The organism is Streptomyces sp. NPDC007095 (assembly GCF_040634475.1).
Taxonomy (GTDB): domain Bacteria; phylum Actinomycetota; class Actinomycetes; order Streptomycetales; family Streptomycetaceae; genus Streptomyces.
This window is the reverse complement of sequence record NZ_JBEYFS010000078.1, coordinates 1-47,121: the sequence shown is the minus strand read 5'-3', so window position 1 is coordinate 47,121 and position 47,121 is coordinate 1. Positions and strand designations below refer to the sequence as shown.

The following is a 47,121-nucleotide window of genomic DNA, read 5'->3' as shown; positions in this document are numbered from 1 at the left end:
GCCGTGCAGCGCGTCGCGCACCGAGGCCGCCGCGGCGGCCGGCGTGGGATGGTCGAACACCAGCGTCGCCGGCAGATCGAGACCGGTCGCCGTGCCCAGCCGGTCGCGCAACAGCACACCGCCGAGGGAAGTGAGTCCCTGTGCCATGAAGGGCAGTTCGGGGTCGAGGGACTGTGCGGGGACGCCGAGCGTGTGGGCGGTCTCGTCGAGTACCAGGTCCAGTACGGCGTCGGACGCGGCCGTCAGCCGCTCGCGCAGCGCCGTGGACGCGGCCGCGCGTTCGGCGGCGAGCCGCTGCGTCAACTGCTCGGCGAGCGCGGACCGGACGATCTTGCCGGAGGGGGTACGGGGGATGACGGGGGTCGGGTAGATCTCGTCCGGCACCTTGAACCCGGACAGCCGCTCCCGGCAGTCGGCGAGCGCCCGTGCCGTGTCGAACCCGTCAGGTCCCGGGACGACGAAGGCGACCGGCACCTCGCCCAGCACCTCGTGCCGCCGGCCGACGACAGCGGCGTCGGCGACATCGGGACGGGCCAGCAGTATCTGCTCGACCTCGGACGGGTTGATGTTCTCCCCGCCTCGGATGATGAGTTCCTTGACCCGGCCGGTGACACGGAGGTGTCCGTTCGTGCCTAGCCGGCCCAGGTCCCCGGTGCGGTACCAACCGTCGGAGAACGCCTTTGCGGTGGCGTCCGGGCGGTTGTGATAGCCCGTCATCAGTCCGGGGCCGCGGACCCAGATCTCCCCGTCGGCCCCGTCTGCGACCTCGGCACCGGTGGACGGATCGGTCAGCCGCACCGCGAGCCCCGGCAGCGGAGGCCCGCTGGAGGCGTCGTCACGGGGTCCGTCGAGCCGCTGGACCGCGATCTTCCCGCAGGTCTCCGTGGAGCCGTAGCCGTCGAGCAGGGGAGCGGCCAGGACACGGCCGACCTCCGCCTTCAGCTCAGGGGAACAGGGCGCGCCCCCGGTGACGCACAGGCGCAGCGACGAAGACACCGGGGTCGCCGTCTCGCGCAGCGACTCCAGCAGGAGGCGATAGGTGGCGGGCACCCCGGCCAGAATGGTGAACGGCTCGGCGGCCAGCGCCTGGGCGACGCTCGCACCCGGAGCGAGGAGGCGTGCGCTCGCACCGACCGCGATCACTCCCATCAGGCACAGCGAGTGCGCGAAGGCGTGGAACATGGGCAGGGGCCACAGCAGCCGGTCCTCCTCCCGCAGTCCGTGCGCCGGCACGTAGGCCGCCGCCACCGACCACAGGGCGGCACGCTGTGTGGAGACCACGCCCTTGCTCTCCCCGGTCGTGCCCGAGGTGTAGAGAATCCACGCCGGATCGTCGAGACCGAGGTCGTCCCGGGGCCCCGCGCCAGGATCCGTCCCGGCCAGGTCCTCGAAGGCGAGCGCATCGGCGGGCAGGTCCTCGGAGGCGAACGTGTCGGCGGGCGGATCGCCGGGACCGACGACGGCCACCCGTAACTCGGTTCGCCCAGTCGCCAGTCGGGCGACCCGGGTGGCCAGCGACTCCTCGGTGATCACCAGGACCGCGCCGCTGTCGTCGAGGAAATACCCCAGCTCTTCGTCCGACGCACCGGGGTTCAGCAGCACGCCGACCGCCCCGGCCCGCAGCACCCCGAGACAGCTCTCCACGAGCTCCACCCGATTGCCCAGATGGATCGCGACCCGCTCCCCGCGCCGCACTCCGAGCCGCGCCAGATGCCCCGCCAGCCGACCGGTGCGCTCCTCCAACTCCCGGTAGGTGACGGCGCGGCGGCTGTCCACATAGGCGGTCCTGCCTCCCAGCCGAGCCGAGTGCTCCCTCAAAGTGCTGGGCAACGCACGCACCAACTCGCCCTGGAATTCGGCCATCCCCACCCCTACGACCTCGACCGCAGACCACTCGCCGTAACCGTACGTCAGCCGAACGCCCGTTCAGCGCCGCCACAACCTTGCGGCGCGTCGGCCGCCGCTCCGCACCACACCGCCTCCGATATTCCGGAGCCGGGGCCTTATCGCTCAGTCCGAGGGCGGACCGGCAATGCGTTCGACACGCGGCTCGGCGAGCCTGGCGTAGTCCGCCCCGGACACGGCCAGCGAGCGATCGAGGCGAGCGGCGTTGAAGTAGAGGCACGGTCGCGCGACGACGTCCGGATCCGCGACGAGTTCGAGTGCGGGGTCGAAGCTGAAGGGCAGAACGGTGCCTGGGACGGCATGGGCCAGTCGCTCCGCGGTGGCCGCGTCGCAGAATCCGACGTAGCGGGCCGCGAACAGCGTGCGGATGGCGTCGAGGTCCACACGTCGGTCCCCCGGGACGACCGCGAGCACGTGGCGAGTGACCCGCCGGTCGATCTTGACCATCAGGACGAGGCACTTCGCGGCTTCGGACACCGGGTGCCCGCGCAGTGTGCTGACCGTCTCGGTGGTGCCTTCCGGTTCGTGGTCGATGAGTTCGTACGCGGTCGCGGTGCTGTCGAGCAGGCTGATCAGACGCTCGTAGGTGCCGTTGTCCGGCATGGGGACTCCTCGATGTGGGTGGTGCGGTGGGTGCGTTCGATGTGCTGCCCCCAGTACGTTCCGGTGACCATGAGCGCGGCGCCGAGGCCGGTGAGGACGGTGAGCCCTTCGCCGCCGAGGCAGACGCCGACCACGACCGCCCAGACCGGTTCGGTGCCCAGCAGCAGACTGGCCCGGCTGGCAGAGCTGTTCTGCACCGCCCAGGTCTGGGCGAGGAAGGCGAACACGCTGCAGAACAGGGCGAGATACACGAGCTGGCCCCAGACCGTGGCATCGACCCGGGTCAGCGTCGGCAGGGCGCTGGCGGCGGGCACCACGAACAGCGCCGACCCGACACCCGTCTGGACGGCCGTGAGCTGCAACGGCCGCACGACGCGGCCCTTCGTGAGGCGCCCCACGAGCGCGACATGCGCCGCGCGCACCACCGCGGCGGCGAGCATCAGCAGGTCGCCGATCCCGGGAGTGTGGAAGCCGCTGCCGGACATGAGCAGTGCGACGGCCACCAGGCACACACCCGTGGCGGCGAAGAAGCGCGGAGGCAGCCGTCCGTTGTCCGTCGTGCGGTCCAGCAGTGGGGTGAGCACGATGGTGAGGCTGATGATCAGGCCGGCGTTGGCCGCGCTGGTGTGCGCGACACCGTACGTCTCCAGAACCAGGACAGCGGCCTGAGTGACCCCCAGCACAGCCCCGACACGTACTTCGTCCCGCGTGCAGCGCTCCTTCCGGCGGCGGGCGGCGACGAGGGCGAGGCAGATCGCGGAGAGCGCGTACCGCGCGAACAGCACCACCAGGACCGGCAGGGCATGGGTGGCCGTCTTCGCGGCCAGGTAGCTGGAGCCCCAGACGATGGCGACAAGCAGAAGCACTGCGTCAGTGCGGCGAGTGTGGAACACGCCCCTACGCTGCACTGTTCCCACCTTGAAGCCAAGAACGATGTTCTTCACCGATCCTGAAGCATCACTACACTGAGCAGGTGAACGAACGGCAGTTGCAGATCTTGCGGGAGCTCGGCGAGTCGGGAAGCGTGACCGCCACCGCCGAGGCGTTGCTGATGACACCCTCGGCGATCTCCCAACAGCTGCGGCTGCTGCAACGCTCGATCCCCGTCCCTCTCACCGAACGCGACGGCCGACGGCTGGTACTCACCGATGCCGGGCAAGCCCTGGCCCGTGCCGCGATCGAGGTGGAGACCGCGATGGCCACGGCACGCCACGCGATCGACGAGTTCGTCGACCAGCCGGACTCGGGCGTATCGGTGGCGGCCTTCCACAGCGCGGCCTCCGCGTTCTTCCCGCTCCTGCTGCTCGGCCAGGCAGGGCCTGGACGCCCAAGGCTCTCGCTCGCCGACGAGGATGTCGCGCAGGACCACTTCCCCGGACTGACCCGGGACTACGACCTCGTACTCGCCCACCGTCTCGACCAGGCGCCGCCCTGGCCGGCCACGGTCGCCGCCGACACGCTGCTGCGTGAACCGCTGGACATCGCCCTGCCGGCCGGCCACCCCTTGACCGCCAAACGACGTCTGACCCCGCGCGACGTGGCGGACCAACCCTGGATCACCGTGCACGACGGGTTCCCGCTCATGGCCACCATCGACGCCATCGCGAGCGCCGCGAACCGCCGGCTCGACATCGTCCATCGCATCAACGAATTCTCGGTGGTCGCCGAAGCCGTCGCCGCCGGAGGGGGTCTGGCCCTCATGCCCCGCTGGACCACGCGCCCACACCCCGCACTCGTCCTCAGACCTCTCAGCGGCGTGCACACCCGACGCCACATCGACGTGCTCCACCGCCCCGAACGTGCCGCACGAAGAGCCGTACGAACGGTGCTCACCGAACTCCACCGGGCAGCGGTGACCATCCAGCGGCGGGACGGCGGCGCGGTTCCGGCGTGAACGCCGTCGTGCGCGTCGAAGCAGGTGACCAGACCGGTCAGGATTCGAGAAGCGCCGGTCAGCGAGCCGCGGCTACCGTGACGGCCATGGACATCGCGATCCACGCCCCGGCACAGGAAGACCTGACGTTACCCTCGGGGCCGGCCGGATCCAGCCAGGCGACGCCGACGGAGTCCGCGAAGGCGGCCCACTCGACAGATGGAGACACGATGAGCATGGCCCCGAGGACGGACACGCAGTCGCCTGCGCCGCACGTTGCCGACAGCCACGACCTGATCCGCGTGCACGGCGCGCGCGAGAACAATCTCAAGGACGTCAGCATCGAGATCCCGAAGCGCCGCCTGACGGTGTTCACCGGCGTGTCCGGCTCGGGCAAGAGCTCGCTGGTGTTCAACACGATTGCGGCGGAGTCACAGCGGCTGATCAACGAGACGTACAGCGCCTTCGTGCAGGGATTCATGCCGACGCTGGCGCGGCCCGAGGTCGACGTCCTCGACGGGCTGACCACCGTGATCACCGTCGACCAGCAGCGGCTGGGCGCCGACCCACGCTCCACCGTCGGCACCGCCACCGACGCCAACGCGATGCTGCGCATCCTCTTCAGCCGGCTCGGCAAGCCGCACATCGGCTCGCCCAAGGCGTTCTCCTTCAACGTCGCCTCGATCAGCGGAGCCGGCGCGGTCACCATGGAGCGCGGCGGACAGACCGTGAAGGAGCGCCGCAGCTTCAGCATCACCGGCGGCATGTGCCCGCGCTGCGAGGGCCGTGGCTCGGTCTCCGACCTCGACCTCACCCAGCTCTACGACGACTCCAAGTCGCTCTCCGAGGGCGCGATCACCGTCCCCGGCTACACGGGGGGCGGCTGGAACTCACGGCTCTACAGCGAGTCGGGCTTCTTCGACCCGGACAAGCCGATCCGCAAGTTCACCAAGAAGGAGCTGCACGACTTCCTCCACCGCGAGCCGACCCGGATGAAGATCGCGGGCATCAACATGACCTACGAGGGGCTGGTCCCACGGATCCAGAAGTCGATGCTCGCCAAGGACCGGGAGGGCATGCAGCCGCACATCCGGGAGTTCGTGGACCGGGCGGTCACCTTCACCACCTGCCTCGAGTGCGACGGCACCCGGCTCAACGAAGGGGCCCGGTCGTCGAAGATCAAGCGGATCAGCATCGCCGACGCCTGCGCGATGCAGATCAGCGACCTGGCCGAGTGGGTCCGCCGTCTCGACGAGCCGTCGGTGGCGCCGCTGCTCACCGCGCTGCAGCAGACCCTCGACTCGTTCGTGGAGATCGGGCTCGGCTACCTCTCGCTCGACCGGCCGGCGGGCACGCTGTCCGGCGGCGAGGCACAGCGCGTCAAGATGATCCGCCACCTCGGCTCCTCGCTCACCGACGTGACCTACGTCTTCGACGAGCCCACCATCGGCCTGCACCCGCATGACATCCAGCGGATGAACGACCTGCTGCTGCGGCTGCGGGACAAGGGCAACACGGTGCTCGTCGTGGAGCACAAGCCGGAGACGATCGCGATCGCCGACCATGTCGTCGACCTCGGTCCCGGCGCCGGTACGGCGGGCGGCACCGTCTGCTTCGAGGGCACCGTCGAGGGGCTGCGGAGCGGTGGCACCATCACCGGCCGCCATTTCGACGACCGGGCCGTCGTCAAGGAGACGGTGCGCAAGCCCACCGGCATGCTGGAGATCCGCGGCGCGAGGACGCACAACCTCCAGGGCGTCGACGTCGACATCCCGCTCGGGGTGCTTGCCGTCGTCACCGGCGTCGCCGGCTCCGGCAAGAGCTCGCTCGTGCACGGGTCGATCCCGGCCGGCGAGGGCGTGGTGTCGGTCGACCAGGGCGCGATCCGCGGCTCGCGACGCAGCAACCCGGCGACGTACACCGGACTGCTCGACCCGATCCGCAAGGCGTTCGCCAAGGCCAACGGCGTGAAACCGGCCCTGTTCAGTGCCAACTCCGAGGGCGCCTGCCCCACCTGCAACGGCGCCGGCGTCATCTACACCGACCTGGCGATGATGGCCGGCGTCGCCACCACCTGCGAGGAGTGCGAGGGGAAGCGGTTCCAGGCATCGGTGCTCGACTACCACCTCGGCGGCCGCGACATCAGCGAGGTGCTCGCGATGTCGGTGACCGAGGCCGAGGAGTTCTTCGGCGCCGGCGAGGCGCACACGCCGGCCGCTCACCGCGTCCTCACCCGACTCTCCGATGTCGGCCTCGGCTACCTCAGCCTCGGCCAGCCGCTCACCACGCTGTCCGGCGGTGAGCGACAGCGGCTCAAGCTGGCCACCCATATGGCGGACAAGGGTGGCGTCTACGTCCTCGACGAGCCGACCGCCGGTCTTCACCTCGCCGACGTCGAGCAGCTGCTCGGTCTGCTCGACCGGCTCGTCGACGCCGGCAAGTCGGTCATCGTCGTCGAGCACCACCAGGCGGTGATGGCGCACGCCGACTGGATCATCGACCTCGGCCCCGGCGCCGGCCACGACGGCGGCCGACTTGTCTTCGAGGGCACCCCCGCCGACCTCGTCGCAGCCCGTTCCACCCTCACCGGCAAGCACCTCGCGACCTACGTCGGCACCTGACGCCGGCCCTCGCGCGACGGTGTTCCCGACGTCAGCCTGCGATCAGGCAGAAGGGATGCCCGGCCGGGTCAGTGAAGACGCGCCATCTGTCTCCACCCGGTTGGTACTCCGGTTTGGCCGCGCCCAACCGCAGCAGCAGGGCCTCCGCCTCGTCGAGGTCGTCGACCGCGAAGTCGAGGTGGCTCTGTTGCGGCACGGCCTGGCCCGGCCAGCGCGGAGCCTGGTAGTCGTCGACCCGTTGAAAACCGATGCCGAGCCCGTCCTCGCGGGTGACGCCGGCGAAGTCACCGTTGGACTTGGGGTGAAGCTCAAGTCCGGTGGCTTGCTGATAGAACGCGGCCAGTGCCTCTGGATCGGCGCAGTCGAGTGTGATCGCCGTGAGCTTCATCTGCGGGGGCATGGAAACTCCGTAACACCCATCATGCTGTGAGTCCGAACTCGTCCGGCGTCACACCGTAGGGATCAACTCCACGCTCCGCGACCTGGTTTATGTCAACGCGGCGCCGCGTTGAGAGTGGCAGCCCGCGATGGGCAGCGGTCCATGCCGCGACGCAGCAGGCCGTCCATGACGGCACCGATCACCTCTTCAGCAGAACGGATTTCGGCGCCGCCGGTCCCGCTCGCCCCCCGCATGGGCGGGTGGCCTCTATGAGTCCGATCGGCGGCGGCACTACCGTGGTCGGCGTAAGGGCGTAATCACATGACGGCCGACCCCTTGGTGACGCGATGTGTTGGAGTGCGACGGCCGACCTGGCCGCCGGTGCCGGGATCGCCGCGGTCGGGGTGGCCTGTGTGGCGCGGGTGCGGCGGGCCCGTGACCTGCCGCTGGCCGCGCTGCCGTTGATCCTCGGGGCACATCAGATCGTGGAGTCCGTGGTCTGGGACTCCGGCGGAGGTACGGGCCCCGCCACCGTCGCCTGGGCCGTCATCGCGCTGCCTCTGCTCGCGGTGTGGGTCCCGGCCGGTGTGATGTGCGCGGCGCCCCCGCACGCCCGGCGCAGGCTGACGGTCCCCCTGGCGATCGGCCTCGCGACCGCCGCCACACTCGCGAACGCCCTCGTGACACGACCCGTGCGAGCGGAGGTCCGCGGCCACACCCTCGGCTATTTCGTGCATCTGGACCATCCTGAACTGCTCGTCGCCGGCTACCTCCTGGCCACCGTCGGCTCGCTCCTGCTCTCCGGTGACCGCGGGCTTCTGCTGCTCGGGGTGCTGATGGGCGCGGGCGCGCTGATCTGCTGGGTGCTGTGGGAGCTGGAGTTCGTGTCGACCTGGTGCGCGTTCGCCGCGGTGGGTTCGGTGGCGATGTTCGGCTGGGTGCGTCGGCGCCAGGCCGGGCCGGACACGGGCCGCTGACAGACACGTCGTGCGCGGCCCGCACGGTCGTCGACCTCGTTCAACCGATCGGTTGAACGCGGGTTCCACCGCCCGCGCGGCCTCCGCTCCGTACGGACGACGCGCGGGGTCACGCCACGGCGCCAGAATCGCCACTGACCATGGCGCCGCGTTCCATCCCGCCGAGGTCCTCACCCCCCCCGTCAGAGAGGCCCACAGAGTGTCCAGTTTCCTCAGCAGACGACGCGTACTCGCCACCGGAGCAGGTGCCGGTGCCGCGGCCCTCGGCCTCGCAGCGTTCGGCGCCGCGGCCGGCCCCGCCGCCGCTGCCTCGCCCACCGGGTCCCGGCGGGCCGGCGGAGCCGAGGAGACCAGGACGCTCGACGAGTTGTACCGGGCCGCCCTGGCGGACGGCGGCAAGCTCGTCATCTACGCCGGCGGAGACACCCCGACACAGCAGGACGGCACCAAGGCCGCCTTCCTCAAGCGCTTCCCGGACATCGACCTGAAGCTCATCGTGGACTACAGCAAGTACCACGACGTCCGCGTCGACAACCAGTTCGCCACCGACACCCTGGTCCCCGACGTCGTACAACTTCAGACGCTCCAGGACTTCACCCGCTGGAAGGAGCAGGGCCGCCTGCTGCCGTACAAGCCGGCCGGATTCTCCAAGGTGTACGACGGCTTCAAGGACCCGCACGGCGCCTGGGTCGCCATCGGCGCGATCGGCTTCAGCTTCCTGTACGACGTCGCCGCGGTCGGCACGGACGCCCCGAGGACCCCGCTCGACCTGATCGACCCGAAGTGGCAGGGGAAGATCGCCTCGTCGTACCCGCACGACGACGACGCGGTCCTCTACCTCTACAGCCTGTACGCGCAGAAGTACGGCTGGGCCTGGGTGGCCGCGCTCGCCCGGCAGGACGTGCGGTTCGCCCGCGGCAGCAACTCCCCGGGGGACGCCGTCTTCGGCAAGCAGAAGGCGATCGGCATCGGCACGGCGGGCACGCTGACCTCCCCGGCCACCGCTCCCGCGAAGTGGGTCGTCGCCGACGGGCACCCCTTCATGGCCTGGGGCCAGCGCGCCGCCGTCCTCAAGCAGGCCAGGAACACGGCGGCCGCCAAGCTGTACCTCAACTGGCAGCTGTCCACCACCCAGCAGCAGGCGTCCTTCAACGGCTGGTCGGTACGGACCGACGTCACGCCCGCGGCCGGTCTGAAGCCGATCTGGGAGTACCCCGACGCCCACATCGACGGCTTCCCCCGTTTCATGGCCGACCGCGCGGCCGTCGAGCGCTGGAAGCAGACCTTCGCTCTCTACTTCGGCGAGGTGAAGGGTGACCCCACGCCGGGCCGGCCCGGCCTGCACCCGGGGGCGTAACCGCTGGTGGGGTCGCTGGTCTCCGTACGCCGGTCGGTACGGAGACCGGCAGTCCCGCTCTTCACATCGGCCCTACAGGTGACGGATAGACTCGGACGCCCTGTCCGACTGGATCAGTCCGCCCAAGGGGATCTGCCGTGCCCGACCGCGCTCCACTGACCCCTCGCGGCAACCGGCCCACCCTGGAACACGTTTCGCACCTCGCCTTCTTCCTCGTCGTCGGCGCCGGACTCGTGCGCCTCGCCCAGCTCGAGATACCCCTGTGCTGGTACATCGTGACCGTCAGCGGGCTGCTGGCCGTGGCGTACGCGGGCGGGCTCGCCTGCTGGGACCGGCTCGGCCCGCTCGGCCGGCACCTCTGGATCCCGCTGCTGCTCCTGCTGTGGACCACCCTCGTCTTCCTCGCGCCGCCACCACTGACGACGGCCTACGTCTGGTGTGCCGTCCCGCTGGCCTGCGCGGCCCTGGGCGTGCTCGGCCGCCGCTCCGCGATGGTCTCGGTCGCCGTGATCACCTTCGTGCTCGTCGACGCGCTCGTCCGGTCCACGGGCCGGTTCGACCCGGAGGTCGTCCTCGTTCCGGTGGCGGCCGTCTGGGGAACCGTCGCCCTCTACCGGGGCCAGCAGCGGGACGCCGCGATCCGCCAGCGCCTCGTCGAGGAACTGCGGGACACCCGGGACACGCTCGCGCGGCAGCAACGCCAGGCGGGCGTACTGGCGGAACGCACCCGCATCGCCCGCGATCTGCACGACACCCTGGCCCAGGAACTCGCAGGCAGCCTGATGCTGCTCCAGGCGGCCGAGCGCGACTGGGACGCGCGGCCGGAGGTGACACGGACCCGTGTCCGTGCCGTGGCCGAGGGCCTGGACGGCAACCTCGCCGAGACCCGCCGGATGATCCGGGACCTGACCCCGACCACCGTCGCCGAAGCCGGCCTCGAAGGCGCGCTGCGGCTGCTGTGCGACCGTTCGCGTCAGGAAGGTGCCGCGGCCCGGGTGCGGTTCCGCTCGCTCGGAACGCATCAGCCCGCCCTCGACGACCAGGCCGCCACCACCCTGTTCCGAATCGCCCAGAACGCGCTGGCGAACGTACGCGAACACGCCCACGCGGTGAACGTACTGGTCACCTTCCACCGGCACCCCGATCGTGTGGAACTCGAAGTGAGCGACGACGGAGTCGGTTTCGATCCGGCCGTCCCGTTCGCGAGCGAGCGCTCGCCGGGCCCCGTCCGGACGGACCGCGGATTCGGCCTCACGGTCGCTCGGGCGCGCCTGCGTGAGTGCGGAGGCGACCTGGACGTCAGCAGCGCACCCGGCCGGGGTACCAGGATCCGTGCCTCGGTGTCCGCGCGGTCCCGGCCGCGGCCGGTCGAGCCGTCGTTCACACCGGCGACCGCCCGATGACCGCCGCACCGCTGCGCGTGCTGATCGCCGACGACCACACCGTCGTACGCGCCGGACTGCGGGCCCTGCTGGAAGGCGAACCCGACCTCGACGTGATCGCGGAGGCGGGCAGCGGCGAGGAAGCGGTCCGGCTGGGTACCCGGTTGGTCCCGGACGTCGCGCTGATGGATCTGCGGTTCGCCGGACCCGGCCACGGGATCGACGGCGTCGAGGCGGCCCGCCGGCTCGGTGCCCGGGCGCCCGGTGTGGCGGTGGTGATGCTGACCAGTTACGCCGGACGGGCCGATGTCGTCCGCGCGTTGGAAGCGGGTGCGCGAGGCTACGTACTCAAGGCGGGGCCGCCCGAGGAACTGTTCCAGGCGGTGCGCACCGCTGCGGCGGGCTCCATGGGACTCGCCGCGGAGATCGTCGGCGAACTCGTCGGCCAAGTGGTCAACCCGGAGCAGGACTTGAGCCATCGCGAGATCGAGGTCGTCCGGCTGCTGGCCGAGGGGCGCAGCAACCGGGCCATCGCCGAGGCGCTGTACCTCAGCGAGGCCACGGTCAAGACCCACCTCGTGCGCGTCTATCGCAAACTCAAGGTCGACAATCGGGCGGCGGCCGTGTCGGAGGCCGTGCGCAGGGGGCTGCTCGAACTCACCTGACTCACAAGGAAGTTCACGCGGCCTACGAGGCATCCGTCTCCGTGCCCGCCCGGAGCGTCACGGGCGGGCACGGAGTGGATGTCGCCGCAGGGCTAGGAGCCGGTCACGTCGGACACCGTCCACCGCTGGTTGGAGCCGGAGTTGGGCGTCCAGATCGTGACGGCGGATCCGTCGGCGGTGGCCTGGCCGCCCACCTCCAGGAGCCTTCCGGCGGCGGCGTTGACGAGGGTCCAGGTGCCGTCACCGGTCGTCGACATGATCCACTGCGTGGCGGCGTCACGAGGGCCGGTGTCCGCCTCCAGGACGGGGGCGCCGTCGCGCACGGCCAGTCGCTTGCCCTCCACCGGGTTGGTGAACACGTACCGCTGCCGGTTGCCGGTCTGGCCGCTGAGCTGTCGCAGCTGCCACCGCTGGCCGGTGACCGTTGCCGCGTCGGTGCCGGCCGTCTTGATGACGAGCTTGCTGCCGTCGTCCGCGACGGTGAGCGCCTTGCCGCTCTGGACGCCGGTCAGGGAGTAGGTGTGGCCCTTCTTCAGCAGAGCGGCGTCCTTGGCAACGCCCGACACGCCCTTGACGACGAAGGAGGTCACGGACTGGGCGGGCACGGTGAAGGTGGCCTGGCGGTCGGTGACCGCGACGGGGGTCTGGCGTGCCAGCTTGCCGTCCGCGCTGGTCACCACGGGAGTCACCGTCGCGCCCCGCGCGATGTGGCCGAACCTGGACAGGTCGATGGTGACCGTACGCGCGCTGGTGGTGCTGTTGACGTGGACGACGGTCGCCCCGTTGCCGCTCTTGGAGACCGCGGCGGCGCTCGACGTGTCGTCGGTCTTGATCAGCCGGTCGCCCGGTTTGATGTAGTGGGTGAAGTTGCGGGCGGTGTCGAACTTCGTGTTCGTGTAGATGGGACAGGTCGCGAGGGTGTCCGCGGAGGTACAGCTGAACGGGAGCTGGATGCTGCCCCAGTTGCCGCCCTTGGCGGACTCACCGCCCGGCTTCATGTTGTCGTAGTCCTCGACCGGCTGCCAGAACACCCAGGCCTTGGGCTCGAGTTCGCGCAGGTCGTCGACCATCTGCTGGGCAAGACCGAGGCCCGGCCGCATGTCCGTGAAGCTCTGGCCGTCGCCCCAGTCACCCTCGACCTCGCTCATCCACAGCGGCTTGTCAGCCGCCTTGGCCAGGTCGCGCACGCTGGTACGGCCGCCGGTGCCGTAGGTGTGGACGTTCAGCTGGCCGACGAGGTCCCGCACGTCCTGGGGGTAGGAGTTCCAGTTCTGCGTGAAGATGTTGGGGTTGGTCTCGTCCATCGCGGAGATCTTCGTGCCGGTCTTCGCCTTCTTGAGGGCGGGGGCCAGCGCGCGGATCACCTGCTGCTGGAGCGCGGGGCCGATGTGGGCCCCCTCCTGGCGGCCGCCGACCGGCTGCCCGTCCGCGCCCAGGCGCGTACCCCAGTAGTTCGTGTTCGGCTCGTTGAACGGGTCGAGGGTGTCGACCTTGATGCCGTGCGCCTTCTCAAGCCGCTTGGTCGCGCCCGCCAGGTAGGCGGCGAAGTCGTCGACGGAGTCGGCCTTGAGCTGGTCGGCGGAGGAGTTGAAGCCGCCGGAGACGTAGCCGCTGGTGGTCATGAACCAGGGCGGCGAGTTGCTGAACGTCTCCCAGTGGGTGATGTCCTTCTTGATCCGGTCCACCCACCAGCGCTGGGTGGCGTCGGCGTTCGGGTTCCAGTCGGCCGCGTCGTCGGCGCTCCACCAGTCGGTATCCGTACGGGCGGTGCCGTCCGGGGCCTTCCACCAGCCCTCGACCGCTCCGCCGGCCCGCAGGTAGTTCTTGACGTCCGGGGCGTTGCCGCCGCCGATGTTGTAGCGGGCGATGTTGAGGTTGAGGCCGTCGTCGCCGAACAGGAGCTTGGCGAGCTTCTCGCGGATCGGCGCAGGGTAGTTGCCGGTGGCGTTGGCGAACCAGACCAGGCTGGTGCCCCAGCCCTCGAAGCTCTGCTCCTTGTAGGAGGGATCGGGCCGGACGGTCACGGACGCGGCTGCCGCCGGCGCGGTCTCCGCGCTCGTCGGCGGGGCGGTGACCAGGGCTGCCCCGGTGGCCAGTGCGGTGCCTGCGATGGTTCCCAGAAGCCGTCTTGTGCGGGTACGGCGTGCCAACGTGTGCTCCCAACTCGTATGTGGTCGCTGCGATGGACCGGCGTGCCCCCGGGTGGGGACACGCCGGCGTCACCCTCGAACGGGGGGCCGTGCTCGCTGTTCGAGGGCTGTCAGAGGGCGGGCTGCCGCAGTACGGCGACGTCCCGGGGGGCGAGGACGACGGTGCCGTCGTCGTCCGTCCGGCCGACCAACAGGTCTCCGGAGACTCCGGTCAGCGGCACGGTCTCGTCGGTCCGGTTGACCAGGAACAGGTAGCGGCTGTCGGCGCTTCGGCGCACGATCAGCTCGACGCTTCCCCGCGTGCCGTCCGGCAGTTCGCTGTGCACACCGGCCGGGGCGAGCAGCTTCGGCAGCAGCGCGGTGAGACCGTCCGTGCCGAGCCGGGTGGAGACGTACGCGGCCGAGCCCTCGCCCGTCGGGCGCCGGGTGACGGCGGGGCGGTCGGCGTACGTGCCGTCACGGTAGTGCGCCAGCACCTCCACCGCCGGGTCGGTGACGCTGATCCGGTCGGTCCACAAGGTGCCAGTCGCGGTGCCGTCCACGCCGTCCAGGGCGACGTCGGCCGTCTCGCCGTCGAGCAGCGGGCCGAACTCCTCGATGCGGATGCCGAGAAGCTCGCGCAGGGCTCCCGGGTAGCCGCCGAGCCAGATGTGGTCGTTCTCGTCGACGACACCGGAGAAGTACGTGGTGACCAGGTGGCCGCCGTTCTCGGCGTACCGGGTGAGCTCCTTGGCGAGCAGGGCCGGCATGACGTGCAGCACCGGCGTGATCAGGACCTGGTAGCGGTCGAGTTCGGTCTGCGTGGTGACGACATCGGCCCGGATGCCGAGGGCAAGAAGCGCGGAGTACCAGTCCAGCGCCTCCTGCCGGTAGCTGAGCTGGGCGGTGGGGTGGGAGTCCTGCTCGCTCGCCCACCACGAGTCCCAGTCGAAGACGATCCCGACCCGGGCCGGCTCACGCTCCGTCCCGGCGACCGGAGCGAGGGTCTTGAGGGTCTGTCCGAGGCCGGCCACCGCGCGGAAGACCTCGCTGTCGGCTCCGGCGTGCGGCACCATCGCCGAGTGGTACTTCTCGGCGCCTGCCGCCGACTGGCGCCACTGGAAGAAGCACACCGCGTCGGCGCCGTGGGCGACATGCACCAGCGAGTCACGGGCGAGGTCGCCCGGCCGCTTGGCCACGTTGATCGGCTGCCAGTTGACGGCGCTGGTGGAGTGTTCCATGAGGAACCACGGACGGCCACCGGCGATGCCGCTGACGAGGTTGGCGGAGAAGGACAGTTCGTCGCGGTCCTGCGGGCCGGGCACCACGTAGTGGTCGTTGGAGACGAAGTCGATCTCGGCGGCCCAGTCCGCGTAGTTCATGCCCTTGGTGTTGCCCATCACCATGAAGTTGGTGGTGACCGGAACATCCGGTGTGAGCTCGCGCAGCACGTCCCGCTCCGCGCGCAGATGGTCCTTCAGCACATCGGAGGAGAAACGCTTGAAGTCCAGCTGCTGGGTGGGGTTCGGGTGGGAGGCGGCCAGCCGGGGCGGCAGGATCTGCTCCCAGTCGCTGTAGCGCTGGGACCAGAACGCCGTTCCCCAGGCGTGGTTGAGAGCGTCGAGGGTGGTGTAGCGGGAGCGCAGCCAGTCGCGGAAGGCGCGGGCGGCGTCCTCGGAGTAGTCGTAGACGTTGTGGCAGCCCAGCTCGTTGGAGACGTGCCAGGCGACCAGCGCGGGATGGTTCGCGTACCGCTCGGCCATCTTCCGCACCAGGCGCAGCGCGTGCTCGCGGAAGACGGGCGAGGTGGGACGCCAGTGCTGGCGCGCCCCGGGCCACAGCGTCTCGCCGGACGCGGTGACCGGAAGGATCTCCGGGTACGCCGTGCTGAGCCAGGGCGGCGGGGAGGCGGTGGCGGTGGCCAGGTCGACCCCGATGCCCCCCGCGTGCAGCAGGTCCATGACCTCGTCGAGCCAGCCGAAGTCCCACTCGTTCTCGGCGGGCTGGATACGGGCCCAGGAGAAGATCGCCACGGAGACGATGTTGACGCCCGCCTCCCGCATCAGCCGGATGTCCTCCTCCCACACCTCGCGTGGCCACTGCTCCGGGTTGTAGTCGGCGCCGTAGGCGAGGCGGGGGGTGGAATCACCGTCCGGCCCGTGCCGCAACTGGGACAGGAGGGTGGAGATCATGGTGGTCCTTCCGTTTACTGCACGGCGTGGCGCGAGGTACGTGGTTGCTTCCGGGCGGCCGCCGCTGAGCGCCTGCTGCTCAGCGGCGGCTCCCGAGGGGAATGCCGGTTACTTCGAGACGGTGAAGCCCTGCTCGTTGCCGTACTTGATGGAGGCGTCCTGCCAGCTCTTCAGGCCGTCGGCCAGCTTGGTGCCGGAGATGTAGGCCTTGCCGACGGTGTCGTTGAAGATCGAGTTGGCGTACTGCTGGAAGGGCAGGTACGACCAGTCGCTGGCGACGTTGGCGGCGGACTCGGCGAAGATCTTGTTGGCTTCCTGGCCGCCGAAGTAGGCGAACTTGGTGTTCTGGAACTCGGTGGACTGGAGCTCCGCCTTGGTCGCCGGGAAGGCGCCCTGCTTGATGCGGGTCTGCACGCCGTCGCCGGAGTTGGCGTACTCGACGAACGCGTAGGCGAGTTCCTTGTTCTTGCCCAGCGCGGGCAGGGCAAGGGAGCTGCCGCCGTTCTCCGCGCTCGCCTTGTCCCCCTTGGTCCACTGCGGCATCGGAGCCGCTCGCCAGTCACCGGAGGCGTTCGGCACGCCGGAGACGAAGTTGGCGGGCATCCAGGCGCCGGTGGTCAGGGTGGCGATGGTGCCGTCGCCCAGGCCCTTGTACCAGTCGTCGGTCCAGCCGTTGATGGGTGCGACGAGCTTCTCGTCGATGAGCTTCTGCCAGGTGTCGGTGTACTTCTTGGCGCCCGCGTCCTCGAAGTTGACCGTCACCTTGGTGCCGTCGACCTTGTAGGGGCGCGAACCGGCCTGCCACAGCATGCTGGTGGTGAAGCCCGCGTCACCGGCGTCGTTGGCGATGTAGACCTTGGGGTCGGCCTTGTGCAGCTTGCGGGCCGCGTCGACGTACTCGTCCCAGGTGGTCGGCACGGCGATCTTGTACTTGTCGAAGACCTTCTTGTTGTAGAACATCGCCATGGGGCCGGAGTCCATCGGCAGGCCGTAGACCTTGTCACCCTCGCTCACGGCGTTCCACGGACCCGGGGTGTACTTGGCGGCGAGCTTGTCGGCGCCGTAGGGGGCCAGGTCGCTGAGGCCCTTGGTGAGGGAGTACTGGCTCAGCGCGAAGTACTCGACCTGGGCGACGTCGGGGACGCCCTTGCCGGCCGCGATGGCGTTCGACAGGGCGGTGTAGTGCTTGTCACCGGACCGGTCGCCGACGAGGTTGATCTTGACCTTGGGGTACTTCTTCTGGAAGTCGGCGGCGACCGTCTTCAGCGTGGGCTCCCAGGCCCAGACGTTGACCGTGCCGCCCTTCTTGAGGGCCGCCTGGATGTCCGTGGCGGAGACCGCCTTCTGGCCCGAGCTGTTGTTGTCGGAGCCGCCGCAGGCGGTCGCCCCGAGGGCGAGGACGGAGAGGACAGCGAAGCCGCGCAGCAGGCGGCCGGTGGTTCTGCGCATGGAGGTGCTTCCACTTCTTCGTGGGTGGGACTTCTTCATGGGTGGGACAGGGTGAGGGTGAAAGAGGTGAGGCTGCGGGGGGTGGGGGCCTGAGGGCGGGTTATTCCTTGACGCTTCCGGCGGCGAGCCCGGACTGCCAGTACTTCTGCAGCAGCAGGAACGCGGCGATCAGCGGCACGATGGTGAGCAGCGAACCGGTGATCACCAGGTTGAAGATCACGTCGCCACCGATCGTCTGGGCCTGGGAGTTCCAGGCGTCCAGGCCCAGGGTCAGGGGGTACCAGTTCGGGTCCTTGAGCATGATCAGCGGCAGGAAGTAGTTGTTCCAGGTCGCGACCGTGGTGAACAGCAGGACGGTCACGGTGCCAGGAGCGAGCAGCGGCATGGCGACCTGGAAGAAGGTGCGGATCTCGCCCGCTCCGTCGATGCGGGCGGCCTCCATCAGTTCGGTGGGGATGGCCTCGCTGGCGAAGACCCACATCAGGTACAGGCCGAAGGGCGAGACGAGCGAGGGGATGATCACCGCCCACGGTGTGTCCGTCAGCCCCATCTTGCTGAACATCAGGAAGGTGGGCACCGCCAGGGCGGTGCCCGGGACAGCGACGGCACCGATGACCACGGCGAAGACGGCGCGCTTCCCGGGGAAGTTGAACTTCGCCAGCGCGTAGCCGCCCAGGATCGCCAGGAGGGTCGCGCCGCCGGCGCCGAGCACGACGTACAGCAGGGTGTTCAGCAGCCAGCGGACGAAGATGCCGTCGTGGTACGTGAACGTGTCGTGGATGTTTTCCCAGAGGGCGAACTTGTGGCTGAACCACAGGCCGGACGAGGTGGCGAGCCCGTCCTGGGTCTTGGTGGCGCTGATGACCAGCCACACCAGGGGCACCACGGTGTAGAGCATGATCAGGCCGGTGAGCACGGTCAGCAGGACGCTGCGCTTGGGGCGTCCGGGAGTGTGCTTGTGCCGTGTGCGCAGTCGGGGCGTGTTCTTGGAACCGCCGGACTGGGCGGACGGGGGCTGGGAGGCGGTGGTGACGGGGCTGCTCGTGCTGCTCATCGGGTCACGCTCCCTTGCGCATGCCGCGGAGCTGCACGACATAGGCGATGACCATGGTGATCAGCCCCATGATGATGGCGACCGCCGCGGAGTAGTTGTGCTGCTGTCCGTTGAAGGACAGTGAGTACGTGTAGAAGTTCGGGGTGTAGTCCGTCGTGATGGCGTTGCGCGCCAGCGGCCGCAGGATGCTCGGCTCGTTGAAGAGCTGGAAGCTGCCGATGATCGAGAAGATCGTCGCGATGACCAGGGCGCCGCGGATGGCGGGCAGCTTGATGGCCGAGATGATGCGGATCTGCCCGGCGCCGTCGATCTCCGCGGCCTCGTACAGAGAGCTCGGGATGACCCTCAGCGCGGAATAGAAGATCAGCATGTTGTAGCCCACGAACTCCCAGGTGACGATGTTGCCGATCGACGCCAGGACCAGGTCCGCGGAGAGCGGGTCGGGCAGGGTGACGTCGAAGGCGCTGTTGATGTCACCCACCAGGCCGAACCGGGTGCCGTACATGAAGCCCCACATCAGGGTGGCGACCACGGCGGGCACCGCGTACGGCAGGAAGATCGAGATCCGGAAGAAGTTCCTGCCGTACAGACGGCCGCTGTCCAGCGCGAGTGCGACGAGCAGGGCGATCCCCAGCATGATCGGCACCTGGATCAGCAGGAACAGCGAGACCCGCTCCAAGGAGGACCAGAACTGGTCGTCCTGGAGAGCCTGCTTGTAGTTGTCCAGGCCGACGAAGGACGTTCCCCCGATGAGCTTGTCACGGAAGAGGCTGAGGTAGATCGAATAGGCGATCGGAGCCAGGAAGACGAAGGCGAAGACCACCGCGAAGGGGCCGATGAACCCCCATCCTGTCCAGGAGCGGCGGTCCCTTTTCGGAGGCCGGTCCGGGCGCCGTGCCACGGCCGCAGGGGGTTGAAGCGTCGTCATGTCGTTCCTCGCTCGTCCATCTTGGAACCGGCGTCTCACGCCGTCGCGATGTTTACGTAAACATGCCGTCCCCCTTCGCGTCGAGGGCTGTTATGTTTACGTAAACATCTGATGGCGGCATGTCTACACTGCGCCAATGTCGGTGGTCAAGGGTCGTCTGACGAAACGGCGACCCGGGTAACAAAGGAGACGGGTGGACACTGCGGACAGTGCCTCGACGGGGACGGAACGGTCCCGCGGGCGCAAGGGAAAACGGGCGGTGGGTCGCGCGCAGACCGCGTCCATGGCGGATGTCGCGCGCCTGGCCGGGGTCTCCTCGCAGACGGTCTCCCGCGTGTCCAACGGTTACGCGGGTGTGAACGAGGAGACCCGTGAACAGGTGCTGGCGGCGATGAAGGAACTGGGCTACCGGCCCAACAGCGCCGCCCGGGCCCTCAAGCGCGGTGAGTTCCGCACCATCGGCGTCATCACCTTCAACCTCTCCACCACGGGCAACATGCGTACCCTGGAGGCGATCGCCACCTCCGCGGCGCAGGAGGGCTACGCCGTCACGCTGCTGCCGGTCGCCGTGCCCACCCAGGACGAGGTGCGGGGCGCCTTCTCCCGGCTCGGGGAACTCGCCGTCGACGCCGTCATCGCCATCATGGAGGTACATCTGCTCGACGCGGCGACCATCTCCCTGCCCCCGCATGTGCAGGTCGTCGTCGCCGACTCGGACGCGGGCGACCGCTACGCGGTGGTCGACACCGACCAGGCCGGGGGAGCTCGGGCCGCCGTACGCCACCTTCTGGACCTCGGCCACAGCACGGTCTGGCATCTGGCCGGGCCCGAGGAGTCCTTCGCGGCACAGCGCCGCACCGACGCCTGGCACGCCGCCCTGACCGAGGCGGGCCGCGTCCCGCCGTCTCTGGTCCGAGGCGACTGGTCGGCGGAGTCCGGCTACCGCGCGGGCCTGCGGCTCGCGGACGAGCGCGACTGTACGGCGGTGTTCGCCGCCAACGACCAGATGGCGCTGGGCCTCCTGCGGGCCCTGCACGAACGCGGCCGGAAGATCCCCGACGACGTCAGCGTCATCGGCTTCGACGACATCCCCGAGGCCGGCTCCTTCCTGCCGCCGCTGACCACGGTCCACCAGGACTTCGCCGAGGTGGGACGCCTGTGCGTCGAGGGTGTCCTGCGGCGGATGCGCCACGGCGGGCCGGAACACGGCACCACGCTCGTCCCCACGAAGCTGGTGGTGCGGGGGAGCACGGCTCCGCCGTCCGGGGATGCGTAGGTTCCGCGTCAGCAGGCGCCGGATTCGGTCGTGCTCGGGCGGGTCGATCCGGATGAAGTCGGGCGGTAGCCCGGTAAGACCATCTTCGTACGCGTGCGCCGCGGCGTCGGCGCCGACCTCGGGGAGGTTGCGCGCATCCGAGCTGAGCCGTGGGTCGTGGAGCAGGGAGAGGGTCCCCCGGTAGGTGCTCACGACGTAGGTGAGGCGGCCACGCGCGTCAGTCCCAGTCCAAGGGCGATGAAGGCCCGGGCCGGCGCTGTGACCTCGTGCCGGCGGCCGTCTGATCACGGCTCGGCCGGGTTCTTTCCCCAGACGAAGACCTCGGTGCTCGCAAGGCGCTCGGAGAATCGGCCCGATGGGGACACCTCCCGCAGCAGCCGGCGCAGGTCCGACTCGAAGGCGTCACGGCGCGCGCCGAACAGGTGCGGAGCCGAGAACGACATCGAGAACACCCCCGCGACGACGTCATCGTAAGTGCGCTCGAGCGCATGCCCGCCGGGAACGACATGACGCTGAGGACCGGAGAATCCCGCGCGCGCGAGCACCGCCGCCTCGCCGCCGGGCGTGCCCTGCGGCAGCACCCCGCGCCCGGCTCGTCGTACCGGTCCGAGGTAGCGCCTGACCAACTCGTCCATCGCGACGTAGGGCACCGCCGGATGCGGAAGACCCTCGACGGATCGACGCTCCGTCTTCAGATCCGAGATGTGCACGAACGCCCCGCCGGGCATGAGCATGTCCCTGATGGTCGCCGCCACCAGATCCCGATCCATCCAGTGGAAGGACTGGCCGAAGGTCGCCACCGTGAACGTCCCAAGACCTGCGGGCAGTTCCTCGGCCCGGACCCGCACCCATCGTGACTTTCCGCTCACCCCCGCCTCGGCGGCTCCGCGCACCGCTTCGGAGAGCATCCCGTTGTCCGGGTCCACACCGACGATCTCACCGAACAGGTGGGCCAGACTCAGAGCCAGGGTGCCCGGTCCGCATCCCACGTCGATCAGGCGCCCCCGGCCGTCGAGTCGCAGAACCTCGGCGAGCACATCCGCGAGACCGGGTGCGTACGGGAGCCTTCCCCGCTGGTAGTAGGAGGCCGTCCCCGAGAACAACGTGTCGTCCCACTCCCAGCCGACGACCACCGCCACCCGCCACCTTTCACAGAAGCACAGGATTGCCCGACGGCGGTCGCCGCACCGGTCAAGATAACGAACGCGCGGACTGCCTGATGCCCCATTTCGTGCGCAGGACCACGTGGTCGTCGTCGGTCAGGCGCTCCTCGCGCTCCAGGGCCACGCGTACGGCGTCAGATCGGCGGCGAAGGGGACGAAGGGCCGCGTTGGGCTCCGTTCGAACAGCGGGGGACGATGAAGGACCGGTGGCCCGAGGGTCCCGCCGCTGATCCGGAAGCGGCCCGGGAACGCTACGACTCTGACATGCGGACCGCGCTCAGGTCGAGCGCGGGGGCCTGGCCGACCACTGCAAGCAGTTCGAGTGGCAGTTCCTTGTCTGCCTGGCCGATGGCGAGCGCGAGCCAACGCCCGCGATCCCGGTGCGGCCACGCGTGCATGCCTACGGCGTGCTGGCTGAGGGAGTTGAGCGGCTCGGGCACTACTTCTCCTACCGGGCCGTCTTCGACGCTGACAACAACTTCCGGTCGGCCACCTCGCAGACGGTCTTCGTGCCGGCGTCCGCCCAGGGAGTACGGATCCTGGGCCACCCTGCACACCTGGTTCCGCCGGTGGGCGGCCGACGGCACCTTCGAACGGATGCTGCGGGCCGCCCAGTCGGAGGCGGATGTGGCCGGCACCGTCGACTGGATGGTGTCGGTCGACTCCACCGGCGTGCGCGATGTGGGCGTGACGTTTGACGACAGGGTCTAGGGGCGTTGGCCAATGCGGTTGACCACAGCGATTTGCCGGAGGCCCTTCGTTTCGAAATACGGGTTGGTCTCCTGCCAATGACCGTGCACCAGCTTGGCTGTGCTGCCTTTTAGCCGCATGCCCAGATATACGTAGGTGTCGCGGTCGAAGAGGAAAGTGAAGTCGATGCCTGGGTAGGACACCCCAATTCCGCGGCGGCCGAGGATGTCCACCTCATCTCGGTCGACACGCACCCGCGGGATGCCGGCGAGTGCCCCGAACGCGGCGGCCTGAAGCCCTGGCGGCATCACCCGCGGTCCCTGCATCAGCAGACATGCGTCGAAGAACGCGTCTCGGTCCGTCTGCGGCGGTCGAGCTCGGCGGGCTCCACCCGGTCTGGATCTCGCTGCGGGTGGCCACGGACGTTCTGCCCCTGCTGGTCAACGCGTGTTCGGCGCAGTGTGTGGTCGCACTTCCCCTGCCACCCGAGGGTTATGTCCAGTCAGCGCACACAGGCGGCCGGGTCGGCCAACCCTCGGCCGACCGGGACTGACCGGCAGACGACCCGGTCCCGGCCGAACCGCTCCGGCGCTCTTGACCAGGCCCGCCCGCCGCACCGAGGGCGTCGGCGGGGAGGGGTTCGGGTTCGGTGACGTCGAGTACGGCGCCGATGCGGCCGCTCACCGGCTCGGACAACTCCGCGTCCTCGGCTTCACCGGCATCGAGGACGGCCCCGGGTGACGGGGCCGCGGCGCGGTCAGCCGATCCGTGCCTCGGCGTACGGCACCAGCCGCACCGGCCCGAGCAGCCCGTACGGCTGGCGGGCCGTTCCGCCGTAGACCGCGGGGTCGCTGACCCGCAGCCGGTTGGAGAGCGGGGTGGCGACCTCGACCTCGATGACATTGCCCCCGCGCCTGAGCAGATCGCCCAGGTCCACCACCGGATGGATCTGGTCCACGGGGTCGAGGCGGTGGCCGTTCACGGTGACACGGCAGGTGTCGGTCACGGTGCCCAGTTCCAGGCGGGCGCCGTGGTCGTCGGTCCAGCCGTCGTCGAGGGTGACCGTGGTGCGGTAGCGGCCGATTCCGGAGACGTCCGTGAGTTCGGTGATCTGCGACCAGGGCAGCAGCGCGTCGAGGGTGAGGTCGTGCTCGACGACGGTGGTGCGGTAGGCCGTGTCCCCGGGCCGCCAGTCCTGCACGTACAGCTGCCAGGAGGCGAGATCCAGCGGCGCGGGGACGCTCTTGACTGTCGTCCGCACGGTGCGGCCGGAGGACAGGACGGTGCTGTACGTGCCTGCCGCGGTCGCCCGGACGACGAGTCCGGCGTCGGTGAAGCGCACCTCGTCCGCCTCGCTGTCGACCGCGTGCGGACGGCTGCCGGTGCGGTCGCCGAAGAGCCCGGGGCGGCCGAGGGCCAGGATCAGGGTCTCGGCGGGCTGGAGGGTGACGCGAGCGGTGACGGTGTCACCGTCCTCGGTGTAGCGGGCGAGGCGCCCGGCCTTTCCGGTCCACGGGTCGAGGAGGTAGGGCACGGCGCCCGCGGTCGTGCGGCGCAGGGTGACCTCGTGGTCGATCGCGGCCACCGGCGGCTTGACGTTCTCGGCGTGCTTGCCGTTGCACAGGTAGTAGTAGTCGACGCCGTCGGCCACACGATGGGCGTTGAGCAGGGTCGACGAGGTCGCGTACCGGACGTCGGGCGCCACCCCGAGGTCGGCGAGAGCGGTGGGGACGGCCGACTTGTCGGCGACCTGGCGGACCAGCGGCTGGGCCAGCAACTCGGCCACCACGGAACGCAGTTCTTCGCTCTCGCCGCTGTCCGGGACGCCGGGCGGCACGACGGTGTCCCAGGCGCCGAGCAGTACGACGGGCAGTCCGGCGCGGGCGAGGCGCAGCAGGGCGCGGGCGTCGGACAGAGCCAGGGTGACCGTGGAGCCGTAGAAGAAGTCGCCCTCGACGAACAGGGCCTTGTACGCCGGGCCTTCGGGTGCGAGGCGCCCGTGGCGCACGGTGGCGGCGGGCAGGTCGAGCAGCGGCCCGCTGAGGAACTGGTGGGTCCAGCCCAGGGGGATGCCCGTCGCGGTGAACCAGGAGGCGCCGATGCCGGTGGCGGTGTACCCGGTCTGCCGGAACACCGCGACGTCGACGCGCGGACGGCCGGTCTGCAACACCTGGTGAACCCGGCCCAGATACCCCGACACGTCCGCGACGTGCCGCCAGGTCGGATGCCGCGGGCCCCAGGACTCTCCATAGCCGACCGTCCCCTTGTACGGGGTGAAGGCGGCGTATCCGGGCCAGTTCACGCCCGGCAGCTCGGCGTAGGAGAAGCCGTGCACGACCGTCTGGTTGACCCCTGCCGCGTAGGCGCCGCCCATGGTGCGCAGGAACTTCTGCCAGGTCGTGTTGTACGCGCCGCCGGCGTAGGCGCCCGCCTCGCAGGACAACACGGTGTGCCCCGCCATGTCCCGGCCGCCCGCCAGACAGCGGTAGTCGTCGAGGTTCTTGAAGCCGAGGGATTCGCCTTCGGGGATGTCCAGGAGCGCGGCGGAGGCGATCGCGTCGGTCTGGAGACCGTAGGGCTGGGAGCGCAGTTCGAGGCCGAGGGAGTGGGCCCAGGTGCGCAGGGCCGTCACATGGTGCCGGTTGAAGAGGACGGACACCGTCTCCCAGAAGTCGTGCCGGATCTGCCGGGTGACGGCGGCTTCGAACGCGAAGACCTGGCTGCCGTGGTTGAGGATCACGGCAGCGAGCAGCGGCAGCAGGGAGCGGCCGGTGTGGGCGAGGAACGCGTCCGGGAGGCCGGGCGTCCACTGGAGCCCGTTGGTCTCCAGCTCGATGGAGTCCTCGAACAGCGCCCCACCGGAGACCTTGAGCAGACGCCGGACTGTGGGGGAGAGGAGGTGCGCTTCCCAGAAGTCGGTCACCGCGCGTGTGCCCGCCGGGCTGAAGTGGTCGACCACGTACGCGGCCGGGGCGGTGTGCGGGCCGCCCTCCGGAGTCTGTCCGGAACCGCGTACCCAGTAGGAGACGATCACCCAGCTGCCGTCGTCGGGCGCGGTCCAGGTGAGCGTGCCGTCGGCGACGGCGCCGGTGAGGTCCTGGACCGAGTCCAGATCGAGCCCCGTCTCCTTGCGGGTGGAGTTCGCGGTGTTCACCCGGGCGGCCTGGACGAGGAGCAACTGCTGACGGGTCACGCCCGCGGCGGCGGCGTAGACCGGGACCGGCACCGGACCGGAGTAGACGCTTCCCGCGGTCAACGTGGCCGTTCCGTAGGCGAGTTCCTTGACCGCCGCCTCGCTGTCCGGCGTGATGCCGGGTACCGCCGCCGGCCAGCTGGGGCCGATGGTCAGATCGACGGTGAGGCCGCGCCGGGCCGCCTGGCCCAGTGCCGCCTCCACTCCCGCCACCCACGCGGCGCTGCCCCAGCCGTGCCGCGCGGTGTCCAGGACCGAGGGGTCCGTGACGCTGTGATGGACCGCGGCTATCTCGGCCCCGCCGAAACCGGCGTCGGCGATCTGGTCGATCTCCCGCCTGATCTCGTCGGGCTGCACGAGGCCGTCGGGCCACCACCAGCGGAACTTCGGCCGCACCGCACGCCCGGGCGTCGCGAACGGCAGACCCGCGGCGGTCGCGGCCCTCGCGGGTGTTGGCAGGCTCCAGTCGAGCGAGCCGACTGCCGCCGTGGCGACGGCGACCGAGAGGAGAGTGCGGCGGGGGAGTCCCGAACGGCGGGCCGGGGTGTCGTTGCTCATGGATCTCGTCCACTCTCTCGGAGGGCAGCACAAACAGGACCCCTGAGGGGCCACCCTTTTGAATCGTTTAAATCCTCCGGGAAGCTACGGCCCCGGATCGCAGAGCGTCAAGATCCGTGCACACCTTCGGCACCGGTCGTGTCAGATGGCGTGCGTGAGCTTCGCAGGCGGACATCAGGAAGTTGTCAGGGTGTGGGAAGCCCCTCTCGCCGCCCTTTCCCCTGGTGCAGGCGCTTACTATCGGCCATGTGTGCGCACATGTGCTGGTCGCTGAGGATGACGAGAAACAGGCTGAGCTGATACGCCGCTCACTGCTTCAGGAAGGACACACCGCGACCGTGGTCCACGACGGCGGGGCCGCGCTCGACGAGGTACGGAGGCACAAGCCCGACCTCGTCGTCCTCGACCTGATGCTGCCGGTGATCGACGGCTTCGGGGTGTGCCGGGTGCTGCGCCGGAACGACGACATCCCCGTCCTCATGCTCACCGCCCGTTCCGCCGAGGAGGACGTCCTGCTCGGCCTGGAGCTCGGCGCCGACGACTACGTGACCAAGCCGTACAGTCCGCGCGAGTTGATGGCCCGTATCCGTACGGTCCTGCGGCGCAGCGGGCGCCCGGCCGACGAGCAGGACCGGGCCGTACGGGCCGCCGGAATCACCGTCGATCCGGTCCGGCACGAGGTGCACTGCGACGGCGCGCGCGTGGAGTGCACCCCCGGTGAGTACGAGATCCTGCGCGCCATGACCGCGGAGCCCGAGCGGGTCTTCTCCCGGCGGCAGTTGCTCCAGTGCACCCGCGGTATCGACCGGGCCTCCACCGAACGGGCCATCGACGTGCACATCATGAACCTGCGCAAGAAGATCGAGCCCGATCCCCGCCGACCGGTGCGGCTGCTCACCGTGTTCGGCGTCGGTTACAAGCTCAGTGGTGGGCGCGGGTGAGCTCCGGCATACCGCTGCGCAAGAGGCTGCTCGTACGGCTGATGATCACCTCGGTGCTCATCGCCCTCTGCTCGGTGGCAGCGACGGCGTGGCTCGCGGTGCAGACCACGACCCGCGCCATCCAGGAGGAGCAGGGGCAGGCCCTCGCCGACGACACGGACATCCTCCGGCAACTCAGCGGATACGCCGCCACCCACCCGAGCTGGTCGGGCGTCCGGGCCACCGTGCGCAGGCTGTCGGCCGCCACGGGGCGACGGATCGCGCTGACGACGGCGGACCGTACGCCGATCGCCGACTCCGCCAAGTCCCGCACAGCCCTGCCGCCCGGGGCCGCCGCCACTGTCGACCCGTTGCACACCGACACCTACTCGGAGCCCGGGGCCCAGCTCAGCGGCATCGACCCGCGCGCGGTGGGGCCCTACCGGCTGACGTCGCTGGAGCGGGCAAAGCTGGGCAAGCTGGCGACTTTGCGGCAGAAGTGCGCGGCGCGCAACGGCGTCGACACCACGATCACCTGGACGCCGAGCGGTCGGCCCGTCCTGTCGGACGAGAACGGGATCCTCCCTGGCTCGACCGTTCCCGAGGTGTGCGCGGACGGACAGCTCAACACCCTGACCCACACCGAGGAGACGGCGCTGACCAGGCTGACGAGCCTCACCGAGGCGTGCCTGCGGCGCAAGGACGTTGCTCTGCCCGCGAAGGGGTTCATCTCGCTGGATTTCTCCGGCCAGGCCCCACAGCCGCAGTTCGCCCTGGGGAGGAAGAGCCTGGGCGGACATCCCACGGCGATCGAGCCGAAGGGGAACGAGTGCGTCGCCGAAGCGCGACGCGAGCAGCTCGACCCTGATGTCGCGCCCGTCGCCGAGCTGTTCCTGGGCACGGGGGACAGCGCCGTCCCGCACTTCGACATGTCGAACGCCAACAAGGCCAAGGTGGTGGGAGTCACCGGTCTCGTCCTGGCCCTCACCGTGGCCGTGACCGCGCTGGTCGCCAACCGGCTCGTACGCCCGTTGCGCGCGCTCACGCAGGCCGCGCAGCAGCCGTTGGAACAGCATGTACGGGTGCCCGTCACCACCCGCGACGAGACGGGCATCCTGGCGGTCGCGTTCAACGAGCTGACCGAGCGCCGGGAACGGATGGAGGCCCAGCGCAAGGCGATGGTCAGCGACATCGCGCATGAACTGCGCTCCCCACTCACCAACATCCGTGGCTGGCTGGAGGTGACCCGCGACGGCATCGTCGACCCCGATCCGGATCTGCTCGCCTCCCTGCATGAGGAGGCGGTGCTCCTCCAGCGGGTCATCGACGATCTCCAGGACCTCGCGGCGGCCGACGCGGGCACCCTCACGCTGCACCGCGAGGCCGTCCGCGCCGACGAGCTGCTCGAACAGGTCGCGGCGGCGTACCGGGTGGGCGCGGAGACGGCGGGCATCGGGCTGCGCACGGGGACGGACGGGACGTTCGCGCCGGCGGGGAGCGGGACTCCGTGGCTCGACGCGGATCCGGTGCGGATGCGGCAGGCGCTCGGCAATCTGGTGTCCAACGCGATCCGGCACACACCGGACCGCGGCACGATCACCCTCTCCGCCCGGGAGGAGGGAGGTCAGGTCGTCATCGAGGTGGCCGACACCGGCAGTGGTATCGCCGCGGAGGATCTGCCCAGCGTGTTCGACCGGTTCTGGCGGGCCGAGAAGTCCCGCAGTCGGCGCACCGGCGGCAGTGGGCTCGGCCTGTCCATCGTCCGCCAGCTCGTGGCGGCCCACGGCGGTACCGTCGCGGTGGCGAGTGAACTCGGCGCCGGTTCGGTCTTCACCCTGAGGCTGCCCCGCACCGACCCTCCGGTTGAAGCGGACGAGCTCCGCTGACCTGCGCAGGGTGGTGCTGGCGGTACCAGGATCCGCGTTCCCCCTCACAGGAGGGATCTGGTTGCCCCGACGTCCTGGGAGCACTGTGGTCACATGAACACCACCAGGATGCCGGGGGCCAGAATCCGTGTCACGCCCCTGCGGTCGCTCGCGGGACGCACCTATGTCCCGCGCCGTGGAAGAAGTGGAAGAGGCGCAGAGAGATCACGAGGGTCGGAAAGTCAGGCTCCGGCTGTCCAGGCAGCCGGGGGCGACGCTGAAGATGCCGGGAGTGTTGTCCGTGACGCGGAGCCTTTGGGCGTCGTCGGCGGGGAGTGCCGAGGCGTCGACGGTGCGGGTCGCGTGCGGCTCCGTGCCGGTGTCGCGGACGAAGCCCTTCATTAGCGGTGCGGTGCGGTCCTTGCCGACCTGGCTGGTGACCCGTCCGCCGATGAGGTCGTGGACGAGGTCGACGGCCGCGGAGTTCTCGATGGAGACGGCCGGTGTGAAGGCACCGGCCGTCGTCGGCGTGCCGGGGATCAGCCCGGTGGCCGGGGCGATCGACAGACCGGTGGGCAGGCCGGCGGCGGAGTAGGTGAGGCTGCTCGGCATCGCCGACGGCCTCGTACGCGTCACAGGTCGCCCCGAACAGGCCGGCCGCGGCTTGCAAGACAGCGGTGCGGGCGCCAGCGTGGTCGGTGTTGCCAGTCATGCAGCGGGTCAGGGCCCGGCACCAGACGTTGGTGGCCCCTCGGGGCGGCGTCCTCCGTCTTCCTCGTCTTCGCTTCCGCCAGGGCCGACTTGCTCGCCGTCGCAGCCGCTACGGCGGCCTTGGTGGTCGCTACGGAGAGGGTCGCCGTCGAGGCGACCAGCGCCGCCGGCGCGATCGTCGCGCCGGCGGCCACGTGTCGCCGGACGGAGGTGGCACGGCCACTTCCTGGACGTGGGAAGTGGCCGATGCGGAGTTCGTCACCGGAATACGTTGTCGGAATCGTCCCAGGTCGAGGGCTCGCTCGGCGTGTACTCCCGCGGGACCCTCGACGAGGTCTGGTACATCGCGTCGATCTCGGCGGCGAAACGCCGTGAGATGGCGTCCCGGCGCAGCTTCATCGACGGGGTCAGCAGGCCATTGGTCTGGTCGAAGGGTTCGGAGAGAACACGGAACACCCGGATGGACTCGGAGCGGGAGACAGTGCTGTTGGCCGCGGCGACGGCGCGTCTGACCTCCTCCCGCAGCTCATTCTCCTCCCGTGCGTCCCGTGCCGCCGCGCCCCCCTTGGACCAGGCTCCGCGCCAGTGCGCGAGGAAGTCGGGATCAAGGGTGATGAGGGCGCCCACGCACGGCCGGTTGTCTCCCACGACGACCGCCTGATGGATCAACGGGTGGACGCGCAGCCGCTCTTCGAGGGCCGCGGGAGCCACGCTCTTGCCGCCGCTCGTGATGATGACGTCCTTCTTGCGGCCGGTGATGGCCAGATACCCCTCGGCGTCGAGGCGCCCGAGGTCGCCCGTCGCCAGCCAGCCGTCCTGGAACGCGGCGTACGTCGACGGGGGATCGTTGACGTAGCCCTGGAACACCGAGGGTCCCCACACCAGGACCTCCCCGTCCTCGGCCACCCGGATGTCCGTACCGGGCAGGGCGCGGCCGACCGTTCCGAACTTCTCGCGCCCCACGGGCTGGGCCGTGATGCCGCCGCTCGTTTCGGTGAGCCCGTAGCCGTCGTGGATGACGATTCCGATGCCCGCGTAGAAGAGGGCGAGTTCACGGTTGAGCGGGGAGCCGCCCGACACCCCGCCGCACACTCGTCCCCCCAGGGTGGCCCGCAGCTTCCGGTAGACGGTCTTCTCGTAGAGGGTGTGCTGCAGGCGCAGGTCGAAGCCGGGGCCGGGGCCGGTGCCCAGTCGCTGGCGTTCGGTGGCCGCGGCGAAGTCCTTCGCCGTCTGGACGGCACGCTCGAACAGGGCTGCGCGGCCCGTCCGTTGCGCGGTACGCAGGAAGTTCTTGTAGATCTTCTCGAAGACGAACGGAACGGCGTAGAGATAGGTCGGGCGGAAGGAGAGGAGCGCCGCGCAGAGCGTCTCCTCGCCGAGATCGGGCTCGTGTCCCAGCAGGATGCCGCCCCGCAGACAGAGCCCCTGGACCATGATGCCGTACACGTGCGAGAAGGGCAGGAAGGCGAGGATGGCGGGCTGCTCACCGGGGGGAGCAGCCGTGTGTCTCCAGCCCTCGAGGAGGGTGTCGCAGGGGCTGGCGAGGTTGCGGTGGGTGAGGGCGCAGCCCTTGGGGTGGCCCGTCGTACCGGAGGTGTAGGCGATGACCGCGGTCGAGTCGGGCAGCACGATGCGGCGCAGCGAGTCCACCGTCGTCGTCGGGATCGCCCGGCCCCGCTCGACCAGCTGCGCCAGGGCCCCGGTGTCCAACTGCCAGACGTGGCGCAGCGACGGGAGCGACGCGCACGCCGAGCCGACCGTCATGACGCCCTGCTCGTCCTCGACGACGACGGCGACACACCCCGCGTCCTGAAGGATCCACGCGACCTGCTCGTGCGACGAGGTCGGGTAGATCGGCACGATCTCGGCGCCCACCGTCCACAGCGCGTAGCTGAGCACGGTCCACTCGTAGCGCGTACGCGCCATGACGGCCACCCGGTTCCCCGGTCGCAGGCCGGACACGACCAACCCCCGGGCCAGGTCGACCACTTCGTCCCACAGCTCGGCCGCGGTCACCGTCGTCCAGATGCCGGGATCGTCGTCGAGGCGACGCGCGATCTGTGGCAGATCCGGCTCGCGGCGAGCCGTTTCGAAGAGGCTGTCGGCGAGTCCACCCTGCATCACAGTCGCAGCCGGTGAAGGATTTTCGAACGCGTGCATCGCCGCTCCAGAATTCTCCCCGACATGACCCCACCGAGGGGCTCCGGTGCCGAGGATTCACGAATCTAGCCCAGTCCGACCACGACTGTGCCGGATTCAGGCAGCAGTTCGTCTACCGATGAGGTTACGGTCGGATCAGGGACCTCCCACGCTCGGGAGCCGGTCATGGATGAGCTCCGTGCGCGGCCGGGCAGGGGGTGGTCGCGAGGTGGCGCGCGCTCACCCCCGGTCAGGAGGAGGGGACGATCTGCGGGGCGGCGGCAACGCCCGCAGCAGCTCCCACAGTGGCTGCGATCCGGCCGCCCAGGAGGCGAGTAACCGGCGGTCCACGAGATGCAGGCGCTGCTGCTCGGCGAAGTCCCGGGCGGGTGTGGTGATCCGCCCGTTGGTCACCATGACCGCCACGTCGGCCAGGTGCACGGGACGGGCGGTGCCGTTGAGGACCTGTAGGTCCGGCGTGCCCACCGCGGATCCGCCCTCCCCGTCGCGACGATGCTTGCACTGGATCACCCAGCGCCGCCCGAACGGATCCGTCGCCTTCACATCCGCGCCGAGATCACCGCGCCCACCGACCCGGGCCGCGTCCGGGCAGCCGTCCCGGCGCATCAGCTCCCGTATCGCCTGCTCGAACTCCTGGTGGTGCAACGCGTCCAACTGCGCGATCGCGTACCGCAGCCCGCGCGCCCGTACCTCCCGCCAGTGCGCACGATCCCGGCGCAGGCGCTGCCAACCGGCGCACCCGAGCCCGGCGAGCACCGCGGCCATGACGGCCACCCACCAGTGGTCCGCGAGCCATTGGACCAACGCCACCACCAGCGCGACAGCCGCGACCGAAGCCACTGTCAACTCCGACAGCCTTGTCTCTGCCTGCTGTCGACGCCTGCTCGGTCGCCGGGTGCGCCGCCTGACGGGCGACCGCCGCCGTGTCACCGGACACCGCGCTTCACAGGACGCCGTACTTCACAGGACGCCGTACTTCACATAAGGATTGGTCCCCCCGCACTTCTGCCCCCCTGATCAAGCACTCCCCGTTGCACCACCCATCATGGCAACCGCCACTGACATCGAGTAGGGACGGCTTCCGGTCATGCGCGGCTCAGGAGCGCCTCCCGGGAGATGAGGGCGGTCGAGCCCGGTGCCGTACAGGCGTGGGCACCCGCGATCGCCCCGAGCCTGGCGCACTCCCGGACGTCCCGGCCGGCGAGCCTGCCGTACAGGAAGCCGCAGACGTACGCGTCACCCGCGCCGTTGGAGTCCACCACCGGGGCGGACGGGACGGCCGCCGGAATGTGCCGCGGATCGGGGCCGCCGTCTTGGGTGAGGACGTAGGAGCCTTCCGCGCCCGCCGTGGCGACCACCGTGCGAGCCCGCCCGGCGCGGAGGATCTCCCGCATCAGCGCGGGGGTTTTGTCGCCCGCGCCCGCGGCGCTGAAGAAGACGAGATCGGAGCGGACGGCGAACTCGCGATGGTGGTCCGCGAGACCGTCCCAGTCGTGCAGATCGGTGGAGACGGGGACGCCGAGATCCTCGATGTCGTCGTAGAGGAAGCGCCCGAAGTTCATGATGGAGAGGTGCACGTGGCGGGCGCGCCGCAGCCGCGGGAGGTAGAGGTCCCGGGGCATCCGCAGATCCGCCGGGTCGCGGCTGTCGTAGAAGGACATCCGACGGCCGGACGCGTCCACCAGGTTGACCGCGCGCCGCGTTCCCGCGGGGGAGATCAGCGGGAGGAACTCGACACCGCCCTTGGCCATTCGCTCGCGCACCTGTGCACCGATCCAGTCGTCACCGATGCAGTCGAGCAACCCGACCTTGAGGCCCAGCGCCCGGGCGCCCAGGGCGACGTTCCCTCCGGTGTGACCGGGCCACTCCTCGATCGGGCCGACGTGCACGGAGTCGGCAAGCGGGACCGGCAGGGAGTCGACGCGGACGATGGTGTCCACGCCGCTGCCGCCGATCACCAGGACATCGTATTTCCCGTACTCGTCGTATGCGCTGTGCTGGTCGTGGTCGCCGTTCCGATTGTTTTCCGCGTGCTGTGGGATCACAGATCCATCTGCCCTCTCCTTCCCCGCCGTTCCCAGTATGACGGGTGACCCCACAACGCGACGGACAGTCGTCGAGGCCGGGCGAACCGGGCAGCGCTGCCGCTCTCCTGGAGCGCGTACGTCCGACTGTCGGTCGGCACCGCGCGGACCGTCGGCCGTCGTGGGCGTCCAACGCACCCGCAGTTACTTGAAGCTGGAGTAATCGCATCCGTCATTTGGGCTGGTTTTCCGAAGTCTGCGGAGCGCGAGAAGCAGGAAACTCCGGAGGAGCTTCAGAAGCCCCATTGAGCGCGCGCATCGATTGCACCTTCCGTGATACGCCTATTTTCGCATTCCGGTACATATCCGCTTCGGAGAGACTGGCTTCCTGGGAAAGGGGGGTGAACAAGGTGACTGCGGCAGCGGATCTACTGGTCGACATCGGACCTTGCGACGATGACGCGTACCTTTTTCTGAACGGTCGGCTGATTGTTCAGACCAGGCTGGGTGAGGTTAGGCGCTTTCAGCGGGAAATGCCTGACGGTTCATACAACTTCCGCCTGCAGGTGATTAACTCGGGCGGCTGGGCATGGCGGGCCAAGCTGATTCTCGCCATCGACGGGACCACGTTGACGGATGTCAACGAGGTGGGTGGAAGCGGGTTCTACACGGGAGAGGTGTACGAGCAGGAATGGCAATGCCGGATCGAAGGCGGGAAGCTTGTCGATTTCTGACGAGAGCCCGTAATCGGTCCGCTGTGACATCCGCTGTGCCATGCGTCGAAAAACTACTCGTGTGGGGGCGGCATCAAGGTGCCGCCCCCACACGCCTGGCCGGACGGCGGACAGGGGGTGGCCCCGACCGACGGAACGGCTGCCGACCGTCCGGCGTAGCCCTTGACTTCACAAGACCACCGCGCGACATTCCTGACTCCGCATCAGAACCGGGATGCCGAAGACCCGTTGCTTCCCGGGGCACAGCTACGCTCGCCCATTCCTTCGCCCGGCTGGAGCGCCCTGCCATGTCCACAAAAGCGGACCCTGCGAGACGTACCGAAGCCTCCTCTGCGTATTCCACCGCTTCCACCTCCGGACCGGGCCCATCGCGTCGCCGGGTGCTCGGCGCGGCGACGGGAACCGGGCTCGCGCTCGCGACCGGTCTGCCAGGTGCCGCGTCCGCGTCCGCGGCCGACCTGCCTGTGCTCGGCACGTACGACGTGGTGGTGATCGGTTCCGGAGCGGCGGGGATGACCGCCGCGCTGACGGCCGCGAAACAGGGGCTGAGCTGCGTCGTCGTCGAGAAAGCACCCACGTTCGGGGGATCGGCGGCGCGTTCCGGCGCGGGCGTCTGGATCCCGAACAACCCGGTGATCCTCGCCGCAGGGGTGCCGGACACCCCGGCGAAGGCCGCCACCTACCTCGCGGCGGTGGTCGGCCCCGATGTCTCCACCGCACGCCAGCAGGCCTTCCTCGGCAGCGGCCCCGCCATGATCTCCTTCGTCATGGCCAACAGCCCGCTCCGTTTCCGCTGGATGGAGGGGTACAGCGACTACTACCCCGAACTCCCCGGCGGACTGCCCGGCGGCCGCTCCATCGAACCCGACCAGCTCGACGGCAACATCCTCGGTGCCGAACTCGCCCATCTGAACCCGTCGTACATGACCGTACCGACCGGCATGGTCGTCTTCAGCTCCGACTACAAGTGGCTCACGCTCGCCGCGGTCAGCGCGAAGGGTGCCGCCGTCGCCACCACCTGCCTGGCCCGCGGCACCCAGGCGGCCCTCCTCGGCCAGAAGCCCCTCACCATGGGCCAGTCGCTGGCGGCCGGTCTGCGTGCCGGACTGCTCGCCGCCCAGGTTCCGTTGTGGCTGAACACCCCGCTCTCCGACCTGTACCTGGAGAACGGAACCGCCACGGGAGCCGTGGTCACCAGGAACGGCACCCCCGGCCTGATCAGAGCCCGGCACGGGGTGATCGTCGGATCCGGCGGCTTCGAGCACAACGCGGCCATGCGCGACCAGTACCAGCGACAGCCCATCGGCACCGAGTGGACGGTCGGCGCCAAGGAGAACACCGGCGACGGTATCCAGGCGGGGCAGCGGGCCGGCGCGGCGCTCGACCTGATGGACGACGCATGGTGGGGCCCGGCGATCCCGCTGCCCGACCAGCCGTACTTCTGCCTCGCCGAACGCACCCTGCCCGGCGGGCTCCTCGTCAACGCCGCCGGCGCGCGCTTCGTCAACGAAGCGGCCCCCTACAGCGACGTCGTGCACATCATGTACGACCGTGACAGCAGCGCCCCCGACATCCCGGCGTGGCTGATCGTCGACCAGAACTACCGCAACCGCTACCTCTTCAAGGACGTGCTTCCGACCTTCACGTTCCCCGACGCGTGGTACACGTCCGGCGCCGCACACAAGGCGTGGACCCTCGACGCCCTGGCAGCACAGATCGGCATGCCCGCCGCCGCCCTCCGCACCACCGTCAACCGCTTCAACACCCTCGCCCTGAACGGCAACGACCCCGACTTCCACCGCGGCGACAGCGCCTACGACCACTACTACACCGACCCCGCGATCCTCCCCGACTCATGCCTGGCGCCCCTGTGGCTGGCCCCCTTCTACGCCTTCAAGATCGTCCCGGGTGACCTGGGCACGAAGGGCGGCCTGCGCACAGATGCCCGGGCGCGCGTCCTGCGTCCGGACGGATCCGTCATTCCGGGCCTGTACGCCGCCGGAAACGCCAGCGCGGCCGTCATGGGCCACAGCTACGCGGGCGCGGGTTCGACGATCGGCCCGGCGATGACCTTCGGCTACATCGCGGCGTTGGACATCGCGGCCGGCGCGGGCACCTGAAGGATGCGCAGGGCTCCAACGGACCGTGGGGCGACCGACCGTGGACGTGTGATGCTGGCGTCATGACTGATCAACGCGAGACTGTCGTCGTCCGCCGGCCATGTCAGGGCGGTTCCGTCGACGAGGGGCTGGCCGCGTTGCTGGCGGCCTACCATCTGCAGACCCAGGCCGAGAAGGGCGAGGCCGTTACCGATGTCAGCGGGCTGCCGGACCGCTATCGCGCGGAAATCCTGGGCCCGGGGGCCGCGTTCGCCGACGATGTCGTACTGGTGGCGCTGAGCGGGGACACCGCGGTGGGCTGCCTGGTGGTGACCGCCCCTGTCGGCGGGCGGTCGGAGGTCAAGAGGCTCTGGACGGACCCGGCCTTCCGGGGCCGCGGCATCGCGTCCGAACTGGTCGGAGCCGCTCTGGCGCACGCCGGGGAAAGCGGAGTCAGCACGGTGCAGCTGTCGGTGTGGAAGTGGCGATCGGGCGCCATCGCCCTCTACGAAAGGCTCGGTTTCACCGTGACCGAGTCATGGGACGAGCGGGAGCAGTTGGTGTGCATGGAGCGCGCTCCGGGAGCCGATGCCGCCGCCTGAGCGGAACTCGCGGGAAGCCACGGGAACTCGGGTGCCAGGCAGCCTTTGCCTGCGCAGTTGCGTTTCTTGGGCATTACGGGACACGCGAGTCCGCTTCCGTACATGTTGTGCGTCTCCTATGTCTGTGCATGGTTCGCAGGTTTCACATGCTCCGCACAGCCAGAGGAGAACGACCCGTGTTCCGACGTCCCACCCGTCCCGTCATCGCGGCTGCCGCCGCGCTCGCGGCCGTCGGCGGCCTCACCGCCACCGCGACCGCCGCCGCACCCGCCGCGGCGCACTCGTCCGCGCACGCCGCGCGCCACGTCCTGCTGTTGTCGGTCGACGGCCTGCACCAGTCCGACCTGGCCTGGTACGTCGCGCGTCACCCGAGGTCCGCGCTCGCGCGGCTCGCCACCGCTGGGGTCGAGTACACCCACGCGAGGACCACCGACCCCTCCGACTCGTTCCCCGGCCTGGTCGGCCAGCTCACCGGCGGGAACCCGGGCACCACGGGCATCTACTACGACGACGGCTACAGCTCCGCCCTCCTCCCGGCCGGAACGACCCACTGCGCGGGCGCCAAGCCCGGCGCCGAGGTCGACTTCACCGAGGACCTCGACCGCGACAAGGACTCCATCGACGCCGGCCAGGGGCTCGCCGGCCTGCCCGGCAGCATCCCCAAGATGACCGGTGCCGCCAGCGGCCTCATCGACCCGTCGAAGCTGCCGGTCGACCCCAAGACCTGCAAGCCGGTGTACCCGCACTCGTATCTGAAGGTGAACACGGTCTTCAACGTGGTCAGAAAGGCCGGACTGCGGACCGCTTGGTCCGACAAGCACGTCGCGTACGAGATCCTCAACGGCCCCTCCGGCAACGGCGTCCAGGACCTGTTCGCCCCCGAGATCAACAGCCAGGCGATCGGCTACCCGGCCGGCACGGACTGGACGAAGGACAACGCGGCGACGGAGCAGTACGACGGATACAAGGTGAAGGCCGTCCTCAACGAGATAGACGGATACGATCACGGCCGCACCCACAAGACCGGCACCCCGGCGGTCTTCGGCATGAACTTCCAGTCCGTCTCGACCGCCCAGAAGCTGCCCGCCTCCGAGGGGCTGACAGGCGGCTACGCTGCGAAGGGTGTCCCCGGTCCGCTGCTGGCCAAGAACCTGGCCTTCGTGGACCAGGAGGTCGGCGCGTTCCTCACCGAACTGCGCAAGCAGCACCTGAACGGCAGCACGACCGTCATCCTCTCCTCCAAGCACGGCCAGTCGCCGGCCGACCCGAAGGCCCTGACCCGCATCGACGACGGCCCCCTGCTCGACGGCCTCAACGCCGCCTGGAAGAAGGCCCACCCGGGCGCGGGTGACCTGGTCGCCCACTCCGTGGACGACGACGCCATGCTCATCTGGCTCAACGACCGCTCGCAGGCCGCCACCGCCTTCGCCAAGGCGTACCTGCTCGCCCAGTCCGGCACCGGCAACGACATCGCCGGCAAGGCCAAGCCCTTCACCGCGAGCGGCCTGAAGGCCCTGTACGCCGGTGCGGCGGCCGCCCGGCACTTCCACGTCAAGCCGGGCGACGCGCGCGTGCCGGACCTGTTCGGCATCGCCCGGTACGGCGTCGTCTACACCGGCGGCAAGAGCAAGATCGCCGAGCACGGCGGCGCTCACGCCGACGACCTCGACGTCCCGCTCGTCGTCTCGGGCGCCGCCACCCCGCACGGCGTGCGCGTCAGCGGCCCGGTGGAGACCACGCAGATCGCCCCGACGATCCTGCGACTGCTCGGCCTCAGCCCCCGGGCCCTGGACGCCGTGCGCGTCGAGCACACCGCGACCCTGCCGGTGCGCTGACGCCACCCCGACGCTCCGACGACGGGACCGCCGTCATGACGACGGTCCCGTCAGAGTCCGTGGACCCCGAGCAGGTCCTGCCGGACTGTCAGTGGTGGCTGCGAGACTGCTGGACATGATCGAATCGAATGCGAAGGCGGATCTGCTCCGCTATCTGCAAGCCGCCCGCGACGCCCTGCTGTGGAAGCTCGACGGGCTGTCGGAGTACGACATCCGCCGTCCGCTGACATCGACCGGAACGAATCCGCTGGGGCTGGTCAAACATGTCGCCGGAGTGGAGCTGGGGTACTTCGGCGACACCTTCGGGCGGCCGTTCTTCGAAGAGCCGCCGCTTTGGTTCACCGCCGGCGCCGAGCCCAACGCGGACATGTCGTTGAAACCGTCCACGGGCGTCCAGTTGATCCAGGATGAGCGCGTAAGTCTAGGTCAGAGCCTTGTGACGTGAGGGCGTCCGCGGGGTTGGTGACACGCCTGTGATCGCTCGTGACACGTGAGGACCCCCGTCAGCTTGCTGCGGCGGGGCGTCGTCGTGCAGTTGGTCATGACGGATTGGGGCTTGCACCGGAGGCTCCGTTGTGCTCCGGCTCGCCGCTCTCGAGTACGCGGAGGAGCAAGGCGGTGACGACGCGGGCGGTGCGGCACCGAGGGGCTGAATGCGTGTGGTCGGCACGCCTCCTCCTGGACAGCGATCAAGAGCTTCACGTGCCTCGCGCAGAAAGGTCGATCATCTGTGATTAGGTCACATGGCGATGTTTGGCGGGTCATTGAATCCATGATCAAGTCCCGTCGTCGAGCGCGCCGTGGTTCATGGCGGATTATCCGCTGTCGGCTTTCTTGTTTATTTGACGCGCTGGTGAGGGGACGTATTGACTGCCTGACGGCAGGACCCAGGTCGGCGCGGGGGAATCACCGGCCAGGACCTGTTCCTCATGTTGTGTGCCGGGCACTCAAGGAGTTCAGAAGAGCGGCTCCGCGTTCGGCGTCGTCCACGCTCACGGCGAATTCCCTGCCCTTTGACGGGTGGATGACCAGGCACTCGCCGCCGCGCAGCATCACGGTGGTTCCCAGCCCACTCAGCCGGTAGCCCCAGCCACCGACCTGGGCGGGCGTGCGGCTCTCGACGCGTGCCGACTCGACGTCCTCGGCGGCCCAGTGTCGTGTGGGCCAGCCGAAGGGACCGAAGGTGACGTCCAGCCCCTGCTCGCTGACTCGTGCCTGCACCGAGGAGCAGCCGAGGACCAGAACGGAGGCGAGGGTGAACGGCGTGGCCGCCAGCAGGAACGGAAGATCCGTCAGGCCCGCGAGCGACGACACGAAGACGGTGATGGCGAGCAGCCCGGTCAGGGCGGCGATCGCCTGGAGCCAGGAGTTCGACGTGCGGGCGAGCCATACGACCCGCTGCCCTGCGGGAATGTCCAGGGCCGGGCCGTCCGCCGAGGGCCGGGGCTCGTCCGGCGCCCGGCGCGCGGCCAGCAGACCGGACGCGCCCACTGCGGCCGCTACGACGAGCGTGCCCACGACCCCGCTCGTCACTGATCCCGCGTCGTGCCAGTCCGCGCGGTCCAGATTCGCCCGTACGACCGATGCCTGCCCGCCGAGCAGTGTCACGCCGCCGAACCCGAGGCCCGCGGCCGCCCACCCCGGCACCGCGCCACCGGCCCCTGCCCGGCGCAGCGTCGCTACGACGACGACCGTCAGCACGCCCCAGATCAGCGCGGGGAACAGTGCCGCGGCCCAGAGCGGCATGGAGTCGTCGGGCCTGTCCGAGCCGGCGTGCCAGTGGGTCGCCAGCCGGTCCGGGAGCCGGCCGCTGGCGGCCAACGGCAGCGCCACCAAAAGGGCCAGGACGCCGACACCCCAGCCGACGGCCCCCCACGCCGCTCCGCTCTTGCGTACCTGGTCGGTCACGAGATCCCCCTGATCATGTCGATGAGGTCGTCCTTGCTGTAGCCGAGGTGCGCCGCGTCGGTCACCAGGTCGCGTACGCGGTGCAGCAGGACGGAGCGCTGGTCCGCCCCGTCGGCCACCGTCACGCCCCGGCCCCGCCGGAACTCCAGCACCCCTTCGTCGCGCAGCGCCCGAAGGCCCCGTAGAACCGTGTTGACGTTCACATCCAGGGCCTGGGAAAGGTCCCGGGCCGGGGGAAGACGGTCTCCCGGCCCGCACTCGCCCTCGGCGATGGCGCGTCGGATCGCGCCGGCCACCTGCTCGTGCAGGGGGCGGCTGTCCGCGGTGTTCAGTCTCAACAGCATGGTGCTAGTGAAGTTAGCACCAAGTGCTTGAAATGGGGGAGCGGTTTGAGACTGACACCGCGTGAACCTCAGGGGGGCCTCCTCGGGACATCAACCCCGCGAGCGAGTCAGTCGCCGAAGAGGCTGTCCTGGATGTACTGGACGACGTTTCGCTTCGCGTACCACAGGCCCAGCAGCATGCGCACGTGCCCAGTCGTCTCCCAGTCCGCACTCGCCCTCGGTGATGGCGCGCCCGAAGCGCTCCGCGAGGCGGTCGAGGTCGGACTGTGCCTCATACGGATCTGTGTGATGGCGACGGTGTGAAGTGCCGCGTTGAGCTGACGGTCGCCGCGCGTGGACAGGCGGTGGCGTGCGCGGTCCGCGCTGGCGATCTTGATGGGAGCGGTGCCGGCGTACTGGGCGAAGGCGCCGGCGGTCGGCAAGCGGGTGGGGTTCCCGGTCCGGCCCAGGAGTCGGGCGGCCAACCCGATCACGAACACCGCTGCTCCCCATACAAGTCGGGAAGTATTGATGCTGGTCCTGCTGATCGAATCCACGTACGGCAACCGGCGCCACGACCGCACGGCGAGCCGGGAACGCTTCGCCCGCGCCGTCGCCCGCACTCCTTCGCGGGGCGGGACGGTGGTCATCCCGTCGTTCGCCGTTGACCGCACCGAGGTGGTGCTCCACGAACTGGCCGAACTGCGCCGGAGCGGCCATGTGCCCGCCGGGACCAGGATCTGGGTGGACAGCCCCATGGCCCTGGCCGCCCTACGGGTCGTCCCGGTGCGGGCCGAGTTGGTGAATATCCCCGGATTCTCCGCCCATGCCGACGTGGCCGAAATCGTCGACTGGTTGCGCGACGGCGGCGCCTCTGCGCCCTCCGCCCCCTACCTCGCGCATGGCGAGCCGGACGCCGCCGAGGCGCTCCGCGACCGGATCGACGACCAGCTGGGCTGGGACGCGGTGGTGCCGTGCTCCGGCGAACGCGTGCTCGTCCGGTAGCCGCAGCCGGCGTGCGTTCGAGGACTGCTACTCGGCGGGGGTGATCAGGCCGTAGTGGCCGTCGTAGCGGTGGTACAGCACGTTGCCGCGGCCGGTGCTGTCGTCGGCGAAGAACACGAACGGGAATCCGGTGGCCTCCAGACGTTGCTGTGCTTCGGCCATGTTCATCCTGGGTGCAGGGAGTTCACTGACGGTCAGTGGTACGGCCATGTTGCCGGCCGGGTGCGGGTGGGGGTGCAGCTGGGCGAGCCGGTAGCCGGTCGCTCCGGACCGGTAGAGCACGCTGTCCTCACCGGAGTCGGCGTCGGTGAACAGGTGGAAGCCGTAGTCCATCGACTCCAGCTCGAAGGCCGCCTCGTCAGGTGACTCCCAGGCGAGGGAGAAGGACTTGTGGCGGACGACCTGCCGCTCGTCCACCGGCCGCGGATAGTAGTCGGGGCGGTGGGTGGGTTCACTGCCGTGCCGCCACTCGTGCGGGCCGGGCACGGTCGTTCGGCCGCGGCGGGCCTCCCAGTGCTCGGTCAGCCGGATCAGCTGTTTCGCCAGCCGGTCCTGGAGCAGGTCGACGGCCTGGGTGGCGGTCTGCCCTGCGACGTGCGCGCGGGCGGGCCGGCCGTTGAGGTCCACGTTGGCCTGGGCGATCACCGGCCGCTCCGCGGCCGGGTTCGCCGTACGGTTCAGTCTCACGCGGGCGAACAGAACCGGTTCCCGTGTCTGGCCGAGGACGGCCTGTACCTTGTCCCGGGCGTACGCGGCCGCATCCGGTGGCAGCTGCCCGCGGGTCTCCACCTGGACCTCGGGGGCCTGCTGGGGAGCGGATCGTTTCATGACAACCTCCTCCAAGTGCTACCTTCCAGACTTTTCTCCCACTCTGCATGTGGGGAAGGCTGGAGGCCCCTGGTCCCGGTCGGTGGGTTTCTCCGGTCGGGACCGCACAGCGACCCGAGGCGGGAGCGGCTCGATGCGTTCGACCCTGCCAACGGCGCAAAAGGCGTCGATCCTGGAACTGGGACGCCCGCCTGCGGTCCGCGCCTCCTCGCATTCCGGGAACGGCCTCGCTGGAGGTCCGTTCTTCCTCAAGGGAGCCGTCCGTTGATCACGTCAGTCCGTCTGCCGGGACGGCATCCGTCACGCTCGGCCAAGCCGGGCCCTCCCCGTGAGCCGCCCAAGCCGCCCGCAGCAGCTTCACCGACGCCGTCATGGACACACTGGCTGCTGCCCCTCGCCACGTTGGTCCTGTTGCTCGTGGTACTGATACGAGCACCCTCGCCCCAGCAGGGCCTGTCAGTGTCGTACAGCACCTTCCTCGGCAAAGTGGGCAGTGGCCAGGTCAAGACGGTCGACATCAACGACAAGGGCGCCATCAAGGGGGCTCTCGAGGACGGTACGAAGTTCACCACGCGGATGCCCACCGCCCTGGACAACAGCCGCCTCGAACAGCAGTTGGAGTCCAAGAAGGTGGAGATCACCGCGTCCCAGAGCCGCGGCGGAAGCCCCTGGAGGACGCTGCTGGTGCTGTTCCTGCCGCTGCTGTTCATCGTCGCCCTGTTCGTGTGGAGCGGCCGTCGGGCGGCCCGGACGCCGGGCGGAGGGCTCAGCGCCAGCGGACGGGCCCGCGCCAAGATCATCGAGGCGGAGCGCCCGACCACCCGCTTCGAGGACGTGGCCGGCTACGAGGGCGTCAAGCAGGAGATCAGCGAGATCGTCGACTTCCTGCGCAGCCCCGAGCGTTATGCGGTCGTGGGGGCCAAAGGACCGCGTGGTGTGATCATGGTTGGGCCGCCGGGCACCGGCAAGACCCTCATCGCCCGTGCGGTGGCCGGCGAGGCGGAGGTCCGATTCCTGTCGGTGACCGGTTCGGCGTTCGTGGAGATGTTCGTCGGGGTCGGCGCCTCTCGGGTGCGAGACCTCTTCGCGGAGGCGCGCAAACGTGCCCCCTCGATCATCTTCATCGATGAGATCGACGCCGTCGGCAGCCGTCGCGGCGGGGCTTCCCGCGTGGGCGGCAACGACGAACGCGAGCAGACCCTCAACCAGCTCCTCGCCGAGATGGACGGCTTCGACCAGTCTCGCGGCATCGTGGTGCCGGCCGCGACCAACCGGCCCGAGACCCTCGACCCGGCTCTGCTGCGCCCGGGCCGCTTCGACCGGCATGTGACTGTGCCGCTGCCCAACCAGGCCGAGCGGGCGGCCATCCTGACCGTCCACAGCCGCGGCAAGACCCTGGCCCCGGACGTCGACTGGGACACCGTCGCCCGAGCCACCCCGGGCTTCTCCGGCGCCGACCTCGCCAACCTGGTCAACGAGGCGGCCATCAACGCCGTCCGGGCAGGGGGCGTCGTCATCGACGGCCAGGATCTCGGCGACGCCCGCGACAGGCTGCTGCTGGGGTGGCGGGAGTCCACCAACGCCCTGCTCCCCGAGGAGCGGCACGCCGTCGCCGTTCACGAATCCGGACACGCACTCATGGCGGCCCTGTGCGAGCACGCCGACCCGGTCGCGAAGGTCACCATCCTGCCGTCCGGGCCTTCGCTGGGCGCCACCGAGCAGCTTCCGGAAGCCGAGCGGCACTTGTACGTCCGGACGGTCGCTGTGTCGGCCTGCTGGACAGGGCCGATGTGGCGGTCGCCTGTGCGGCACCGGCCACCTCGCTGTCCGGCCTGCGCGTGGGCGACCTCCTGCCCTGCCGCAAGCCGGCGCTCATACACGTGGAGCAGACCGTACGCCACGCAGCCGACCTCATGAGCTACACCGAAGCCGATGCCCTCCTGGTGCTGCGGGAGGACGGGCGTTTCGCCGGGGTGCTGACCGCGGCCGACATCGTCGCGGCCCTCGCCGGGCGTCCGGCGAAGGAGGAACCCGCCGACACGCGGCGGCGGGCCCCGTCCACGGTACTGCCCGGGCTCCCGCCTCGGCGGGGCTACCGCGGAACGGCGGTTCCCTGACCGCCCACCACCGAGCAGCAACTGCGGCTGCACCAGGGGCGGACGAGCAGCGGCAGGGCCCAATGGTGACGCCCCATGGACCTTCCTCTCGAAGGCGGTGATTGCGGCAGTGAAGTCCTCCGCGGCGCGGAGGCGGTCACCGCCGTGGTGCATCGGCTGTCGTGTCGGTCTCGGCGCGGAGGTGATTCGTGACGTCGACGACACCGTCGACGCTTTCGGACAGGCGTACTGCGATGGGGATGAGGCTTTCCTGTGGCACGGTGCCGCTGAGCGTCACCCGTCCGGCGGTGACTTGGGCCGTGACCGCGCCGGGGTCCAGGCCGAGGGTCCGGGTCAGGACATCCGTCGTGATCTCCTCCCGGATCGTGAGGTCTCGCCGCAGGAAGACGTGCACGAGGTCACCACGGCTGACGATGCCCACCAGCCGGCCGGCGTCGTCCACGACGGGCAGCCGTTTGACGTGGTGGTGGGCCATGGCGCGGGCCGCCTCCACGACCGACCACTGCGGTCGCGCCGTGACGGCTGGGCTGGTCATCAGCCCCTCGGCGGTCAGCGCGTGGGCCTTGGCGCGTTCTGTGGGCAGCAGGTGCGCGGCGGTCAGATGTCCGCCCGGATCCGCCTGGCTCTCCTGTTTGCGCAGCAGGTCCGCCTCCGACACCATGCCGACCGGACGGCCCTGGTCGTCGACGACGGGTACCGCGGTGATGTCGTGCTCCGCGAGGTGCTGTGCGATGTCCTTGAAGCCCATGTCCCGCCTCACACTCACCACGGCCGTGGTCATGAGGTCTTCGACCATTCGATGCAGCATGGCACCGCTCCCTTCTCGGACGCTCGCGGCACTGGCTCTCTCTCCACTGTCCGCCCCTTGGAGAGCGCGCGCACCGCTCACGTGTCCTGGGCGCACCAGGCTGGGCGGGCGCGAGGACCGCGCCCCGGCCGCTTCCGCCGATGGCGCCTGCCCGGGCTCGTGGCCCGGTGCCTCGCAGGGGGCCGATTCGATCACCGGTGTCATCGGCGTCGCTGCCTGACTGGTTGGCTGTCCGCCATGACGGGCGGCCACGGCCGCTGGCGGAGGGAACGCCATCCCCAGGGCCGGCACCCGGCGCTCGGCGTTGCCCAGAGCTCCCGGAATTGCAGTCGTTCGGGATCTGGAGCACACCACGAGGCCCGGCATCGAGGTCCGGCTCGCCGACCGCTGGCAGTCCGTCGCCGGCGGTCCGGAACCGGTCCATCGGGAGCGCCGGGAGGAGCCTGCCCGGGCAGGGACGGCAAGGGGGATCCCCGGCTGAACCGGATCACCGCCGGGCACCGCGCGCTTCGCTACTCCTGCCGGGCTACTGCCCTCGGTACAGCCGGTCGAGGCCGACGAGCACCACATGTCCGTCGGCTTCGGCCGCGCGGAGCGCGGGAGTGAAGCCGACGCCGCTGTAGCAGGCAGGCCGGGTGTGGATGACGTCCTCGCCGCAGACAGCGAGGAGGATGAGGAGGTGATGGAGCCGTTCCCTCCCTGACATCGTTGGGCGAGACACCCCGGCGTGATCAGTTAGCCTGGGTGGACGAACGAGCAGGAGAACCACCCGCATGACCAGCACCAGC

40 protein-coding genes and 3 pseudogenes are annotated in these 47,121 nt (G+C 69.9%); 19 read left to right on the top strand and 24 right to left on the bottom strand.

All coding sequences use genetic code 11. The features are described from left to right. From ABZ656_RS26030 to ABZ656_RS26020, 3 genes are all read right to left on the bottom strand, one after another. On the bottom strand, nt 1-1,863 hold a 1,863-nt coding region (locus ABZ656_RS26030), incomplete at its 3' end, for an AMP-binding protein (RefSeq protein WP_360270817.1). 147 nt (nt 1,864-2,010) lie between these two features. Continuing rightward, on the bottom strand, nt 2,011-2,508 hold the full coding sequence (locus ABZ656_RS26025; RefSeq protein WP_360270815.1) for a YbaK/EbsC family protein: 498 nt from the start codon (nt 2,506-2,508) through the stop codon (nt 2,011-2,013). After that, nucleotides 2,478-3,401, bottom strand: coding sequence for a DMT family transporter (locus ABZ656_RS26020; RefSeq protein ID WP_360270813.1), 924 nt, complete (start codon nt 3,399-3,401; stop codon nt 2,478-2,480). The genes ABZ656_RS26025 and ABZ656_RS26020 overlap by 31 nt, the downstream gene beginning before the upstream one ends. Nucleotides 3,402-3,481: 80 nt before the next feature. On the opposite strand from ABZ656_RS26020, the gene ABZ656_RS26015 reads away from it, so the two are divergent. Then, nucleotides 3,482-4,402 (top strand): LysR family transcriptional regulator, encoded by a 921-nt coding sequence (locus ABZ656_RS26015; protein ID WP_360270811.1) that lies wholly within the window; start codon nt 3,482-3,484, stop codon nt 4,400-4,402. 209 nt (nt 4,403-4,611) lie between these two features. Beyond that, nucleotides 4,612-7,002, top strand: a complete 2,391-nt coding sequence (locus tag ABZ656_RS26010; protein WP_360270809.1) for an excinuclease ABC subunit UvrA — start codon at nt 4,612-4,614, stop codon at nt 7,000-7,002. A gap of 31 nt (nt 7,003-7,033) precedes the next feature. Here ABZ656_RS26010 and ABZ656_RS26005 read toward each other — a convergent pair whose 3' ends face one another. Further along, nucleotides 7,034-7,402 (bottom strand): VOC family protein, encoded by a 369-nt coding sequence (locus ABZ656_RS26005; protein WP_360270807.1) that lies wholly within the window; start codon nt 7,400-7,402, stop codon nt 7,034-7,036. Nucleotides 7,403-7,728: 326 nt separating this feature from the next. Between ABZ656_RS26005 and ABZ656_RS26000 the strand changes: the two genes are divergently transcribed. The 4 genes from ABZ656_RS26000 (at nt 7,729) to ABZ656_RS25985 (ending at nt 11,762) form a co-directional block, all read left to right on the top strand. Continuing rightward, a complete protein-coding gene (locus tag ABZ656_RS26000; protein WP_101402903.1) occupies nt 7,729-8,358 on the top strand; it encodes a DUF6629 family protein in 630 nt (209 codons plus the stop codon). A gap of 199 nt (nt 8,359-8,557) precedes the next feature. Next, nucleotides 8,558-9,715, top strand: coding sequence for an ABC transporter substrate-binding protein (locus ABZ656_RS25995; protein WP_360270805.1), 1,158 nt, complete (start codon nt 8,558-8,560; stop codon nt 9,713-9,715). A 137-nt stretch (nt 9,716-9,852) separates the two neighbouring features. Further along, a complete protein-coding gene (locus ABZ656_RS25990) occupies nt 9,853-11,118 on the top strand; it encodes a sensor histidine kinase (RefSeq protein WP_101402905.1) in 1,266 nt (421 codons plus the stop codon). Then, nucleotides 11,115-11,762, top strand: coding sequence for a response regulator transcription factor (locus ABZ656_RS25985; RefSeq protein ID WP_101402906.1), 648 nt, complete (start codon nt 11,115-11,117; stop codon nt 11,760-11,762). The genes ABZ656_RS25990 and ABZ656_RS25985 overlap by 4 nt, the downstream gene beginning before the upstream one ends. A gap of 92 nt (nt 11,763-11,854) precedes the next feature. Here ABZ656_RS25985 and ABZ656_RS25980 read toward each other — a convergent pair whose 3' ends face one another. The 5 genes from ABZ656_RS25980 to ABZ656_RS25960 all read right to left on the bottom strand — a co-directional run bounded on the left by ABZ656_RS25980 (nt 11,855) and on the right by ABZ656_RS25960 (nt 19,514). Next, nucleotides 11,855-13,912, bottom strand: coding sequence for an RICIN domain-containing protein (locus tag ABZ656_RS25980; RefSeq protein WP_360270802.1), 2,058 nt, complete (start codon nt 13,910-13,912; stop codon nt 11,855-11,857). A gap of 110 nt (nt 13,913-14,022) precedes the next feature. Beyond that, nucleotides 14,023-16,083: a beta-galactosidase gene (locus ABZ656_RS25975; RefSeq protein WP_360270800.1), complete on the bottom strand. Its 2,061-nt coding sequence runs from the start codon at nt 16,081-16,083 to the stop codon at nt 14,023-14,025. 108 nt (nt 16,084-16,191) lie between these two features. Next, a complete protein-coding gene (locus tag ABZ656_RS25970; protein ID WP_360270798.1) occupies nt 16,192-17,532 on the bottom strand; it encodes a sugar ABC transporter substrate-binding protein in 1,341 nt (446 codons plus the stop codon). Between the two features lie 100 nt (nt 17,533-17,632). Next, nucleotides 17,633-18,586 (bottom strand): carbohydrate ABC transporter permease, encoded by a 954-nt coding sequence (locus tag ABZ656_RS25965; RefSeq protein ID WP_101402910.1) that lies wholly within the window; start codon nt 18,584-18,586, stop codon nt 17,633-17,635. Nucleotides 18,587-18,590: 4 nt separating this feature from the next. Further along, nucleotides 18,591-19,514, bottom strand: a complete 924-nt coding sequence (locus ABZ656_RS25960) for a sugar ABC transporter permease (protein ID WP_101402911.1) — start codon at nt 19,512-19,514, stop codon at nt 18,591-18,593. 283 nt (nt 19,515-19,797) lie between these two features. Here ABZ656_RS25960 and ABZ656_RS25955 point away from each other — a divergent pair, with 283 nt between their 5' ends. After that, on the top strand, nt 19,798-20,790 hold the full coding sequence (locus ABZ656_RS25955) for a LacI family DNA-binding transcriptional regulator (protein WP_180362260.1): 993 nt from the start codon (nt 19,798-19,800) through the stop codon (nt 20,788-20,790). Nucleotides 20,791-21,074: 284 nt separating this feature from the next. On the opposite strand, the gene ABZ656_RS25950 is transcribed toward ABZ656_RS25955, so the two are convergent. Both ABZ656_RS25950 and ABZ656_RS25945 read right to left on the bottom strand, forming a co-directional pair. Beyond that, on the bottom strand, nt 21,075-21,923 hold the full coding sequence (locus ABZ656_RS25950; protein ID WP_360270823.1) for a class I SAM-dependent methyltransferase: 849 nt from the start codon (nt 21,921-21,923) through the stop codon (nt 21,075-21,077). Between the two features lie 281 nt (nt 21,924-22,204). Next, nucleotides 22,205-22,393, bottom strand: a complete 189-nt coding sequence (locus ABZ656_RS25945) for a hypothetical protein (protein ID WP_360270825.1) — start codon at nt 22,391-22,393, stop codon at nt 22,205-22,207. 91 nt (nt 22,394-22,484) lie between these two features. On the opposite strand from ABZ656_RS25945, the pseudogene ABZ656_RS25940 reads away from it, so the two are divergent. After that, nucleotides 22,485-22,622 (top strand): annotated as a pseudogene (locus tag ABZ656_RS25940) (IS5/IS1182 family transposase); the annotation flags it as partial. A 38-nt stretch (nt 22,623-22,660) separates the two neighbouring features. Here the strand turns inward: ABZ656_RS25940 and ABZ656_RS25935 are convergent. Next, complete coding sequence (locus ABZ656_RS25935) at nt 22,661-22,954, bottom strand: hypothetical protein (RefSeq protein ID WP_101402914.1); 294 nt, start codon at nt 22,952-22,954, stop codon at nt 22,661-22,663. 283 nt (nt 22,955-23,237) lie between these two features. Here ABZ656_RS25935 and ABZ656_RS25930 point away from each other — a divergent pair, with 283 nt between their 5' ends. Continuing rightward, nucleotides 23,238-23,384, top strand: coding sequence for a hypothetical protein (locus ABZ656_RS25930; protein WP_360270795.1), 147 nt, complete (start codon nt 23,238-23,240; stop codon nt 23,382-23,384). 16 nt (nt 23,385-23,400) lie between these two features. Here the strand turns inward: ABZ656_RS25930 and ABZ656_RS25925 are convergent, their stop codons facing one another. Beyond that, nucleotides 23,401-26,394: a glycosyl hydrolase gene (locus ABZ656_RS25925; protein WP_360270793.1), complete on the bottom strand. Its 2,994-nt coding sequence runs from the start codon at nt 26,392-26,394 to the stop codon at nt 23,401-23,403. A 248-nt stretch (nt 26,395-26,642) separates the two neighbouring features. Here ABZ656_RS25925 and ABZ656_RS25920 point away from each other — a divergent pair, with 248 nt between their 5' ends. After that, nucleotides 26,643-27,335, top strand: a complete 693-nt coding sequence (locus tag ABZ656_RS25920; protein ID WP_360270791.1) for a response regulator transcription factor — start codon at nt 26,643-26,645, stop codon at nt 27,333-27,335. Then, on the top strand, nt 27,332-29,200 hold the full coding sequence (locus tag ABZ656_RS25915; RefSeq protein WP_360270789.1) for a HAMP domain-containing sensor histidine kinase: 1,869 nt from the start codon (nt 27,332-27,334) through the stop codon (nt 29,198-29,200). Before ABZ656_RS25920 ends, ABZ656_RS25915 begins: the two co-directional genes overlap by 4 nt. A gap of 204 nt (nt 29,201-29,404) precedes the next feature. Here the strand turns inward: ABZ656_RS25915 and ABZ656_RS25910 are convergent, their stop codons facing one another. The 5 genes and pseudogenes from ABZ656_RS25910 to ABZ656_RS25890 all read right to left on the bottom strand — a co-directional run bounded on the left by ABZ656_RS25910 (nt 29,405) and on the right by ABZ656_RS25890 (nt 34,011). Further along, the gene (locus ABZ656_RS25910; protein ID WP_101402919.1) at nt 29,405-29,791 is read right to left on the bottom strand and encodes a putative Ig domain-containing protein; all 387 of its coding nucleotides are present in this window, start codon (nt 29,789-29,791) and stop codon (nt 29,405-29,407) included. Between the two features lie 55 nt (nt 29,792-29,846). Continuing rightward, a pseudogene (locus ABZ656_RS25905) lies at nt 29,847-29,891 on the bottom strand (hypothetical protein); the annotation flags it as partial. Between the two features lie 257 nt (nt 29,892-30,148). Further along, nucleotides 30,149-32,050, bottom strand: coding sequence for an AMP-dependent synthetase/ligase (locus ABZ656_RS25900; RefSeq protein WP_101402920.1), 1,902 nt, complete (start codon nt 32,048-32,050; stop codon nt 30,149-30,151). Between the two features lie 219 nt (nt 32,051-32,269). Beyond that, a complete protein-coding gene (locus ABZ656_RS25895; RefSeq protein ID WP_360270821.1) occupies nt 32,270-32,890 on the bottom strand; it encodes a restriction endonuclease in 621 nt (206 codons plus the stop codon). Nucleotides 32,891-33,135: 245 nt separating this feature from the next. Then, complete coding sequence (locus ABZ656_RS25890; protein ID WP_360270819.1) at nt 33,136-34,011, bottom strand: carbohydrate kinase family protein; 876 nt, start codon at nt 34,009-34,011, stop codon at nt 33,136-33,138. Between the two features lie 464 nt (nt 34,012-34,475). Here ABZ656_RS25890 and ABZ656_RS25885 point away from each other — a divergent pair, with 464 nt between their 5' ends. From ABZ656_RS25885 to ABZ656_RS25865, 5 genes are all read left to right on the top strand, one after another. Then, on the top strand, nt 34,476-34,808 hold the full coding sequence (locus tag ABZ656_RS25885) for a hypothetical protein (RefSeq protein ID WP_360270786.1): 333 nt from the start codon (nt 34,476-34,478) through the stop codon (nt 34,806-34,808). Nucleotides 34,809-35,188: 380 nt separating this feature from the next. Beyond that, nucleotides 35,189-36,928, top strand: a complete 1,740-nt coding sequence (kstD, locus tag ABZ656_RS25880) for a 3-oxosteroid 1-dehydrogenase (protein ID WP_360270784.1) — start codon at nt 35,189-35,191, stop codon at nt 36,926-36,928. Nucleotides 36,929-36,990: 62 nt separating this feature from the next. Beyond that, nucleotides 36,991-37,509, top strand: a complete 519-nt coding sequence (locus ABZ656_RS25875; RefSeq protein WP_101402924.1) for a GNAT family N-acetyltransferase — start codon at nt 36,991-36,993, stop codon at nt 37,507-37,509. 176 nt (nt 37,510-37,685) lie between these two features. Next, nucleotides 37,686-39,344 (top strand): alkaline phosphatase family protein, encoded by a 1,659-nt coding sequence (locus ABZ656_RS25870; protein WP_360270782.1) that lies wholly within the window; start codon nt 37,686-37,688, stop codon nt 39,342-39,344. Nucleotides 39,345-39,459: 115 nt separating this feature from the next. Then, nucleotides 39,460-39,789, top strand: coding sequence for a DUF664 domain-containing protein (locus ABZ656_RS25865; RefSeq protein WP_360270780.1), 330 nt, complete (start codon nt 39,460-39,462; stop codon nt 39,787-39,789). A gap of 482 nt (nt 39,790-40,271) precedes the next feature. Here the strand turns inward: ABZ656_RS25865 and ABZ656_RS25860 are convergent, their stop codons facing one another. The 3 genes from ABZ656_RS25860 to ABZ656_RS25850 form a co-directional block, all read right to left on the bottom strand. Then, nucleotides 40,272-41,252, bottom strand: coding sequence for a DUF1648 domain-containing protein (locus ABZ656_RS25860; RefSeq protein ID WP_360270778.1), 981 nt, complete (start codon nt 41,250-41,252; stop codon nt 40,272-40,274). After that, entirely contained in the window at nt 41,249-41,596 is a 348-nt protein-coding gene (locus tag ABZ656_RS25855; RefSeq protein WP_101402927.1) for a GntR family transcriptional regulator, read from the bottom strand. The genes ABZ656_RS25860 and ABZ656_RS25855 overlap by 4 nt, the downstream gene beginning before the upstream one ends. Nucleotides 41,597-41,703: 107 nt before the next feature. Next, nucleotides 41,704-42,075, bottom strand: a complete 372-nt coding sequence (locus ABZ656_RS25850; protein WP_360270775.1) for a transposase — start codon at nt 42,073-42,075, stop codon at nt 41,704-41,706. A 31-nt stretch (nt 42,076-42,106) separates the two neighbouring features. Here ABZ656_RS25850 and ABZ656_RS25845 point away from each other — a divergent pair, with 31 nt between their 5' ends. Continuing rightward, nucleotides 42,107-42,580: an MBL fold metallo-hydrolase RNA specificity domain-containing protein gene (locus tag ABZ656_RS25845; RefSeq protein ID WP_360270773.1), complete on the top strand. Its 474-nt coding sequence runs from the start codon at nt 42,107-42,109 to the stop codon at nt 42,578-42,580. A gap of 27 nt (nt 42,581-42,607) precedes the next feature. On the opposite strand, the gene ABZ656_RS25840 is transcribed toward ABZ656_RS25845, so the two are convergent. Beyond that, nucleotides 42,608-43,408 carry a sigma 54 modulation/S30EA ribosomal C-terminal domain-containing protein gene (locus ABZ656_RS25840; protein ID WP_101402928.1) on the bottom strand — a complete coding sequence of 267 codons (801 nt, stop codon included), beginning with the start codon at nt 43,406-43,408 and terminating at the stop codon, nt 42,608-42,610. Nucleotides 43,409-43,672: 264 nt separating this feature from the next. On the opposite strand from ABZ656_RS25840, the gene ABZ656_RS25835 reads away from it, so the two are divergent. Both ABZ656_RS25835 and ABZ656_RS25830 read left to right on the top strand, forming a co-directional pair. Then, a complete protein-coding gene (locus ABZ656_RS25835) occupies nt 43,673-45,325 on the top strand; it encodes an ATP-dependent metallopeptidase FtsH/Yme1/Tma family protein (RefSeq protein WP_360270771.1) in 1,653 nt (550 codons plus the stop codon). After that, on the top strand, nt 45,247-45,525 hold the full coding sequence (locus ABZ656_RS25830) for a CBS domain-containing protein (protein WP_360270769.1): 279 nt from the start codon (nt 45,247-45,249) through the stop codon (nt 45,523-45,525). Before ABZ656_RS25835 ends, ABZ656_RS25830 begins: the two co-directional genes overlap by 79 nt. A 136-nt stretch (nt 45,526-45,661) precedes the next feature. On the opposite strand, the gene ABZ656_RS25825 is transcribed toward ABZ656_RS25830, so the two are convergent. Both ABZ656_RS25825 and ABZ656_RS25820 read right to left on the bottom strand, forming a co-directional pair. Further along, on the bottom strand, nt 45,662-46,333 hold the full coding sequence (locus tag ABZ656_RS25825) for a CBS domain-containing protein (protein ID WP_101402930.1): 672 nt from the start codon (nt 46,331-46,333) through the stop codon (nt 45,662-45,664). A gap of 526 nt (nt 46,334-46,859) precedes the next feature. Beyond that, a pseudogene (locus tag ABZ656_RS25820) lies at nt 46,860-47,121 on the bottom strand (hypothetical protein); the annotation flags it as partial.

Coding starts and splice junctions, on each gene's coding strand:
- ABZ656_RS26025 (WP_360270815.1), bottom strand. CDS start 2,508: ATGCCGGACAACGGCACCTACGAGCGTCTGATCAGCCTGCTCGACAGC.
- ABZ656_RS26010 (WP_360270809.1), top strand. CDS start 4,612: ATGAGCATGGCCCCGAGGACGGACACGCAGTCGCCTGCGCCGCACGTT.
- ABZ656_RS26005 (WP_360270807.1), bottom strand. CDS start 7,402: ATGCCCCCGCAGATGAAGCTCACGGCGATCACACTCGACTGCGCCGAT.
- ABZ656_RS26000 (WP_101402903.1), top strand. CDS start 7,729: ATGTGTTGGAGTGCGACGGCCGACCTGGCCGCCGGTGCCGGGATCGCC.
- ABZ656_RS25985 (WP_101402906.1), top strand. CDS start 11,115: ATGACCGCCGCACCGCTGCGCGTGCTGATCGCCGACGACCACACCGTC.
- ABZ656_RS25975 (WP_360270800.1), bottom strand. CDS start 16,083: ATGATCTCCACCCTCCTGTCCCAGTTGCGGCACGGGCCGGACGGTGAT.
- ABZ656_RS25970 (WP_360270798.1), bottom strand. CDS start 17,532: ATGCGCAGAACCACCGGCCGCCTGCTGCGCGGCTTCGCTGTCCTCTCC.
- ABZ656_RS25965 (WP_101402910.1), bottom strand. CDS start 18,586: ATGAGCAGCACGAGCAGCCCCGTCACCACCGCCTCCCAGCCCCCGTCC.
- ABZ656_RS25960 (WP_101402911.1), bottom strand. CDS start 19,514: ATGACGACGCTTCAACCCCCTGCGGCCGTGGCACGGCGCCCGGACCGG.
- ABZ656_RS25955 (WP_180362260.1), top strand. CDS start 19,798: ATGGCGGATGTCGCGCGCCTGGCCGGGGTCTCCTCGCAGACGGTCTCC.
- ABZ656_RS25925 (WP_360270793.1), bottom strand. CDS start 26,394: ATGAGCAACGACACCCCGGCCCGCCGTTCGGGACTCCCCCGCCGCACT.
- ABZ656_RS25910 (WP_101402919.1), bottom strand. CDS start 29,791: ATGCCGAGCAGCCTCACCTACTCCGCCGCCGGCCTGCCCACCGGTCTG.
- ABZ656_RS25900 (WP_101402920.1), bottom strand. CDS start 32,050: ATGCACGCGTTCGAAAATCCTTCACCGGCTGCGACTGTGATGCAGGGT.
- ABZ656_RS25875 (WP_101402924.1), top strand. CDS start 36,991: ATGACTGATCAACGCGAGACTGTCGTCGTCCGCCGGCCATGTCAGGGC.
- ABZ656_RS25865 (WP_360270780.1), top strand. CDS start 39,460: ATGATCGAATCGAATGCGAAGGCGGATCTGCTCCGCTATCTGCAAGCC.
- ABZ656_RS25855 (WP_101402927.1), bottom strand. CDS start 41,596: ATGCTGTTGAGACTGAACACCGCGGACAGCCGCCCCCTGCACGAGCAG.
- ABZ656_RS25845 (WP_360270773.1), top strand. CDS start 42,107: ATGCTGGTCCTGCTGATCGAATCCACGTACGGCAACCGGCGCCACGAC.
- ABZ656_RS25840 (WP_101402928.1), bottom strand. CDS start 43,408: ATGAAACGATCCGCTCCCCAGCAGGCCCCCGAGGTCCAGGTGGAGACC.
- ABZ656_RS25825 (WP_101402930.1), bottom strand. CDS start 46,333: ATGCTGCATCGAATGGTCGAAGACCTCATGACCACGGCCGTGGTGAGT.